General features: G+C 41.3%; 52 protein-coding genes, 1 other RNA gene and 2 pseudogenes. 25 read left to right on the forward strand and 30 right to left on the reverse strand.

What is annotated here, in order from left to right; translation table 11 throughout:
* The first annotated feature begins 343 nt into the window (after window positions 1-343).
* Window positions 344-1,741 carry an ATP-binding protein gene (locus tag RMY64_RS07290; protein WP_322699709.1) on the forward strand — a complete coding sequence of 466 codons (1,398 nt, stop codon included), beginning with the start codon at window positions 344-346 and terminating at the stop codon, window positions 1,739-1,741.
* Between the two features lie 747 nt (window positions 1,742-2,488).
* On the opposite strand, the gene RMY64_RS07295 is transcribed toward RMY64_RS07290, so the two are convergent.
* Complete coding sequence (locus RMY64_RS07295) at window positions 2,489-3,337, reverse strand: alpha/beta hydrolase (RefSeq protein WP_322673090.1); 849 nt, start codon at window positions 3,335-3,337, stop codon at window positions 2,489-2,491.
* Between the two features lie 384 nt (window positions 3,338-3,721).
* On the opposite strand from RMY64_RS07295, the gene RMY64_RS07300 reads away from it, so the two are divergent.
* From RMY64_RS07300 to RMY64_RS07320, 5 genes and pseudogenes are all read left to right on the forward strand, one after another.
* Window positions 3,722-4,288 (forward strand): hypothetical protein, encoded by a 567-nt coding sequence (locus RMY64_RS07300; RefSeq protein ID WP_322673089.1) that lies wholly within the window; start codon window positions 3,722-3,724, stop codon window positions 4,286-4,288.
* A pseudogene (locus RMY64_RS07305) lies at window positions 4,282-4,383 on the forward strand (IS1 family transposase); the annotation flags it as partial. The gene RMY64_RS07300 and the pseudogene RMY64_RS07305, both read left to right, overlap by 7 nt.
* Before the next feature lie 27 nt (window positions 4,384-4,410).
* Entirely contained in the window at window positions 4,411-4,995 is a 585-nt protein-coding gene (locus tag RMY64_RS07310; protein ID WP_322673088.1) for a hypothetical protein, read from the forward strand.
* A gap of 16 nt (window positions 4,996-5,011) precedes the next feature.
* The gene (locus RMY64_RS07315) at window positions 5,012-5,587 is read left to right on the forward strand and encodes a YfbK domain-containing protein (protein WP_322673132.1); all 576 of its coding nucleotides are present in this window, start codon (window positions 5,012-5,014) and stop codon (window positions 5,585-5,587) included.
* A 50-nt stretch (window positions 5,588-5,637) separates the two neighbouring features.
* On the forward strand, window positions 5,638-5,844 hold the full coding sequence (locus tag RMY64_RS07320; RefSeq protein ID WP_322673087.1) for a hypothetical protein: 207 nt from the start codon (window positions 5,638-5,640) through the stop codon (window positions 5,842-5,844).
* Window positions 5,845-5,882: 38 nt separating this feature from the next.
* On the opposite strand, the gene RMY64_RS07325 is transcribed toward RMY64_RS07320, so the two are convergent.
* The 5 genes from RMY64_RS07325 to RMY64_RS07345 all read right to left on the reverse strand — a co-directional run bounded on the left by RMY64_RS07325 (window position 5,883) and on the right by RMY64_RS07345 (window position 9,422).
* A complete protein-coding gene (locus RMY64_RS07325; RefSeq protein ID WP_416212134.1) occupies window positions 5,883-6,704 on the reverse strand; it encodes an ABC transporter ATP-binding protein in 822 nt (273 codons plus the stop codon).
* 8 nt (window positions 6,705-6,712) lie between these two features.
* On the reverse strand, window positions 6,713-6,907 hold the full coding sequence (locus RMY64_RS07330; protein WP_322699710.1) for a hypothetical protein: 195 nt from the start codon (window positions 6,905-6,907) through the stop codon (window positions 6,713-6,715).
* A gap of 2 nt (window positions 6,908-6,909) precedes the next feature.
* A complete protein-coding gene (locus tag RMY64_RS07335) occupies window positions 6,910-7,020 on the reverse strand; it encodes an iron chelate uptake ABC transporter family permease subunit (RefSeq protein WP_322673086.1) in 111 nt (36 codons plus the stop codon).
* A 66-nt stretch (window positions 7,021-7,086) separates the two neighbouring features.
* Complete coding sequence (locus tag RMY64_RS07340; protein WP_322699711.1) at window positions 7,087-7,233, reverse strand: hypothetical protein; 147 nt, start codon at window positions 7,231-7,233, stop codon at window positions 7,087-7,089.
* Between the two features lie 62 nt (window positions 7,234-7,295).
* Window positions 7,296-9,422 (reverse strand): acylase, encoded by a 2,127-nt coding sequence (locus tag RMY64_RS07345; protein ID WP_322699712.1) that lies wholly within the window; start codon window positions 9,420-9,422, stop codon window positions 7,296-7,298.
* 702 nt (window positions 9,423-10,124) lie between these two features.
* On the opposite strand from RMY64_RS07345, the gene RMY64_RS07350 reads away from it, so the two are divergent.
* The gene (locus RMY64_RS07350) at window positions 10,125-10,268 is read left to right on the forward strand and encodes a hypothetical protein (protein WP_322673083.1); all 144 of its coding nucleotides are present in this window, start codon (window positions 10,125-10,127) and stop codon (window positions 10,266-10,268) included.
* A gap of 50 nt (window positions 10,269-10,318) precedes the next feature.
* On the opposite strand, the pseudogene RMY64_RS36775 reads toward RMY64_RS07350, so the two are convergent.
* Window positions 10,319-10,396 (reverse strand): annotated as a pseudogene (locus tag RMY64_RS36775) (hypothetical protein); the annotation flags it as partial.
* Window positions 10,397-10,599: 203 nt separating this feature from the next.
* Here RMY64_RS36775 and RMY64_RS07355 point away from each other — a divergent pair.
* Window positions 10,600-11,001: a fasciclin domain-containing protein gene (locus RMY64_RS07355; RefSeq protein WP_322673082.1), complete on the forward strand. Its 402-nt coding sequence runs from the start codon at window positions 10,600-10,602 to the stop codon at window positions 10,999-11,001.
* Window positions 11,002-11,193: 192 nt separating this feature from the next.
* On the opposite strand, the gene sfsA is transcribed toward RMY64_RS07355, so the two are convergent.
* A complete protein-coding gene (gene sfsA / locus RMY64_RS07360; protein ID WP_322673081.1) occupies window positions 11,194-11,919 on the reverse strand; it encodes a DNA/RNA nuclease SfsA in 726 nt (241 codons plus the stop codon).
* 239 nt (window positions 11,920-12,158) lie between these two features.
* Between sfsA and RMY64_RS07365 the strand changes: the two genes are divergently transcribed.
* On the forward strand, window positions 12,159-12,827 hold the full coding sequence (locus tag RMY64_RS07365; RefSeq protein ID WP_322673080.1) for a 2OG-Fe dioxygenase family protein: 669 nt from the start codon (window positions 12,159-12,161) through the stop codon (window positions 12,825-12,827).
* Between the two features lie 2 nt (window positions 12,828-12,829).
* Here RMY64_RS07365 and RMY64_RS07370 read toward each other — a convergent pair whose 3' ends face one another.
* On the reverse strand, window positions 12,830-13,978 hold the full coding sequence (locus tag RMY64_RS07370) for a DUF711 family protein (RefSeq protein WP_322673079.1): 1,149 nt from the start codon (window positions 13,976-13,978) through the stop codon (window positions 12,830-12,832).
* A gap of 222 nt (window positions 13,979-14,200) precedes the next feature.
* On the opposite strand from RMY64_RS07370, the gene RMY64_RS07375 reads away from it, so the two are divergent.
* Window positions 14,201-15,469, forward strand: coding sequence for a tetratricopeptide repeat protein (locus RMY64_RS07375; RefSeq protein WP_322699713.1), 1,269 nt, complete (start codon window positions 14,201-14,203; stop codon window positions 15,467-15,469).
* A gap of 120 nt (window positions 15,470-15,589) precedes the next feature.
* On the opposite strand, the gene RMY64_RS07380 is transcribed toward RMY64_RS07375, so the two are convergent.
* Window positions 15,590-16,423, reverse strand: a complete 834-nt coding sequence (locus tag RMY64_RS07380; RefSeq protein WP_322699714.1) for a DUF4114 domain-containing protein — start codon at window positions 16,421-16,423, stop codon at window positions 15,590-15,592.
* A 727-nt stretch (window positions 16,424-17,150) separates the two neighbouring features.
* Here RMY64_RS07380 and argS point away from each other — a divergent pair.
* From argS to RMY64_RS07395, 3 genes are all read left to right on the forward strand, one after another.
* Entirely contained in the window at window positions 17,151-18,905 is a 1,755-nt protein-coding gene (gene argS / locus RMY64_RS07385; protein ID WP_322699715.1) for an arginine--tRNA ligase, read from the forward strand.
* 125 nt (window positions 18,906-19,030) lie between these two features.
* The gene (locus RMY64_RS07390; RefSeq protein ID WP_322699716.1) at window positions 19,031-19,594 is read left to right on the forward strand and encodes a Uma2 family endonuclease; all 564 of its coding nucleotides are present in this window, start codon (window positions 19,031-19,033) and stop codon (window positions 19,592-19,594) included.
* Complete coding sequence (locus tag RMY64_RS07395) at window positions 19,579-20,097, forward strand: cobalamin biosynthesis protein (RefSeq protein WP_322699717.1); 519 nt, start codon at window positions 19,579-19,581, stop codon at window positions 20,095-20,097. The genes RMY64_RS07390 and RMY64_RS07395 overlap by 16 nt, the downstream gene beginning before the upstream one ends.
* Before the next feature lie 4 nt (window positions 20,098-20,101).
* Here RMY64_RS07395 and RMY64_RS07400 read toward each other — a convergent pair whose 3' ends face one another.
* The 8 genes from RMY64_RS07400 to RMY64_RS07435 all read right to left on the reverse strand — a co-directional run bounded on the left by RMY64_RS07400 (window position 20,102) and on the right by RMY64_RS07435 (window position 32,534).
* The gene (locus RMY64_RS07400; RefSeq protein ID WP_094347683.1) at window positions 20,102-20,455 is read right to left on the reverse strand and encodes a phage holin family protein; all 354 of its coding nucleotides are present in this window, start codon (window positions 20,453-20,455) and stop codon (window positions 20,102-20,104) included.
* Between the two features lie 642 nt (window positions 20,456-21,097).
* Window positions 21,098-22,093, reverse strand: coding sequence for a peptidoglycan-binding domain-containing protein (locus tag RMY64_RS07405; protein ID WP_322682703.1), 996 nt, complete (start codon window positions 22,091-22,093; stop codon window positions 21,098-21,100).
* Between the two features lie 106 nt (window positions 22,094-22,199).
* Window positions 22,200-23,474 (reverse strand): pitrilysin family protein, encoded by a 1,275-nt coding sequence (locus RMY64_RS07410; protein WP_322699789.1) that lies wholly within the window; start codon window positions 23,472-23,474, stop codon window positions 22,200-22,202.
* Between the two features lie 150 nt (window positions 23,475-23,624).
* On the reverse strand, window positions 23,625-24,890 hold the full coding sequence (locus RMY64_RS07415) for a pitrilysin family protein (protein WP_322699718.1): 1,266 nt from the start codon (window positions 24,888-24,890) through the stop codon (window positions 23,625-23,627).
* 167 nt (window positions 24,891-25,057) lie between these two features.
* Complete coding sequence (locus tag RMY64_RS07420) at window positions 25,058-30,478, reverse strand: AAA family ATPase (protein WP_322699719.1); 5,421 nt, start codon at window positions 30,476-30,478, stop codon at window positions 25,058-25,060.
* Window positions 30,479-30,614: 136 nt separating this feature from the next.
* Window positions 30,615-30,798, reverse strand: a non-coding RNA gene (gene ssrS / locus RMY64_RS07425) — 6S RNA.
* Window positions 30,799-30,858: 60 nt separating this feature from the next.
* Complete coding sequence (locus RMY64_RS07430; protein WP_322699790.1) at window positions 30,859-32,013, reverse strand: 5-(carboxyamino)imidazole ribonucleotide synthase; 1,155 nt, start codon at window positions 32,011-32,013, stop codon at window positions 30,859-30,861.
* Entirely contained in the window at window positions 32,010-32,534 is a 525-nt protein-coding gene (locus RMY64_RS07435; RefSeq protein ID WP_322699720.1) for a pentapeptide repeat-containing protein, read from the reverse strand. Before RMY64_RS07435 ends, RMY64_RS07430 begins: the two co-directional genes overlap by 4 nt.
* 731 nt (window positions 32,535-33,265) lie before the next feature.
* Between RMY64_RS07435 and RMY64_RS07440 the strand changes: the two genes are divergently transcribed.
* Window positions 33,266-33,589, forward strand: a complete 324-nt coding sequence (locus tag RMY64_RS07440; RefSeq protein ID WP_322688342.1) for a hypothetical protein — start codon at window positions 33,266-33,268, stop codon at window positions 33,587-33,589.
* Between the two features lie 242 nt (window positions 33,590-33,831).
* Here RMY64_RS07440 and RMY64_RS07445 read toward each other — a convergent pair whose 3' ends face one another.
* A complete protein-coding gene (locus RMY64_RS07445) occupies window positions 33,832-34,317 on the reverse strand; it encodes a beta-lactamase hydrolase domain-containing protein (RefSeq protein WP_194040625.1) in 486 nt (161 codons plus the stop codon).
* 322 nt (window positions 34,318-34,639) lie between these two features.
* Here RMY64_RS07445 and RMY64_RS07450 point away from each other — a divergent pair, with 322 nt between their 5' ends.
* The 5 genes from RMY64_RS07450 to RMY64_RS07470 all read left to right on the forward strand — a co-directional run bounded on the left by RMY64_RS07450 (window position 34,640) and on the right by RMY64_RS07470 (window position 38,185).
* A complete protein-coding gene (locus tag RMY64_RS07450) occupies window positions 34,640-35,353 on the forward strand; it encodes a DJ-1/PfpI family protein (RefSeq protein WP_322673066.1) in 714 nt (237 codons plus the stop codon).
* Window positions 35,354-35,603: 250 nt separating this feature from the next.
* Window positions 35,604-36,107 carry a GNAT family N-acetyltransferase gene (locus RMY64_RS07455; protein ID WP_322699721.1) on the forward strand — a complete coding sequence of 168 codons (504 nt, stop codon included), beginning with the start codon at window positions 35,604-35,606 and terminating at the stop codon, window positions 36,105-36,107.
* 113 nt (window positions 36,108-36,220) lie between these two features.
* Window positions 36,221-36,829, forward strand: coding sequence for a TetR/AcrR family transcriptional regulator (locus RMY64_RS07460; protein WP_322673064.1), 609 nt, complete (start codon window positions 36,221-36,223; stop codon window positions 36,827-36,829).
* Between the two features lie 143 nt (window positions 36,830-36,972).
* Window positions 36,973-37,362, forward strand: coding sequence for a DUF120 domain-containing protein (locus tag RMY64_RS07465; protein WP_322682698.1), 390 nt, complete (start codon window positions 36,973-36,975; stop codon window positions 37,360-37,362).
* Entirely contained in the window at window positions 37,346-38,185 is an 840-nt protein-coding gene (locus RMY64_RS07470; protein WP_322682697.1) for a class I SAM-dependent methyltransferase, read from the forward strand. The genes RMY64_RS07465 and RMY64_RS07470 overlap by 17 nt, the downstream gene beginning before the upstream one ends.
* Here the strand turns inward: RMY64_RS07470 and RMY64_RS07475 are convergent.
* The 7 genes from RMY64_RS07475 to RMY64_RS07505 form a co-directional block, all read right to left on the reverse strand.
* The gene (locus RMY64_RS07475; protein ID WP_322682696.1) at window positions 38,163-38,885 is read right to left on the reverse strand and encodes a gamma-glutamylcyclotransferase; all 723 of its coding nucleotides are present in this window, start codon (window positions 38,883-38,885) and stop codon (window positions 38,163-38,165) included. The genes RMY64_RS07470 and RMY64_RS07475 overlap by 23 nt on opposite strands.
* Window positions 38,886-38,948: 63 nt before the next feature.
* Window positions 38,949-40,415 carry a xylulokinase gene (xylB, locus tag RMY64_RS07480; RefSeq protein WP_322682695.1) on the reverse strand — a complete coding sequence of 489 codons (1,467 nt, stop codon included), beginning with the start codon at window positions 40,413-40,415 and terminating at the stop codon, window positions 38,949-38,951.
* Window positions 40,416-40,493: 78 nt separating this feature from the next.
* Window positions 40,494-41,981: a mannitol dehydrogenase family protein gene (locus RMY64_RS07485; protein ID WP_322699722.1), complete on the reverse strand. Its 1,488-nt coding sequence runs from the start codon at window positions 41,979-41,981 to the stop codon at window positions 40,494-40,496.
* Complete coding sequence (locus RMY64_RS07490) at window positions 41,938-43,095, reverse strand: sn-glycerol-3-phosphate ABC transporter ATP-binding protein UgpC (RefSeq protein WP_322699723.1); 1,158 nt, start codon at window positions 43,093-43,095, stop codon at window positions 41,938-41,940. Before RMY64_RS07490 ends, RMY64_RS07485 begins: the two co-directional genes overlap by 44 nt.
* Window positions 43,096-43,297: 202 nt before the next feature.
* Complete coding sequence (locus RMY64_RS07495) at window positions 43,298-44,119, reverse strand: carbohydrate ABC transporter permease (protein WP_322645705.1); 822 nt, start codon at window positions 44,117-44,119, stop codon at window positions 43,298-43,300.
* Between the two features lie 86 nt (window positions 44,120-44,205).
* Window positions 44,206-45,129: a sugar ABC transporter permease gene (locus RMY64_RS07500; RefSeq protein ID WP_322688333.1), complete on the reverse strand. Its 924-nt coding sequence runs from the start codon at window positions 45,127-45,129 to the stop codon at window positions 44,206-44,208.
* Window positions 45,130-45,233: 104 nt separating this feature from the next.
* The gene (locus RMY64_RS07505) at window positions 45,234-46,580 is read right to left on the reverse strand and encodes a sugar ABC transporter substrate-binding protein (RefSeq protein WP_322699725.1); all 1,347 of its coding nucleotides are present in this window, start codon (window positions 46,578-46,580) and stop codon (window positions 45,234-45,236) included.
* Between the two features lie 147 nt (window positions 46,581-46,727).
* Here RMY64_RS07505 and RMY64_RS07510 point away from each other — a divergent pair, with 147 nt between their 5' ends.
* Complete coding sequence (locus RMY64_RS07510; protein ID WP_322699726.1) at window positions 46,728-47,528, forward strand: SDR family NAD(P)-dependent oxidoreductase; 801 nt, start codon at window positions 46,728-46,730, stop codon at window positions 47,526-47,528.
* A gap of 101 nt (window positions 47,529-47,629) precedes the next feature.
* Window positions 47,630-48,622, forward strand: a complete 993-nt coding sequence (locus RMY64_RS07515; RefSeq protein ID WP_322699727.1) for a sugar-binding transcriptional regulator — start codon at window positions 47,630-47,632, stop codon at window positions 48,620-48,622.
* A 173-nt stretch (window positions 48,623-48,795) separates the two neighbouring features.
* Here RMY64_RS07515 and RMY64_RS07520 read toward each other — a convergent pair whose 3' ends face one another.
* Both RMY64_RS07520 and RMY64_RS07525 read right to left on the reverse strand, forming a co-directional pair.
* On the reverse strand, window positions 48,796-49,545 hold the full coding sequence (locus RMY64_RS07520) for an SDR family NAD(P)-dependent oxidoreductase (protein ID WP_322678877.1): 750 nt from the start codon (window positions 49,543-49,545) through the stop codon (window positions 48,796-48,798).
* Window positions 49,546-49,589: 44 nt separating this feature from the next.
* Entirely contained in the window at window positions 49,590-51,062 is a 1,473-nt protein-coding gene (locus RMY64_RS07525; protein WP_322682687.1) for a DHA2 family efflux MFS transporter permease subunit, read from the reverse strand.
* Between the two features lie 481 nt (window positions 51,063-51,543).
* On the opposite strand from RMY64_RS07525, the gene RMY64_RS07530 reads away from it, so the two are divergent.
* The 3 genes from RMY64_RS07530 to RMY64_RS07540 all read left to right on the forward strand — a co-directional run bounded on the left by RMY64_RS07530 (window position 51,544) and on the right by RMY64_RS07540 (window position 54,335).
* The gene (locus RMY64_RS07530) at window positions 51,544-51,993 is read left to right on the forward strand and encodes a hypothetical protein (RefSeq protein WP_322682686.1); all 450 of its coding nucleotides are present in this window, start codon (window positions 51,544-51,546) and stop codon (window positions 51,991-51,993) included.
* A 299-nt stretch (window positions 51,994-52,292) separates the two neighbouring features.
* Complete coding sequence (locus RMY64_RS07535) at window positions 52,293-53,321, forward strand: Npun_R2821/Npun_R2822 family protein (protein WP_322673050.1); 1,029 nt, start codon at window positions 52,293-52,295, stop codon at window positions 53,319-53,321.
* A 66-nt stretch (window positions 53,322-53,387) separates the two neighbouring features.
* Window positions 53,388-54,335, forward strand: coding sequence for a glycosyltransferase family 2 protein (locus tag RMY64_RS07540; protein ID WP_322673049.1), 948 nt, complete (start codon window positions 53,388-53,390; stop codon window positions 54,333-54,335).
* 60 nt (window positions 54,336-54,395) lie between these two features.
* On the opposite strand, the gene RMY64_RS07545 is transcribed toward RMY64_RS07540, so the two are convergent.
* Together RMY64_RS07545 and RMY64_RS07550 are read right to left on the reverse strand one after the other, a co-directional pair.
* A complete protein-coding gene (locus RMY64_RS07545; protein ID WP_322673048.1) occupies window positions 54,396-55,373 on the reverse strand; it encodes a helix-hairpin-helix domain-containing protein in 978 nt (325 codons plus the stop codon).
* 4 nt (window positions 55,374-55,377) lie between these two features.
* Complete coding sequence (locus RMY64_RS07550; protein WP_322673047.1) at window positions 55,378-56,865, reverse strand: AAA family ATPase; 1,488 nt, start codon at window positions 56,863-56,865, stop codon at window positions 55,378-55,380.
* A 132-nt stretch (window positions 56,866-56,997) separates the two neighbouring features.
* Between RMY64_RS07550 and RMY64_RS07555 the strand changes: the two genes are divergently transcribed.
* A complete protein-coding gene (locus RMY64_RS07555) occupies window positions 56,998-57,369 on the forward strand; it encodes a zinc ribbon domain-containing protein (RefSeq protein ID WP_322673046.1) in 372 nt (123 codons plus the stop codon).
* Window positions 57,370-57,671 lie beyond the last annotated feature (302 nt).

Here is a 57,671-nt window from a genome sequence, read left to right on the forward strand (position 1 = left end):
TTTTTCTTTTAATCCTTTTATTCAGAATACTCGGAAAGTGACAGAAGAGGGTTATAAACGGATCGGGTTTTTTGCGCATTCTGATAAACTGATATAGCAAGGGACTGGGGACTGGTGACTGGGGATTGGGTGAAAAGTCTTGTTGTGTCTAAGTTTTATCATCTGTTAATGTCCTAACCACCAAGGCTTGTGCTATACAAAGCCTTCTTCAACTATTTAAGCCAAAATTCTCCATAAAGAAACCCACCTATATAACCCTACTTTCTTATCTCTGCTGTCCCCTGCCCCCTGCCCCCCTGCTCCCTGCTCCCCTACCCCCCTGCTCACTCAAGGAGGTTAATCGATGTTATGTGTTGAGGAATTAATCAACTTAGACCCATTTCAACAACTTCCCAAAGAACGATTGCAGTGGGTTTGCGATCGCGCTCAAACAGTTGAACTTTCCCCCGGAGATGTGTTGTCCTATGAGGGAGACCCTGTATGTCGCTTATTTATCTTAGTCAAAGGTAAAATCAACATGACCCGCCGCAGTGAAGGAGTGGAAATTCCGATTGGGCAACACGAAGCTCCATCCTTTTTTGGTGAAATTCCAGTACTCACAGATGAACCTGCACCTGTGACAATGCGGGCATTTTCAAATTGCCACATCTATGAAATGAAGGGAGAAGACTTCCGCAAACTGCTGCATGAATGTCGTGATTTTGAGCGGATGGTCTTCCGAATTATGCAACGTCGTGTCCGGGGGCTAGAGTCTTTCATTCGTGGGCGGGAAAAGATGGCAGCTTTAGGGACACTTGCTGCGGGTCTTGCTCATGAACTCAACAACCCAGCCGCAGCCTTGGTTCGGACTTTAAAAGAAATGCCAACCGCCATCTTAGAGTTACAACGAATGAACTTAGTTTATGGGCAACGCAATGTTGACGAAGCCCATACTCAACACTGGTTGAGAGTACGCGATCTAGGCTATGATGCGATTTTGAATAATCGCCTAGATCCGGTGACACTAAGCGATCGCGAAGACATATTGCTGGAATGGTTAGAAGACTATGGTGTAAACCAAGCATGGAAATTGGCAGAACCTTTAGCGGAAGGTGGTGTTGAGGTTGAAACCCTAGAGCAACTCATGGAACGTTGGCGCAACGACGACACAGAATTGCGAGAAATGGGATTGCACTGGCTAGCGCTTTCCTTTGAAGTCATGTCGATGATTAAACATGGTTTGCGAGGATCTGAGAGGATTTCCGAACTTGTGCAAGCGATGAAGTCTTATTCTTACCTCGATCAAGGCACTCAGCAAGAAGTAGATATACATCAAGGCTTGGAAGATACCTTGCGATTGTTTGCTCATAAACTCAAGTGCGGTGTGCAAGTGCAACGCAATTACGATCGAAGTCTTCCAAAAATATTTGCCTATGGCAGCGAACTAAATCAAGTGTGGACAAACTTAATTGACAACGCCATTGATGCAATGGATAGTAAAGGACTGCTAGAAATTACAACACACCACTGCGATCGCTATGCCCATATAGACATCATCGATTCTGGCAGTGGAATTCCACCTGAAATTAAAACCCGTATTTTTGAACCTTTCTTCACCACCAAATCAGTAGGACATGGTTCAGGACTTGGTTTAGAAACCGTTCGCCGAATTGTAGAAAATCGCCATCACGGTACGCTTTCATTTGAATCGCACTCAGGTAGAACTTGTTTTACCATTTGCCTACCTTTATCAAAGCAATAAATCAATCAAAAATGGGATTAGAGATGAAAAAAAATGGGAACCAATGGTTCCCTAAATCTAGCAGCAAGTGAATATTTTCGTCAGACTTCTAGTTTCTTATTGTCTCCTAAACTAGAATTCGTTTTATAGTGATAAATCAATACACTTCAGGATGAGCAACAAAATCTTCATGTAGAGACGCGATAAATCGCGTCTCAAAAGACCAATTATCTACACCGATAACCCTTAAGCCAAGCGTATTGAGCTATAAATAAAATATTTGGGTAAAAAAATTATTTATCTGATAATTCCGATCTTGTGGACTGTTGATTGGAGTTAATAAATTCAGTCTTAGGTGGTTTTCCTATAGTATTAGGAGGTTGTTTTTTTGTTTTGGGTTGTGGATTATTATTCTCGCTCATGTTCATTTATCTCCTTAATAGCTTTAATTATTTGGCTGTTTTAAGATTTCTTGCTTGGAGTTGAACAAGCAAAAAATTCAGTGAACGCAGTCAGTTTGTGTTCTGATGATTATGACTTCAAGCGATGTCATCTCAATTCCGTAATCCTGTTAAAAATTTTTGATAGGTAAATCCAGAGTTTGGGCTTCATTACCAAGATGTTTATACACCGTAGCTTTGGGAGAAAAGGAGACGCGCTGCGCGGACAAGTCGCTAAACCGCAAGGGCGCAATGGCTCCCAACCTACACAATTAGCGCTAACCCAAGCGTATTGGGTTATCAGCTGTACTACTATAGCTCTGAGCAATTACGATTTACTCGGACGGGATAATTGTTGATTTGCCTTGACAAGGTTAGTAAACTCCTGCAAAGTCTGACGATACTTTTCTTCAGCTATCGAGAATAAATCGTTATGATTTGCCTCTTCAACCCACAAAGAAAGCTTTGGAGATATTGCAGCATTAAACAACTTTTCTCCATGAGCAAAAGGAACTATGTTATCTGCTTTTCCATGAATCACCAATATCGGACATTTGACTTTTTTGATATTGTCTAGATTGGGAAACTTATCAAAAGGTAAAATCCGAAAAGGTACTATTACTTGAAAGGCGGAAACAAACGAACTTTCAATAATTAAACCAGCTACAGGTTTCTGCATTGCTAAATTTACCGCAGAACCACCGCCAACTGAACGCCCTAAAACTATAATTCTTTCAGGCGGGATTTTTAAATTTTGGGTCAAATAATTGTAAGCGCTATTGATATCTTCGTATGCATGACTTTCTGTCGGTTTTCCTTGACTCGTACCATAACCGCGATAATCAAAAGCAAAAACACTAAAACCCCAAGCGTGTAATTTTTCTAGGATCTGTTTGATATCTCCTAAATCTTCAGAATTACCATGAGAATAAAGAATAGTATATTTAGCTTGATTGTTCAATAAATATATGGCTGAGATATTAGTATCTTTCCCACTCTTTAACTTCAGAATTTTTGGATCATCCTGATAGCTAGAAGGCTGAGACAAAAAAATCATGCTATCTGCCCGAAAATATACAAATGCGGCAAAAAATAGATAGATAAAGATTAAAGATTTAACCAGCCGTTGCCAAGTCAAATCACCAATTAGCAGTTTTATAATTTGCTGTTTATCCATTAGTTTTTATTTATTGGGTAAAACTTTATTTCCAGGTTTCCCGATTTATGATGTTTCCTAACTACAACTAATACAACTTCAACAAACTTCACGCCGGGAGTATCCACTTTTGGAAGAAACACTGTGATATTCCCTAATGCTAGACGGGAATGATTAGTGTTGTATAAGTTACAGTTACCAAAACTGAAACGGTCATCAAATCCCAAGCTGCTCAGGACTATTCTAGGTTAGGACTTACGCAATAACTCTCTGAAACTCTCATTCCTTTGTGTCCTTCTCTGACGAGACGCTGCGCGAATGCGGTTCGTTTTTTCATTATTTTGCGTAAGTCCTGTAGGTAAATAGTCAAATGTGACAGAAGAAATTTAGTGTGAGGATTTAGCCGTGTCTTACCCGATTCCATCCAAAATGTGGCAGCGAGTCAGTATTGTAATATTGTTTTTATTGATACCCTCAATAGGAATTGCCGTTTTACGCCAGTCTGCTACGGTTGCAGTTCCAGCCAATCAGAATGCTGGCAGTTCTACTCCAAAAACTTCTATTCTCCCCAATCACCCTGACTACCAAGCACTCCAGACATTGGTAAAACAGTATAGTTGTGTCGTTCCCGTCCAAAATTTTGGCACTCTTCCTGTAACCCGAACTGAATTTGCTACAGTCTTGAATGCCTGTGTGAATCGGAGCAATGAGCTAATAGCGACCGATCCCAAGATAGTTACCGCAGCAGATATGAAAATTCTGCAACGCTTGCAGTCAGAATTTGCACCGGAGTTAGCAACCCTAAAAAGTCCGATAGAGGAATTGGAAGCTCCTAGTCCCATCACTTTGAATCAGCCTACCAGAGAACGTATTCAAACTGAGTCTGACCAAAAGACTCAACCCTTACCTACAGCCCCACCCCTTAGTATTCCGTCTGGCTCATCTGTGCAGGATCGAGTTGCTAACGCTTAGTCCGTAAAACATTGTCATCCTCAAAATCAATAGACAACCACATTGGGGCAGTCTGGTATTTCGTTCATCACTATAATGCCTCTCTACGACAATAAATCATTACTATGCATCACTACCAAAATATGGATAAACTTTCACTTTGTATTCGGCAATTTGGAGAAGCGGCGAGATTGCATCTTGACGAAGCTATTTTGTTAGGAGAAATGTGCTTGCTCCCAAACTTTTGCCATGAGCCAAATACATATGAAGTTATTAGTGCGTTTGTAAATAGTGTGAATAGCCGAACTTTATACTGGGGTCGTAGCAGCATGGGCGAGATAACAGTGTTTGCTAAACCCATAAATCACAGCTACGATAAAGACCGAATTAGCACTCTTTATATTGCAAACTTATTGAAATTTAGCAGACGTTTATATCCAGAGATGGAACACTATTCATTCGGCAAATTTTGGGATGAACTGGATGTTTATCGCCACTCTGAATTTTTAAATCAAGATGCATTTGAGATGTGGATGAGTAACTTTGGGCATGAGCCAAATTTGGAAATATTTCTTAAGAGAATAATACCTAAAATGTTCGGTCAGCCTAATCAAAATATTTCTTTCTACTGTCTTGTAAATGATGAAAATGAAAACACAGACTTTGCACCATACATTTTTATTGGCAATAGCTGCATTTTAACCATTGCCAGACGATGGATACTATAGTTGTAGCGGCTTGTAAATAGTCAATAACCGTGACTTTGCCAAGGATGTAAAAATTCAGGTGGAATTTAATCCGGCGAAAGTTCAAGCATATCGCTTGATTGGTTACGAAAATCGCTTGCTGCAAAACCAGGATTTCAATGATGACAAGAAAGATGCAGGCGATATTGGGGCTGGTCATTCTGTAACAGCGCTTTATGAAATAATTCCCACTGGTACAAAAAGCGATGTGAAACTGCCAGAGATAGATCCTTTGCGGTATCAGCGTTCTGGTGAAACTGTCTCGGATGCTGCTGGTAATGAGTTGATGCAGGTGAAACTGCGCTACAAGTCGCCCCAAGACAGCACCAGTCAACTAATTACCCAAACCATCCAAGATGATGATTTGAGAACTGACCCCTCCACAAATCTGAGATTTGCTGCTGCGGTAGCGACCTTTGGGATGGTGCTGCGTGACTCTGAGTATAAGGGAGATGCTAGTTATGATTTGGTGATGAAATTGGCAACCCAAGGGAAGGGGGAAGACCAGGAGGGTTATCGGGGTGAGTTTATTCGCCTAGTGGAGCAATCTAGAGGGTTGATTACAAGAAAATGATTTTAGACCATAAATGAGACGGGGAGTAGGGAGTGGCGTAGTTCAATTACTTGAAAACCGTTATCATCTCTGGAGATATCACAATCTACATCAAAGGACATCAAAGGCGATCGCTCTCCACTGTATTAGATATCTGCAATAAATACAGCAATTTAATTTCAGAAGAGAGCATTGCATATCTGCGAGATGTTTTGCGATCGCTGCTAATTACAAAACTTATTCCCTACTCTGCAAGACAAGAAAGAAGAAATGCTTAACTAAACTGTATTCTGCTGTGTAAGGTTTTGATTTGTTTCTATGTTCTCCCCTTTCTTCCCACTGGTATACACATCGGTGTACCGGAAACCGGGTCTGGGATAACCCGACATTCCAATCCAAACACTTCCCTTACCATCTTCTCAGTAATCACCAAATTAGGTTTGCCAACAGCAAAAATTTGACCTTCTTTCACCGCTACTAAATAATCAGCATAACGACAGGCGTGATTCAAATCATGTAACACCATGACAATCGTTCGTTGCTGATTTTGGTTCAAATCATACAATAAATCTAAAACTTCTATTTGGTGCGCCAAATCTAAAAAAGTAGTTGGTTCATCTAACAATAAAATATCTGTATCTTGAGCCAATGCCATTGCAATCCAAGCACGTTGTCGCTGTCCACCAGAAAGAGTATCTAACTCGCGTTCTGCCAAATATTTAATTCCAGTAATTTCTAACGCTAGTTCTACTAATTTTCCATCTTCTTTTGTCCACTGCTGCAACCAATTTTGATAAGGAAACCTTCCACAAGCTACCAAATCTCGAACGGTTAATCCTTCTGGTGGAACGGGTCCTTGGGTAAGAATTCCTAATTTTTTAGCAACATCTTTTGTTGATAGCTTAAATAAATCTGTTGCATCTAAATAAATTGTGCCAACGCGAGGTTTTAATAATCTTGCTAAACCTCGTAATAAAGTGGATTTTCCAGAACCATTTGCCCCAACTAAAGCAGTTATTTTTCCTGGTGGTATATTTAAATCTAAATCCTTAATAATAGTTATATTATCATAACCCAAAGTCAAATTCTTTGCTGACAGTTGGTAATGTAAATTATCGCTCGATAATGACATTGACATAATTAAACTTAAGAGAATCTTTGAGAATTTTGTAAGTATGTAATATCATATCTACTTGATGACTTAATTAAACCCAAAGAACCCCACCCCACTAAATCAGCGCTTTGCTTTCCCTTACCGCAGGTAGATAGGGGATTAAAAGGAGCCAGCGCGGTCATGGCATGAGCAACTGGCGCGTAGAGTGCAAGTACTATGAGAATCATAACTAATTACCTTGCCAATATAGAACAATACTAATTATTACAGCAAAAACTGCACCTGCATTCACCCCCAAAATACCAGGATCGGCCAATGGGTTACGAGTCACACCCTGCATAATTGCACTAGAGTAGACATTGCTGCACCCACCAATATTACCAAAAGCGATCGCGTGCGTTTGTATTTAGCATTTCTGTTGCAGCTGCAATATAATCAGAATCTGCCATTTGATGCGATCGCTAATCTCAGTCTGAAGAATTTGTGGTTCATCATTATTCAGTTGTTTGTTTTCTGACAACGCTGGTAAAGAAATACTAACAAGCGTTATCAAAAGAACAATCTTCAAACTGTACAGGCAGGCTTTTGATGCATAACTCATGGTTAGCGCAGTTCTCAAAAAGTTTTGCGTTCCTCCAAATGTGCTAGTACATCTTTCCGAGTTCGCCAAACAGAACGCAATTGCTTGCGAGTAAACAGTGGTAGTTGGTCAGTAATGTGGGGCGAACCAGGTTGAGTAGCGTTACCGTAGCTGATGAGAGCCATTGCTTTTACTGGTTGTGAAAACTCAATGGTTGCAACATAACTATCACCAGCGACAGCTTGAAAGCGTTCATTGTTAGCTGGAGCAAAATTGAGGACGCGGAATATTCCTAGATCCCCATCGCCACCATTGGCAGGTAAATCTAAGTTTCCGCTACGCACTCGGAAGACTTCACCCCAAGCAACATCTAGCTTTCCATAAGCTTTTTCGACTTTCGCCGCAGCTATTTGCAGCGCTTTCGCCGCACTTTCTGGGTTTTTTAAACCATCGGGTGTGGTGCGCGGCGAGTTCTCACTCCAAGGAATACTGAAGGTTTGGTTTTTATCCATTTCTTGCCACCAAAAAGAAAACAATACCGCGCCTCGACTATCAGCATCAGCATTGCGATTCCAAGCAGCTAAAATATCAGCAGCACGACGGGCTAATTCATCGCCATATTTTTGAGTTGCGGGAATTAAATCATCGAGGATGCGTTCTGCAAGTTCCATTTTGGTGGAATGTTTATACTTAATCATTTCCGCAAAAGAAATTTTTGGATCTTCAGCCAGTATTTTTGCAGAACTTTGTGCCCGGAAAGACATCTCTCCTCGTGGAGCCATATAAGCAGGGTAATCATCTGCTTTGATGACAGCGGGGAAAGTCGTTGTCCAAGGTGCATCATTAGCATTTTGTAACCAACCGCTAGGCGGGTCAATTACACGCGGTAAATCTTTGTATGGGTGCATTTTTGTCCACAAAGTTTTCGATGTGTCGCCAGGAATTAAACCTTCCCAATATCGAAAGTCTCCCTGTTGACGAATCGGCACCAGACCGTTGAATAAGTGCATGATATGTCCTTCTCGGTCTGCATACATGACAGTAAACATCGGTAGTTGCAAGCGTTTCAATACCTTTTGAAATTGGGTTAAGTTTTGGGAACGCGCCATATCCCACCACTGTTCCAACACACCGGGACGGTCTGTACCGACAACCCGCAGTGCCACAGCAAACCCATCTTTTTCTTGAACGACTGCACCGTGGACGGAACTTTTGACTAATAATGGTTGTTCGACTAACGAGCCATTTTTTTGCTTAACTTTTAACAAAAACTTTGATGTTGTAAAAGGACGGACTTTGCCATCAAAAAGATAACCATCATCAGCTAATTTCAACTTATATACATCCCAACCATCATGAGTATTGACGGTATGAGTCCAACCCAAATAATCGTTAAAAGCGATCGCTAAAACTGGAATTCCCACCAGCGCTGCTCCAGAAGCATTCATTCCTGGGGCAGTAATTTGGGCTTCGTACCAGACAAATAAATCCGACCAAAACAAGTGGGGATTTGCCAGCAACATCGCCTTGCCACTGGCAGAATGCTTAGGTGCGATCGCCCAACCGTTAGAACCAGCTTCCGATTGAGTATGAGTAATACCTGCTACCTGTTCTTGGTTGACGACAAAAGTAAAATTCAGCACTCTTTGCAAATGCGCCAACACATCTTCTGGTTTTACAGGTAATACTATTTTTACTTGCTCGTCAATTAAATCAGGATGGGCTTTGGCATAAGTATTTATCCCACTGGCAAAGGCATTTATATAACTACGGAAAGCTGGACTTTGTGCCTGATACCAAGAATTAGCACGATCGGATACTCCCATCGTCAGTACCCATTTATCAGATTCTAAATACTCTTCTCCCCAGTATTCGGCTGCTTTTCCCCTAGCTTGACCATAGAGGCGCAACAGCAAGTTAGCGTGACTCTGCATTTGTGCCCAACCAAATGCAGAGAAAGCGCTTGGAGCATCTTTACCATATATATGCGGTATGCCGTAAGTATCCCATAATATCTCTGTAGTTTTGGGTGCAGTCGCAAAACTGTTATTTGCCAAAACTACAACTAAAATGGCACTGAGGATAAAAGCTAAAAATCTAGAAAATTTTCTTTTTAGTATTGACCGATCGAATTGCCACAAATAAATTCTAATATTCAACATGATGATTCGATTAAATTAATTTGACTAGAAAAATTTAGTGACTTTCGCCTATATTTCGTAACAAACAGACATTAAATCCATACTCACTAGCAACATACATAAAGAACATGAACGTATCACAGTGGCATCTCAGCGCCTTTGTTTATGCCACCATAAGTTGATAAAAATTCCATACTAAGTAGAACAGGCGGGAAAAATCAAACTATGTTAATAAAAGTAAAGTGGACTAAAACCCTCTTTCCTTCTGCCTTCTGCCTCCTGCCTCCTGCCTGAACCTGATGATAAATATTCACAGCGACTTACTAGCGTGGAAATAATGCTTTTGAAGTAGCATTAATCCCACAGATGCCGAATAGACGAGCGATTGTATATTATCGATAATGCTTAACACTAGTTCTAGAAATTCTCAAAAGCTATCTGCGACTGATTTGCATCTAATTCTAGTGCTATTAGGAGACATTATCATAAAGCCTACACCTGAGCAAGCATTTATCAAAACTTCTGAATTTTATAAATCTGACTAAATATATAAGTCTTTTAAGCTATTTGCATAGCAAAAACTAAGTTGTTTAACTTTATTTAAACCTAGTCATCTATCTTTTGATATATTTTTGGAATGTTTTTGTGAGAAAAAGACAATAATAGTTTTTAATTAAAATTACTTGCTATCTTAGCTAAGTTGCTTTAAAGTTCTAAGAACAATTGCAAATTAATAGCAATAGTAGCGATCGGTGTAAAACACAAGCAGCGACTCTAAATTATCGAGAATTAGATCGATATATTAGAGCGATCGCCGTTTTAGTGGAAGATGACCAAATCCCTCATAACTACTGCACAGTAGTTTGAGGGATTTACGATCTGTTCTTTTCCAAAAGGTAAAAAAAGGACTGTTCTTTCTAGCTAATTGCTTTCTTTTTCTTCAGCCATATTCCTAATAAACCAGCAGTGACAACTATTCCTCCAATAGTTGATGGCTCTGAGTCTTAATGGCATTCAGCAGTGCCCATAACTTATCCACCTGGACGATATACGTATAATTCTTTACTTGGAGAAAAATATATGTAAACTTTTATAATATCAATAACAAAAATGATTTGACATACGCCTAATGATAGATAGATTTTATTAAGTAAATAGTTTAGATTTGTAACAAGTTACACAGAACTAGATAAAACACATGGCCAACATAATTGACACTGCCACTAACAATGGTTCTTTCAACACACTAGTTGCAGCAATCCAAGCAGCTGGTTTGGTAGATACACTTCAAGGTGATGGGCCATTTACCGTTTTTGCACCCACCGATGAAGCATTTAATAAGCTTCCAGCAGGTACAGTAGACGCATTACTTCAAGATATTCCCAAGCTCAAGAAAATCTTGACGTATCATGTTGTTTCAGGCAAGGTACTGGCTGCTGATGTAGTTAAGCTAAAAACAGCTAAAACAGTTGAAGGTTCAGATGTAAAAATTGACGCTTCTAATGGCGTTAAGATCAATGATGCAACAGTTGCAACAGCAGATGTTGCTGCTGATAACGGTGTCATCCACGTCATTGACACAGTTTTGATTCCTGCATAACCCAACGTCAGAATAGCGAATGCTATTTTTGGGGTGACGACTACCTATAGTCATTTCTTCATGACAGTCTGGTTGAATATTTTTTAGTAAACATCAACTACCAACAAATCCATCTAGATGCTGTCTAGATGGATTTATTGCTTTATGCGTGTAGAAACTTTGCAATTGCTAGTCTCTCTTAATTAAATGCAATCAAATTTTTAGTTTTGCTAAACCCAAATAACGGATACCTTCGGGGGAAATTTCAAAACGACAAGGTAAAACTTCTAAACCGAGAGCGATCGCATCCCGCAATAATTTACCATATATAGGATCTGTGCGATCGCCAGGGGAGAACTCGATACAATCACCGCGATTGATAAAGTAAAGCATCACCGCACGAGTCAAAGGTAACAGTGCCATCAGTTCTCGCAAGTGTTTTTGTCCTCTTGTAGTCTCCGTGTCAGGAAATAAAGCTAATCTCCCCTCAGACAAAGTTGTATTTTTCACTTCTAAATAAATCGGGCGTTCCTCATCACTTCCCGTCAAGAAAAAATCCACTCGACTTTTTTTATCTAGCCCATAAACCACCTCGCCCTTGATTTGGCTGTAGTCGCCCAATTCTGGAAAAAGATGTTTCGCCAAAGCTAGCTTTACCACCCGATTGGGCAAAAAAGTATTTATGCCTACCCAAGTCGGCTCATTGTCATGTACCTGAATTAGTTCTAGAGTGTAAGCCAATTTGCGGTTAAGATTATCGCTTTTGGAAAGCTGTACTGCACTTAGAGGTGTCGATACTCCAATCATTGGCCCTGTGTTGGGACAGTGTGCTGTCACTATTTCGCCAGAAGTCAGTTGAACGTCAGCAAAAAACCGCTTGTAACGCTTGAGTAAAATACCGGGATACAAAGGTGGGTATTTGTAAAGCCAATCTATCATTATGGAACCTTGTTGCTGTTTGTAAATATACGTCGATTCTTTGCCCACCAAACCCATATCTGCAAATCTTTTCAGCAGCTACTCCGCCCTGCGACAGCATTTGAGTAACTTTATATATCATGGATTGTCAATTTTTGTAGTCAAATTGACAACATAGTAATAAAAAGTAGCATATACTAAGTATTACAAGCCTCCCATAAAAATCTGGGAGAATTTCAACGTGCAAGGAGGTAAATCCTATGCAAAAAGTGTGGACAGCAACGGAATTAGAATATGCTTTTCTGTTTACTCTCAGAAAGGTAAATTCTATCAATCCAGAAGGTTTTAAGGCATTTTTTAGTAATATGCCTATTGACCCTTATATCAAAGGCACTTATCGTTCCAGAAGATTATCTCGGTTTACAGTTTATGGAAATCAATTAATCAAATTACCTCATGGCTACCTCTTTCAAAGTAAAGAGTATAATCCATTAGTAGGTGACATAAAAAGAGAGTTTGCAGAATTAGAAGATGCACTTATAGAACTTGATATTTTTAAGAATCTTGTCTTAGCATTCAGTGATTCTTGTAAACTTCATCCTGAAGCTGAAATCGGAGTTCATCAAATTAGAACTATTTGTTCGGCGGATAATTTGGGTAATCCAGCACCTGAAGGTATCCATCAAGATGGTACTGATTTTATCGGTATATTTTCAGTAGATAGAGATAATATTCAAGGTGGAGAAACACATCTATATACTGACAAAAAACAAAAGCCCGTGTTTAGCAAAGTTCTAAATCCGGGAGAACTATTATTAGTCAACGATCGTGATTTTTTCCACTTTACCACTCCGATCAAACCACAGATTGATGCTCAAGGAAGTAGAGATGTTTTTGTGCTAACTTCTCCCAGCTTGCTTTCAGAATAATTTTAGTCAACCGTAAATATTTTACAATCTACGAGATATGGGGAATTGAATGTAGTCATTTCCCCAGCTTTTTTATTTGGAATTGGAAATAATCGTGCTGATAGTGGTTTATCTAATTTGATAGCTAAAGTTGCCATATCAATTAATAAAGCTGTAATTTTTTCTATTGTGATATCACCTGGAATCGGAACTGTATCTAGTCCACAGCCACAAACTGCTGAATATAATAATAAATTTGTAATATTATATGTTTGCTCATTAGCTCTGGTAGCTAGTCCAACATCTTCACAAACTGGAAGCATCAGTCCAGAATAACCACAGGTTTTTACTGATACATTTTTCAAGACGCGAGTCAACATCCCAGAAATTGCGAGAGTTCCTGAATGCCCAAACTTGCCATTCATCAATTTTTCATAAGCAAAAGCAATACTATTTTCTTTATCTAAAGATGGAGCTAGAGATGTATCAATTCCTTTATATATAACGGCAAATTTATCGGAGATTTTTTCAGCAATAACTGCGATTTTCTTTAATTCTAATTCTAAAAGTAATTGCAGGTTTTGCTCTGCTGTAGAAATATTGTTAGCTTGTGAAAATGCTTGCGTTACCAAATCGCCTAACTCTAAACCTATAGCAAAAGATGTATTGCCTGTATGGTATGCCGTAGGAAAAAATGGGATATCTGGCTGGCAGTTTGCCCATGCACAAAAATGAAAGTTACCATAGCCATTTTCACTTTCTTGGGAAATACGTTTAATAGCTTTGGCAGATTCCTGAGCATTCTCAAAAATTATCCCGTTTTCTCTGTCCCCTATTTTGCTAGAGCAATAAATAATTGATGTATTTTTATTGATATCTGGAATTATATCTATAGTTTCCGATTTGCTAGCATAACCAATATTGAAAAAGCTGATATTCAAACTTTGACAAAGTTGTTCGATAGCTTGAATTTCATTAATAATTTCGATTTTAGATAAGCCTTGCAGATAATCTTCCCAGCTATTAGTAGCAATTCTAGTTGTTTGGACTTCATATCCTTGTTTTTCAAACAAAATCTGCACCTGCTGATTAAACTCAGCAGCTTGCTTAATTTTTTCCTGATATTGGAGAGATTGAATTGATATACCTGTTGTAATAGTTCTAATTTTCATTAGTATAAATAATTAGTGATGTTTTAATTAAACTTAACTCTAGAATTTGAACGCGTACAATATTCTATTAGATAAATTTCATTTATCACAACTTAGGATAGCGTGTTGTTTTTATTTCAGAAAAAATATGAAATATACTTAAAATATGAAGATGAGTGCATAGGTTAGGCTACAAAAGAAGTCTGCTGGAATTCAATGAACTGAATAAACCAAACAAATGCCATGAATGACGAATTTTACAATCGGGGATTGGAAAAGGCTAGGCGAAAAGATTACGCGGGAGCAATTGAGGAATTTAACCATGCTTTACAACTGACACCTTACTTTAGCGAAGCTTATTTACAACGGGGTTTAGCACATTATGACTCAGGAGCAATCCTGAAAGCTGTTTCAGATTATACCGAAGCCCTGAAGCTGAATCCTGAGAGTGTAGAGGCATATTATTGCCGGGGATTGGCTAGAGTAGCGCTGAAAAATTTACCGGGGGCGCTAGATGATGTAGAACATGCGATTCGTCTCAATCTCAATTATGCTGCTGCTTATAATCTGCGGGGAATGGTGCGGCGCAAACAAGGTTATATTCAAGATGCGATCGCTAACTTTAAAAAAGCTGCTGGGTTATATCTAGAGCAACAGGATAAAGAGAATTGTCGTCTGTCTTTGGAACGAATTAAACAGCTACAACCAAAAGAATTACCTGTACTTGAGGAATCGCGTTCCACTAATGAGCCAATTTTATTGACCAATGATTATTTCACACAATTATTAGAAAAGGCTGAAAAGGGAGATACTCAAGAAGCACTAGCCGATTTAAACTGGGTATTAAAAGCCGATCCGCAAGATGCCCAAGCTTACTGCTGTCGTGGAGTTGTGCGTTGTAAAATGGGGAATTATCGAGAAGCGATCGCAGATTTTAATCAAGCATTACGATTAAATTTTCAAGATGCCATTGTCTATCGCAACCGAGGTAAAGCCCGTTCTGTTTTAGGAGATCATCAAGGTGCGATCGCGGATCTTAACCAAGCAGTCCAGATGCAACCCGAAGATGGCTTAGTTTATATTGCCAGAGGTAATGTCTATCGGGCAATGGGTAATTATCTCGGTGCAATTCAAGATTACACCCAAGCGCTGCAAATTAATTCTGATGATGCTCAAGCTTACTACAATCGCGGCATTGCCTATACTTGCTTAGAAGAAATACAAAACGCCGTGGAAGATTATCAACGGGCGGGGAGTATCTTTTGCGAACAAGAAGACTGGGAAAATTATCAACAAGTCTTAAATAGCCTCGAAAAAATCCAGAAATTTAGTCCAGAGTCAAAAAAGCAAAAATATCACCTGCTACGTCAGCGACTTTTACGAATGGTTGGAGGATATTGGGAAATTGCCGAACGATTGATTCAGCAAAACAAAGATTACCATCCTGGGATGTCAGACGAGTGGTATTTGCAAAAAGTGATTGATGATTTAGAACGCGATCGCAATAAATAAAATATAAATGCCACTACAAACGTAAAATCACCCGTACATTATTTATACGGGTGAAAATGCGATTGCTTGTTATTTTCCAATGAAACTAAATGCAGTTTATATTTAGCACCGTCTCAAAGTTTAGTTAGAAGTGCGACTTTGACGGCGACGGCGCAATCCAAACATACTAACTGCTCCCACCGCAAACATTGATAGAGTCACAGATGGTTCAGGAACAGTAGCACCAATTAACGCTTTAACATTTGCCTCACCAACATCAAGAACGACGACAACATCATTAAAGTCGCGATCGGAACTTTCGTTCCACTTACCAGTTGCAGAATCTACCCCTGAAGCGTATAAATTTCCGTATAAATCCTCAAATGCCAGGAGGATGTAGTTGTTGTAAGCATAAGCAACTGCGTGCTGTAGTCCGTCAGCGTTAGAGGCAGTGTCAGTACCAAAGATATTGGCAGAGTTGCCACGGTTCAAACCATCAGCTCTCAACCATAAATCTAGTTGAGTACCTGCGGTAACATTACCAACTTTGACCCCATCACCTAGTTTTAGTGCGTTACCGCCCCAGCCACCAACACATCCAGTCCCTTCACAAGAAATATCATTAAAAAGCAGCCCAGATTTGTTAGTAGTTCCTGTAGCTTCAAAGGCTAATTGGTTTCTATAACCTGCGCCCTCATTAATAAAATAAACAGAAACATCGTGGTCGTATTTTAGATTTAATTTACTGGGGTCTAATTTAAATTGTCCGCTGTTTGGAAGGGCAGCACTTTCTGCTTGGACAAATTGTTGAAAAGGAGCGTCGTTAAAACCAGTTTGAGACTTATTATATACAGTTGGTTGAGTCCATGAACTATTCCAATTAAAATCAGCAGCAGATGCAGTTTCTACTTTGGAAACTAATCCGGTTAATGTAGCTGTAGCGGCAATCAAGGCAGTGAATAAATTAGGTTTCATTTTATGAGCCATTAAGTAGGAAAAACAATTTAGATAATGCTTTTTGAGCAGCTATCTCTCTTCAGTTGTCTCTTACTTCTAACAGCTAGACTTCTGTAACGTCAATCTGTCTATTTACTTTTGCTAGTATATTTAAATAGCGCTTTATCTAAAGTGCTTTCACTGAAAAAAAAAGAATTTTTATCTAGTATGATACTGTTATCAACACTTAGTAGTTAAACTTATGTATGATTAAAACTTCATGAATAATATATACTTTTTATGAAAATCAGATATGCAATTTCTACAGTGAAAAGCTAAAAGCTTAATCTATAGGCATTTTCATTTAAATGAGGTAGATAAGTAATGGTGTGCCGTCATCCGTATCAACGAAGCCAAGGCTTAGTTAATACGCTGCTATAAAAATAGAGATGATCTCCGTACTTACGTTGGGAAACGTAGTAATCTATTAAATCAATGAAACCTGGGTAAATAAGTTTAGTCTTTGTTTTAAGCGCTAAAGTGTTTACTACGTACTACGCTTTAGTTGACTTGATTAACTAGTAGTCTGTCAAAATCGACTTCGGTATCGTCAGAATCTAGAAGTTATGCCGAGGATGGGAGACAATTTAAGGGGGTTCTACCTTAAAATGACAGTCTTTGCTTAGACTTGATGAATATCTTTTAAGGTTAAAATAATCAAGCTTTTCCAGAGCTACATTCCCCCTTTCACAGATAAAATCTATATATGAACGCTACACAAGAAAAACTAAAAACTCTCTTAGAGCAGGCTTTAGTCGCAGCTTTTGGCGCTGACTTCGCTGGAGTAGATCCAATTTTGGTTCCTGCTAGCAATCCTAAATTTGGCGATTATCAGGCGAATGTGGCTTTATCCCTGAGTAAAAAGTTAGGATTGCAACCAAGAGCGATCGCAGGTGCGATCGCCCTGAAACTAGATGTATCCGAAATCTGCGAACCGCCAGAAATCGCTGGCCCAGGATTTATCAATCTGAAACTGAAAACAGCATACTTAGAAGCACAATTAAACGCGATTCAAACCGATCCCAGGCTGGGAGTTCCAGCTGCGAAAACGCCGAAACGGGAAATTGTGGATTTTTCCAGTCCCAATATTGCCAAAGAAATGCACGTTGGACACTTGCGTTCGACGATTATTGGTGATTCCATCGCCCGGATTTTAGAATTTCTTGGACATGATGTGCTGCGGTTAAATCATGTGGGTGATTGGGGTACGCAGTTTGGGATGTTAATCGCCTATCTGCGCGAAGTTTACCCAGACGCTCTTACCACCGCGAATGCTTTAGATATTGGTGATTTAGTCTCTTTTTATCGCAAAGCCAAACTGCGGTTTGATGCCGATGAAGCTTTTCAAGAAACAGCACGCCAAGAAGTTGTCAGATTACAAGCAGGTGCAGAAGATACACTCCATGCTTGGAAACTTTTGTGCGAACAGTCACGGCGGGAGTTTCAAATAATTTATGAGTTGCTGGATATCAAGTTAACTGAACGCGGGGAATCTTTCTACAATCCCTTACTACCAGGAGTTGTGGAAGATTTAGAAAAATCTGGATTACTGGTAGAAAACCAAGGGGCAAAATGCGTTTTCTTGGAAGGCTTTAAAAATAGAGAAGGTGAACCTTTGCCTTTAATTATCCAGAAATCAGATGGTGGCTATAACTATGCCACAACAGATTTAGCATCTCTCCGTTACCGGATTCAGCAGGATCGAGCAAAGCGGATAATTTATGTAACCGATGCTGGACAAGCAAACCACTTTACTCAAGTTTTCCAAGTCGCACGCAAAGCCGGATGGATACCCGATGATGTCGAATTAGTGCATGTTCCCTTTGGGTTAGTGTTAGGAGAAGATGGTAAGAAATTCAAAACTCGTTCTGGTGATACTGTGCGGTTGCGGGATTTATTAGATGAAGCTGTTTCTCATGCCCATGCTGACCTAAAAACTAGATTACAAAAAGAAGAACGTATTGAAACTGAAGAATTTATTAATGAAGTTGCTAGGGTAGTTGGAATTAGCGCAGTTAAGTATGCAGACTTAAGCCAAAATCGCACCAGTAACTACATCTTCAGCTACGACAAAATGCTGGATCTCAAAGGTAATACTGCGCCCTATATGCTGTATGTTTATGCACGGATTTATGGAATTAGCCGCAAGGGTGATATTAACTTTAAAGAGTTGGAAAATAATGCTGTTTTGTTGCAGCATGAAACAGAATTAGCGCTGGCAAAATATTTACTTCAACTGGATGAAGTTATTAGTAGTGTAGAGCAAGATTTGTTGCCCAATCGTTTATGTGAGTATTTGTTTGAACTGAGTCAAAAGTTTAACCAATTTTACGATCGCTGTCCTATACTACAAGCGGAAGAACCGCAGCGCACATCTCGCTTGATTCTGTGTGATTTGACTGCTAGAACTCTGAAGTTGGGATTATCTTTATTGGGAATTCAGGTATTGGAGAGGATGTAATATTTTTTTTAACGCAAAGTTACGCTGAGGTAGCGCAAAGGTACGCAGAGTAAGAGTTAAGTTAAAGCTTCTTTGTGTACTTTGCGGTTTTTTAATTAGAATTGCTGGACTGGAGGCGATCGCAAATGGTACGGACACCATCAAAAAACATAACTTTGGCAGAGTTTCTTATATTACCAGAAACAAAGCCCGCTAATGAATACATCGATGGTCAAATTATTCAAAAACCAATGGCACAGGGAGAACATAGCACTATTCAAGGTGAATTGATTATTTTTATTAATGCTGTATTGAAACCCCAAAAAGTTGCACGAGCATATCCAGAACTGCGGTGTACTTTTGGTGGCAGATCAATTGTCCCGGATGTAGCAGTATTTACCTGCGAGAGAATACCTCGCAAAGAAAACGGCAGGGTAGCAAATTTATTTTCAGCCGCTCCTGATTGGACTATTGAGATTCTATCACCTGACCAAAGACAAACGAAAGTTACAAAAAATATTCTGCATTGCCTGAATTATGAAACACAAATGGGTTGGCTGATCGATCCAGAAGAACAAACGGTATTTGTGTACATCCGCAATCAACAGCCAGTCATGTTGGATGAACTAGAAGGTTTACTCCCTGTGCCAGATTTTGCAAGTGAGTTGAGGCTGACAGTAGGAGATTTATTTGGTTGGCTGTTGGAGTAAACCCTGACGAATTGAGTAAGGAAATATACCAAGTGCAACAGGTTTTATGGGTAGGAATCGGTTGTAAACGGGGAACCTCATGGCAGTTGATTGATGGGGCAATTGAGCAAGTGTTTCGAGAAAATCAACTTTTTCCAAGTGCGATCGCAGGTATTGCTACCATTGATACTAAAGCCTCAGAAGTTGGCTTAGTCAAACTTTGTCGCCTCCGCAATTTGCCCCTAAAAACCTTTTCTGCGGAAATACTTCGCTCTGTCTGTGTCCCCAACCCTGCTACAATTATCGACGATCGACTAGGTACACCTAGCGTAGCAGAGGCAGCTGCTATTCTTGCAGCTTCTCAACTCACATCTTCGACTGTTTTCCCCTTTACAAATATCGAGGAATTGCGAGTGAAGTTTTTAGTTCCTAAACAAATTTTCCAAATACAAGGACAACCAGGAGCGGTAACTCTTGCTGTTGCCCAAGCTTTAAATATTATTAGTATTACAAAAGTTCCTTAATTTTCTAGTCAACAACTCTCAAAAAATAGTTAATGATGCTAGAAACAATTGCTAGTACAATTGAACCTAACAAAGCAGGTAAAAAGCCCTGAATCTCAAAACCAGAACCAGGAGTTAGGACGCTTGCCAGCCAAAGGGCTAAGGCATTAATCACTAATGTAAATAAACCAAAGGTGAGCAAGGTAATTGGAAACGTCAAAATCTGCAAAATTGGTCTAATAAATGCATTAACCAAACCAATTACAAAGGCAGCAATTAAGGCAGTCACAAAATTCTTGATAAAGAATCCCGGAACGATATTAGCTGTAATGAATAACGCCACCGCAGTACCGAGCCAAGTTAATAAAAAGTGTTGCATAAGTTTTTTTAGAGGAATTAGCAGTAAGTTTAATTAATTTCACTATTGCCAGTTGTGATTTGTAACACTATCGAGTGTTGTTGTGCTTGACTCCTAAAGTTGCCATCATCTTTTATCAGCCTAAAATCAATGTAATTTTTCAGTACTGCCAAGAGAGATATTTCTAATCGGTATATCTTTATCGTATTGCAGGATGTACCGTAGTGAACTACCCACACCGACCTGAGTACAATTTAAGTGGGGAACTTATACCATTTTAGATTTTGGATTTTAGATTTTAGATTGGGAATTGCCTTGGTGCGTCTGGCTTGGTGTGAATCCATGTGTCACAATCATTTTTCAAAATGGTATTACGATGATTTAGTTAAATTCATAAAAAATGCTGTGAAGCGCAAAACCCTTACAGAGGTTTATTAAAGTTAAAAAACCTCTGTAACTTGGGGATTTCCAAAAAAGAAATAAGTTATAGCAACAGTCAAGGTGGTTAGGACATCAACAGACGATAAAACTTAGACACAAAAAGGCTTTTCACCCAGTCCCCAGTCCCCAGTCCCCAGTCCCTTGCTATATCAGAACTTCGGAGCATTTTGTCAGCGTTTTTGCTTACACGCAAAGGAGATGCTGGCTATGCTCATACTATGCCTAACGCCGCAAAAGAACCTCCCAGGTAGAGCCACCAACTACGCCGTCAGGTTCTAAACCATAGCGTTTTTGTGCAGCTTTCACTGCTGCTTCGGTTGTCTCGCCAAAGTCGCCATCGGCATCACCTTTCAAGAAACCAAGCTTTTTCAGTTGTTGTTGCAGCTTAACAACTTCAGAACCACGTAATCCTATACGCAAAATTGGCAATCCTTCTGAGGTGTATTGAATACCAGGAGTTCGTTTTGTAGTTGTGTTTGACTGAGTTCTAGTAGTTGATGTAGTACGCTTAGGCGGTTTCTTTGTGCTAGAAGTTGTAGTTTTTCTGGGAGTAGCAGGTCTTGGCTCAGGGTTGTTCGTAACTTGGGTTACAGCTTTTTTTGGGGTAGTAGGTTTTGGTTCTGGTCTAGTGGGAACTTGTGTTACAGCTTGTCTGGGAGGGTTGGGGTTGGGATTTCCAACGTTGGTGAGGTTACTAGCCTGGGTTGGAACAGGAAAATTTGTCGCTGAGTTAAATCTTGGCTGGGATGAAGGGGCAGTTGATGCTGCTACTGGTTGATTAGGAAAAAGTCGTTGCCAAGTGCTGGCATCAACAATGCCATCTGGATTCAAGCCAGCTGCTTGTTTAAATCGGGAAACAGCAGTAGCTGTATTTTCACTATAAATACCATCTACTGCACCAGAATAAAAACCCAAAAGTTTCAGAGCTGCCTGAAGTTCAGCCACACGTTCGCCTTGACTGCCAACTTTCAGGCTAGGGCGGTTGATGCTATTTCCAGGATTTACTTGGGCAATTTTTTGTGGGGCTGCTATTGATACTAGAGTCGTTGAGGTAATAAGCAGAGGCGTAGCGGAGAACAAGAGTATTTTAATAGCTGATAAAGATTTAGACCTCTTTGGCCACCAATCTTTTTGCCGTTTTTCCATTCTACAGCGATTTACAGTTGGGTCTAGTAATTTTAAGTAACTCAAAATACTTGCTGTCAGGCTGCTTTGCATGGAATTCACTCCCAGAATATTCTCATGCTAATGGTACAGCCGCTTGGTCGAAAAAACAGCTGCTAGATTTTACAATATCTTTGATGGGCAAAGCTGCGGCACATTCTCAGTTCGCGATCGCTCGATTAATTGCTTCTTCTTGACCAACTAAAGACAAGTAAGGCTCTTTTAAATACTTACAAGCTGAAGCGATCGCATCCTTGGCACTCACCGCCGCAACCAATTCTTGGAACTTGGTGTCAAAATCAATTCCTAAGCCCAAAATTTCATACCAGCCGTATATCTGAGCAATTTGCCCGTTGGTTTGTTTACCCAAGGCGTATTGCCCCAGGATCTTATTTTTCGCAGCTTGGAGTGCGCTTTCGGATACTTCCGTGGTACACAACAAATCTACTTCTGTACGCAATCCTTCTAGAGCAATGCTGGTATTTTCTGGTGCTGTACCCATGTAAACTACAAAGGAGGCTGGAAATAGCCTTGTGGAGTAAAAAGCGGATACTTCGTAAGCTAAACCTCGTTTTTCCCGCAATTCGACAAACAATCGACTAGAAAGCCCATTTCCTAAGTAAGTACACAGCAACTTCAGGGCGGCGTAGTCAACAGAACTCACCGATGTTCCCAAATACCCAAGCATCACGATTGATTGTTGTGTCTGTACTGGCTTTAACCTTACCTGCGGCTCTACCTTAATCTCAGGTAAATTCAGTATTGGTACTGCCTGAGCTGGCACTTGCCAATCAGCAAAAACTTCTTCCACTAATGCTACTGCATCTGTGGGTGTGACTCTACCAGCAATACTAATAACTACATTATCTGGACGAAAATAAGTCTGGTGATACTCCACTAAATCCGCACGAGTTAAGCGGCTCATGGTGGTTTCATCTCCCAGCACTGACATGGAGTAGGGATGATTTTGGTACATTACCTGCCGCATTTGTTCAAAGGCGACATTGAATGGTTGCTCTTTTTGAGAACGAATATCCTGGAGTGCTAAACGCCGTTCTAGTTCCACTTGAGTTTCAGGAAAAGTCGGCGATCGCAAAATCCGCCCTGCCAATGTTAAAATTTCCCCAAAATCAGATGTTACCGTCTTGAAAGATAGCAAAAAATAATCAGTGCCAGCATCCGCACTCAAACTCGCCCCTACAGACTCGACTTTTTCTGCAATTTCCAAGCTAGAAAGTCCATCACATCCTTTTGTCATCACTGCTGATAACAAATGTGCTAACCCTGCTTTTTCCCGATTTTCGTTACAACTACCGGCACGCACAAAGATTCGCGCTGCAATAATGTCCGCAGCCGGATTTTCTGCCACCAGCACGACAATCCCATTGTTCAATACAGTGCGATGGATGGGCGATTTTTGCAGCAAGGTTGTCATTTGTCCTTTGTCATTTGTCATTTGTCATTTGTCCTTTGTCATTTGTCCTTTGTCAAAAACTAATGCCCCATGCCCCATGCCCAATGCCCAATGCCCAATGCCCAATGCCCCATGCCCAATGCCCAATGCCCAATGCCCAATGCCCAATAACTAACACGGTTTAAGTACAGTAACCGCGTAATTTTGCGGCGAGAGATACTGTTTAGCTAATTTTTGCAATTCTTGGGCATCAAAAGACTGAATCTGTTGGGGATATGTCACAGCTAATTCAGCTTGGGCGATGGTATTGTAATATCCATAAAGCCCTGTCAGTTGATTTGGCGTTTCGGTAGAAAAGGCATACTCGTTACATAGAAGTCTGCGTATACGGGTAACTTCTTGTTCGCTAATTCCTTTAGTCTGCAAATCATCCAAATGAGCGCAAATTAAAGACTCAACTTCCTCCAGATTTTCTGGTTCTAACCAAGCAGTAATTGTAAATAAACTTGATTCTCGTTGTAGAGAAAAACTACTGCAAATTCCCTGTACCAATTGCAAATCTTCTCGCAAATCATGCACTAAACGCGAAGTCCGCCCTTCTGCCAATAACACTGACAAGAAATCTAAACCATAGCCAGTACGGATATCTTCCACTCCAGGTACCAGCCACGCCATCAACAATCGCGCTTGTTCTATGCGTGGTAAACACAATTCTTGACGATGAATTCCGGCGATCGCTGGCTTTGTCACTTTCTCCAACTGCGGACAATTTGAGGGTTCGGCAAAATCAGCAAAGGAATGATTTACCATTTCCCAAGCTGGTTGCTGGGCTATACCCCCGGCAATTACCACCGTCATGTTTTCCGGCTGATAGTGAGTGCGGTGAAAACAGCGCATTGCTTCTGGCGATTGCTGCATCAGTTCTTGTTCTGTACCCAACACCGAACGTCCGTAAGGGTGATGCGGATAGATGCTTTGAATCAGCGCTTGAAATCCTATCCAGTCGGAATCGTCTTGACAAGAGCGAATTTCTTCTAGTACCACGTCTCGTTCGCGGCTAAATTCATCTTCTGGAATTGCCGCATTGAGTAGTAGTTCTCCCAAGTAGGGCAGAGTATCTTTTAAATAAAGAGCAGCTGTGGTGAGTGAATAATGAGCATAATCATAGCTTGTCGCTGCATTACTGACGCCACCCCGATTTTCCACTTTGGAATCGAACATTCCAGGGGGTAGCGTCGCCGTACCTTTAAAAATCATGTGTTCTAAAAAGTGCGCCATGCCAAACCACGGTTTTGGCTCTAAGCTGGCTCCAGCACGCACCCAAACATCCGCCACAACTACAGGAGTAGTGGGAATTTCTTGATGAATAAAAGTTAAACCACTCTCTAGTCGGAAGATCGAGGCTGGAAATACGGTATTAGTTAGTTGTTTTAACAATTTTTTGTAGTTTTAACCACAATTTAACGCAATTGTGTAATTTTAACTCTGAACGCTACCTCATTTAGAATCAAGGTATACAGATTTAGTAGAATTATGCTATTCCTGTTCTCCACATTACCGAAAAATTAGAAGCGTTATGCATTGCGAAGAAAATCGCAAATTCTTTAAAATACTGGAATCTCAATGACAAATTCTGTTCCTTCGCCAAGCACAGAATTGCAACTCAACCGCCCATCATGGGTTTCTTCGACAATTTGACGAGCGATCGCGAGTCCCAATCCTGTTCCTTTCCCAACCTCTTTGGTTGTAAATAGGTGGTCAAATATCCGCGATCTAATCTCCTCTGGCATCCCCTGACCGTTATCTTTGATGCGAATTACCACCATATTTTCTTCACTGGATACTTCGGTGTGAATCAGTATTTGGTGATGATTTGCTTGGGCTTGAGCAAAAGAAAGCCCCTCGCAGGAAGTATCTAAGGCATCAATGGCGTTAGCAAAGATGTTCATAAATACTTGATTTAACTGTCCTAAAAAGCACTTAACTGGTGGTAATTTTCCGTATTCAGTAATGACTTCAATTGCTGGACGTTTTTCGTTAGCTTTGAGGCGATACTTCAAAATCAACAGGGTACTCTCAATCCCTTCATGGAGGTTACAAGCAACTTTTTCAGTTGTATCGGCTCTGGAAAAGGTGCGGAGACTGATGCTAATATCTTTGATCCTTTCTGAAGCCACCTTCATCGAGTCTACTAACTTTGGTAAGTCCTCAGTCAGGAATTCTAGGTCAATTTCTTCGCCATGCTCAATGACTGCGATCGCCGGATTGGGATGATGTTGTTGGTAGCATTGGATATGAGCGAGTAAGTCTTGAATATACTCTTCGGCATTGTTAACACTGCCTTTAAGAAATCCAATCGGATTATTAATTTCATGTGCCACCCCAGCAACCAAATTACCCAAGGTTGCCATTTTTTCATTTTGCACCATTTGTAGTTGGGTATGCTCAAGTTCTTGTAGCGATCGCTCTAACTCTTGGGCATAATTTTGAGATTCTTGATAAAGACGGGCATTTTCTAGAGAGATGGCAGCTTGAGCGCATAACAGTTGGATAACTTCGGTGCGATCGCTCGTAAATGCACCAATTGTCAACGGATTTTCTAAATATAGCAGCCCGATGAGTTTACCTTGATTTAACATCGGCGTACACAACACACTCTTAGGTTGTTGCTGCATAAAATATGAGTCGGCGATAAAATCAGTTTGTGCTGTCGCATCATCCAGCACAACAGTTTTTAAGCTGCGTTTGACATAGTTCACCAGTGTAATCGGAATGCCTTCACTGGTTGATAATGGTATAGATACCAGAGCCACTCCTTCATTGATGGTAGCTACAGCTTCAACCACCAAGTTGTCCTGTTGAAGTACAAGCAGAGCAGCTTTTTGTGCGCCGGCATTTTCCATCACTACTTGCAAAAGGGTAGTGAGCAACTGCTCTAATTGAATTTCACTGGAGAGAACTTGTGCGGCTTTAAAGATGGTGGCAAAATCGAGTGCTTCCGAAATACTGCTGCTAGAAAGGTTTGTGTGGATGGTTTGATGAGGAAATGATGATGCATCGACGGTTGAACTGTGTTGAAAGCGATGATACTGCCCTTGTAAGATGGGAGCCAGAAGTTGAGGATAGCGTTTTTCTAAATCCTCAGTTTTGGCTTTAGCGCCCCAACGAGCATAGCAGTAATAAGCTTCTTGCATATAAGCTTGGGCAATTTTTTCTTTGCCCCAATTGAGGTAGAACTTGGCAGCTAGTTCATTGCTCAAGGCTTCTTCTTGGATATATTGGTTTTCTTTCGCTAGAGTTATGGCGCGATCGTACAATTCTATTGCTGCTATTTTTTCGCCTAAAACCCGATGGCGTTCTGCTTCCACCAAATCAAATTTGTGCTGAAAATTCATCGGTGCGAAGTTGGCTCGAAACAGCAATTTTTCCTGATTTTCACCAACCTTTAAGAGTAATTGTTCTTGTTGAGATGGTTCAGCCGTTGGATAGACAGCCAGACGAGACAGAGAATCGTAATAGTAGAAAACAGGCACAGATAGCATTCCTGCGCCACCGTTGAGGTATTGCTCTCCCTGATTTCCATTTTCAACTGCCGCCGGAAAATTCTCAAACAAATAACTTAGTGTTAACTTACTTAAGAAAAATACATGGAGTGTTAATTCGTCATTTTCTTTAATGAGCGCAGATAATAGTTGTTCATCTCGATCATCTTCACCAATGAAGCGCTCTGTGCGATCGCTAGATTCGGTTAAATTATTAATGCTTTGACAAATTATATTCGACCAATTTAATAAGCGCTGATTTTGGGCAAAATTAGACTCGTAGGCTTTGACATCTGCTAAGAGAATTTCTAAAACTTCTGTGCCACTTAAATAGACATAGAATAACTTGAAAATCATCGATGCCAGCACATGAAAAAAATCGCCTGTTTCTAATCCAAGACTATGGGATTCGTGTAATAAACTAATTGAGGTGCGAACGTGTTGTTTATTAAATTGATTCAATGCACCCACTTTAAATAGAGTCATACTTTGAACAGATTTTGCTTGAAATCTATCCACAAGTATTAAAGCTAGCTGGCCAAATTCGTAGCCTGACTCGAGTTGGTTACAAATATTAAGTACAATTCCAAAATCTGCATATCCTGGTGCAGAAAGTGGTGCATTGCCGTATTTAAGAGATAAATTCACCTCTTCGCAAGCAATAATTGGTAACAGATAGGAAGAAGTCTGGTGGATGGCGGGAGCAATGCTAGCCATAATCCGCAAAGCAACCAAAGCTTTGGTATCATCCATTAATGGCAAATCAACTAAGCCCTGAATACTTCTGCCTGCCAAGGTGGAGAGCGTGTTTACTACATATTGCTGAATGTCTAGAGGTGTTACTGATTCAGGTAATGTTACCCCAAGTTGAGCGAGAAGTTCGCATCCAGTTGCGATCGCTTGCAATGGTTGACCCTGAACCTGATAAGCTTGGAGTTGCACTTCATAAACTTTCACTCTATCTAGTAAGGTGGTTGTTTGTTCGATGACAACCTGAATCAGAGATTCCATCTGCTCAAATTCATTGTTGAGAAAAGCAGCTTCGGCAGCTTCTTCGTATAAACTTCTAGTCAATTCGTAGGCGATTTCCCAACTATTAATCGGTAGCAGCTGCATTCCAGAATACAAGTAATGAATTGCTGCACCATAAGCGGTAGCTTCTTTTGCTTTTCGACCAGCATTCAGATTTAATTGAGCTAATTGTTGACGTTCAGTCGGTTGGGTAATTAACAATATTCCTCGATTCAACTGACTGACAATCTCAAAAATGCGCTCCTCTTGTTGTGATTCCGAGGTATTTTGCAAGAGTAATTGACCAATTTTAAGATGGGTAAATTGTTTCTCTTCATCTGGAATTAGAGAGTAAGCCGCTTGCTGCACGCGATCGTGTAAAAATTTATAGATGGGGATTTGGAAATTAGAGTTTAAGGGGTTTGAGTCAGAATTATGCTCATTATCTTGAAAAAATTTATAAACTTCACTAGTAGGTAAAACTAACCCTTCTTGCAAAGCTTTCCATAAAGATGCTGCCGTTTCGGTTTCTGATTGTTCAGAAACAATTGCTAAGGTTAGCAAATCAAAAGAGTTGCCAATACACGCGGCTAATTTCAACACATTTTGCGTTGCATCTGGCAACTTTTGCAACTGTAGCGCTACGAATTCTACAACATCATCGGTAAGAGCAAGTGCTTTCACAGCAGCAATATCACATTGCCAGTAACCTTGAGCAAAATTAAAAGTAATCAGCCCATCTTCATATAATACTTTGAGAAAGTGCGTTGCAAAAAATGGATTTCCTTGAGTTTTTTGATAGACGAGTTGCGTTAGTGGTTGGGCAGTTTTACTCGAACAACTCAAGGTATCAACTACCAATTGATTTAAACTCGTTTTACTTAACGGGGCTAAAGTAATGCTGTGAATTGTCGCATTGACTTTGCGAATCTCCGCTAAAGTCAACATCAACTGATGTGCGGTAGATACTTCATTGTCTCGATAAGCGCCAATTAAAAGTAAAGCTCCACTTCCTAACTCGCTCATCAACAACTGCATCAATTTTAGCGATGCAGAATCAGCCCACTGCAAATCATCAAGAAAAATTACTAATGGATGTTCTTTTGTGGTGAATACCTGAATGAACTTTTGAAAGAGTAAATTGAAGCGATTCTGGGCTGCACTCTGTGAAAGTTCCGTTGCAGGTGGTTGTTGACCAATAATTTGTTCTAGTTCAGGAACTACCTCAAGAATGACTTGCCCCTCATCCCTTAGCACTTGTAAAATTTTATTTTTCCAAGTTGACAATTGGACATCACTTTCACTCAGTAATTGTCCCATTAAGTCTCGAAATGCCTGCACAAAAGCGGAAAAGGGAATATTCCGATTAAATTGGTCAAATTTGCCTTTGATGAAGTAGCCCCGTTGCCGGACAATAGGTTTGTGAACCTCGTTAACTAAAGCAGTTTTACCAATACCAGAAAAACCAGCCACCAGCATTAGTTCTGTTTGGTTGTTGCTAACGCGTTCAAAGGCTTTGAGCAGAGTTTCAACTTCATGCTCGCGCCCATAGAGTTTTTCTGGGATAATAAAGCGATCGCACACATCCCGTTGAGCAACTGGGAAACTTACAATCTTACCCGTTTCCTTGAGTTGAGCTAAACAATTTTCTAAATCATATTTCAGCCCAAATGCGCTCTGATAACGGTCTTCGGCATTTTTCGCCATCAGTTTGCTAACAATCGATGAGAGTACAGGCGCAATTTGCGGATTAATTTCATGTACTAAAGGCGGAAGTTTGGCAATATGACAATGTACCAATTCCATTGGTTCGTGCGATTGAAATGGTAATTGCCCTGTTAGTAATTCGTAAAAAGTTACACCCAGAGAATAAAAATCAGTACGGTAATCAATCCCCCGATTCATCCTTCCAGTTTGCTCTGGAGACAAATAGCCAAGTGTCCCTTCTAATACATTAGGACTCATGAGGCTTTGAGTTTCTCGTGGTAATAAAGATGCAATACTAAAGTCAATTAACTTAACTTCTTTAGTTTCTGGATTAATTAAAATATTGGCGGGTTTAATATCTTTGTGAATGACCCGATGACGAATTAGAATATCTAATGTATTGCACAGTGCGATCGCTACTTGTAAAAACTCAATCAGAGCTTGTGGTGTTTCCCCTATTCTCCTATTCTCTCCTCTACCTTGCCACTGCTTTAGAGAAATTCCCCTAAAGTCTTCCATCACTAACACATAGCCATTCTGATAGGGTTCCAGACTATAGGTTTGGATGATTCCAGGTAGATTCAAATTTTTGGCAATGGTGAACTGGTTGCGAAACTGTACCAATTCACTGAAGCTGGGATAAGCAGTTTTCATCAGCTTAATCACCACAGATTTTTGGTCAGTTTCTCGATTAGCACGATAAACCAAGGTTCGAGAACCGTTGTAGAGTTCTTTGCTAACTTGATATCCGGGAATGCTGACCATAGGGCTTAATTCTTGAGACCTCAGTATCTAGGTTTCCCAAAAATATGGCAATCTTTACTGTCAGTTCGCTTATTTTAAATTGATTGAAATAATTAAAGCTCCCAAATTCTAACTGACTTTGGGAGCTAATAATTTTAAGTTCACCGCGACGCCGTTTTACCTAAGTTTATGACCTGGGTTTATCCAGGTGGGAACCTAAATTCCTCGTTTAAAGTTTCCGGGTACATGCCCGGTATACTGCCACGAGAACAGTTGACTCCCTTGTCATTAAAGGCATAGATCAAAAAACTTGATGGCAGTCACCAACGTCGTAGTGCAACTCACTCATTATAGCTTTTCAAAAGATGTTGTGTGTTCAATATCGAAACTTTCCGATCTATTTACCTGGGATACCAGATAGATTCTATGCTGTGGGCGATCGCGATCGCTTGCTCTCGATTCTGATTATCCAGCAAAACAGTGACATGTCCCAATTTTCGCCCAGGACGTGATTCTGTCTTCCCATACCAGTGAACGTGCGCTTGGGGAATTTCTGCTATTTGTTGACACTGGCTTTGGTAGTCGCTGTGAGAATTTTCATACCCCAGTAGGTTCACCATCACAGCACCAGCGCACTGCAAAGCCGGATTCCCCAAAGGTAGACCACAAACTGCTCTCAGGTGTTGCTCAAACTGAGAAGTTTCGCAAGCGTCAAGAGAAAAATGCCCAGAATTGTGGGTGCGGGGTGCAATTTCATTTACCAGTACTTTGCCATCAGCCCTAAGAAATAGCTCAATTCCAAAAATTCCCACTACTTCTAAGCTATTTAATAGAGTATGTGCGATCGCTTGGATTTCTGCTACTTGATTGGACGTAATCTCTGCTGGCGCAATCACCCGCCGACACACTTGTTGTTCTTGTTGGGTTTCCACTACTGGATAAGTGACAATTTCTCCCTCCACAGAACGAGCTGCAATTATTGCTAGTTCTCTTTCAAAAGGAACAAATTCTTCTAACAAGAATAGCGATCGATTTAAAGTCTTTGTTGTGGTTTCATGACTTAGCTTTTGTTCTAAAGCAGCAAAATCCTGAATTATGAAAGTACCTTGACCGTCATAACCATGACGGCGGGATTTCAAGACTGCTGGAAAACCTAGATATTCTATTTTTGATTTGAGATTTTCTACCTCGTCAAGGGCGAAAAATTGAGGAACTGGTAAGCCTAAGTCGCGTAAATAGCAACGCTGATGATATTTATCTAAAAGAGGAGTTAAAGCTTCTAATCTGGGACGAAAACAAACGCCTTGCTGTGCTAAACCGGATAAAGCTTGCAGGTTAACAAATTCGTTTTCAAAGGTGATAACATCGCATTTTTGAGCTAATATTTCCGTAGCATTTGCATCATCAACTGGCGCAAAAACAGTTTCCTGAGCGATTGACACGGCCGGGTCGTGAACGCTTGGAGTTTGTACTATTAATTCTACTCCTAGCTTCTGTGCTGCATCTGCCATCATCCAGGCTAGTTGTCCGCCACCAATTACACCAACACGCTTCATTGACATCCTAGAGAATCACGAGTTTGCACGCCTGTTTTGGAATTCACACCACTGGCTTTTTCGCACAGTTCTTTAATTTGCGCTCTATCCAAAATTGCATCTGTAAAATCTGCACCGTCTATATTTACATCATTAAATATGGCGCGGAGCAAAAGAGCTTCTTTGAAAACTGCATCGCTCAAATCTGCCTTAGTCAAGTTTACCTGATCGACCATTGCATTCGTTAAATCTGCTCCGTGGAGATTTGCTTTTGTCATCACTGAAGCGCTCATAACTGCTCCGCGTAAGTCAGCGTTTGTAAAGTTAATCAATTCCATATTGGCGTTAGAAAACTCCGCAGCTTGCAAACTCTGTCCAGAAAAATCACGTCTTGATAGCTCTGCATTGCTAAATGACAGTGGATGAGTCCAGTCTACTGCCACTGCTGGATCGGCCACACACCAGATAATAATTCCGAGAAGGAATGCTAGTGTTTGCCGCCAAAAGATATTGAGAGCCAATTTAGTGTATAATTTCCGCATTTAATTACCGCATTTGAATATTAGCAAGACTGGATCGTACTAATTGAGACTCGCAGCCTTGCTACTGGACTTGGAAAACGTGTATTTCCGTTGCTTAATATTTTGTAACGCAAAAAGAGCATAAACTTCTTACTTTAGCAAAATTCTCCCTGCTACTTGAGGTAGAGAGGGGCAATCTGCGATCGCACTAAAATTAGATATTCAGAACAATATTTATTAAATACAATAGCGATCGCAATGACTGAGTATAAATTGTTTCTCACATCAAACAAGCTTTAGCAAAATAGAGACGCAAAGCATAATCTATCGACTCTTAATAAAGATAAAACTTGAAATTCCTAACTCGAAAGGAATAATTTAGCTGATAAAGCAATATTTCCTATAGTCTATGCTTGTTGACTTATTTACAATTCTTCATTCGTAGATTTAAATTTTCAAGATATAAAAAGTTTTTTTGAGCAGTAATACTCACGGAGTTATTTACAATTCTTGACTTCCCATTTTTCAAGTAAAGTTTGTTGTATTTTAAATTCAACAGCCCCCATGAACTGTTAGTCTTTTAATTAATGAAAGCAAGATTTGAGCGTAATGATATGCGTCTCAATTGCTTAACAAAGCTTAAAACTCGATAATTAGCGTTAATTTTATAACGATTAGTTAGTTCTTCAGGAATCTCCAAGAGTTTACATTCACCAAGTACACAACTTCTACAAACCGAACTCCGAAACCCGATGATGAATCATTACTCACTTCAATGGATTGAGGCATGGTGCCAAGAAAATGGCTGGACAGATTTATTTGTTGAGCGACGTAATAACTTCTGGGCTTTTCCTCCGGGTGGGGTAATGCCGGAGCCAATTCCAGTTCATGTTCTCAGATTGATTAAAGCCGAAAAAGGGCTGACTTTTGAAGAACGATTGTGGTCAATATCCGCAGTAATTGGCACAATCCTAGCTGTTCTTTTTACCTTTTGGTTTCAGTCGCCGATGCCATTAGTTTTAGCTTTCGCTTTTAATGCTGTTACGGTGGCTCAATTTGAACTTGAAGATGCCTAAATTCTTATTTTGGGCTTTGCTATTCAAAACTGCTCTTGTCTACTTTCAGCAAGAGCAGTTTTGAATTTTTAAGAAGAAATAATTCTGAAGTCAGGAGCCAGAATGGGCTAAACCTTAGCTATCGGCTAACAGAATTGAATTCTGTGGAACTAGAGCATCTTAATTCTGAATTCTTCTTCAATGATTTGTATAGCAGCCTTCTAGTCTATTAGGACATAACAATAGAAATAACTAACATCCATTTAAGAGCAGCTAGCTGGTAAAGCTACTTTCGCGTGTTTGTTAACGTAGTCCACAAATAATTGCTTCAATCGGGGACTAACGCCAGCGTGTTCAAAGAATCCAAAACCGAGATTCCTTGCTTTTGCTAAAGTTTCCTCTGGTGTTAATCCTTCCTGGATAGCGATACTCAACAGCGCAATTCCAGTCGATCGCATCCCGGCGGCACAATGCACAACTGCTGGTTTCGGGATTTGTTCGAGTGTCGTGAGGATTTTGGTAATCACCTCTTCATTCAAATTTTTCAGATCCACCTTGAGTGGAACATTTTGATAATACAGCCCCAATGCTTCCGCTACTTTTTGCTCATCCTTAGAAAATCCTAGTTCATCAGGCGATCGCAAATTGAGAACAGACTTAAAACCTTCTTGAATAGCTTGCTCAAGCTGTTTCGGTATGACTTGTCCTGTTGTTGTCAAGTTTTCGTTAATTTGTATGGCGTTGATCACATTCACTCCTTTTGATTTTCTAATGTCTGCTAGCTTGGTAAATACTCTAAGGGAGCAAGCTTTGAGAAGACATTTAAAATAAACACAATAAAATTAGCCAAATATCACAAGATATTGCTTGATTAATTCAAAATTTGTCTTTTGAAGTTGGTTATTTTTTTGCTTTATCCATAATATACGGTTTGTCGATAGAATTAGTGATAATTAGAGTTTTTTATACTTTTTGTTGATGCAATTACCGTAGTTTATAGTTCTAGAGTTATACTATTGGGCAAGTTGCAGGAGCAATCGATCGGAATTTTTGCGAACAAGGGTATCAATAATGACTGTTACAGAACAAATTTCTTCTCTATCCATTGGAATAGTATTGTTCCCAGATGTGACGCAGTTAGATTTTACGGGCCCCTACGAAGTCTTTGCCAAATTGCCAAAGGCGCAATTATATCTGCTGGCGGAAACACTCGAACCAATTCAAAGCGATTGCGGCCTGACTTTTCTACCTGACACAACCTTTGCTCAAGCCCCAGCCTTAGATGTGTTATTTGTACCAGGAGGCCCAGGTATCAATGCCAAAATGGAAGATGAAAAGTTCCTCGGCTTTCTCAAAACCCAAGGGAAACAAGCTCGCTATGTTACGGCTGTCTGCACTGGTTCGCTGCTGCTGGCGGCGGCGGGTTTACTTCAGGGCTATTGCGCCACTACTCACTGGCTATCGTTGGATTTACTTGAGATGTTAGGAGTGAAGACAGTTGCCCAAAGAATAGTCATCGATCGCAATCGAATTACAAGCGGTGGTGTGACAGCTGGCATTGATTTTGGGCTGGCTCTAGCTGCTGAGTTATTTGGGGAAGCGCTCGCCCAAGCAATTCAACTAGGGATTGAATACAATCCCCAACCACCCTTTAACAGTGGTTCTCCCCAAACTGCCCCTGCGGCTGTACTTGCTCGCGTTATAGATGCAAGTCACAATGTTCAGGAAATCAGACGGCAAATTGTCCAGCGAGTTGTGACTCAATTGCAAACTGCTAATAAATAGCTAGGCGCAAATAATTAGAAGATAGGGTAGATTGTATTAGCGTGAAACACATAACGCACCATTTCCGATTTTCGGTGTGTTACGGAAGCTGTAACATAGCTTACAGAACAATTCTTCTTTTTAAACTGGGCAATGTACCCAGAACTAAAGTTTTTATTCATACTTTTTTCCTCCTGCCTTCTCCCAAGGGGAGACGCTAAAAGCGATCTGCCCCTGCCTTCTCTTGTAATCTGAATGCCAGCCCTGAACTATGAGCGCTAACGAAATATCTCTTCGACCTGCCCAAGAAACAGATGCGTGGGTGTTGAGTGCAATTCATATTGCTGCTATCAAAGCTCTACCTGCAACTTTCTACACCCAAAAAGAACTTTTAGCTTGGCGCAATTACCGCGATAAACCTGATGGTTCAAATATCTTGAAGAGTATGAAAGCAGAATCTTTCTGGGTTGCGATCGAGGGAGATGGTGTTATCGGTTTTGCTAGTTTCATTGTTGATGAACTCATCGGGCTGTATGTCCATCCTAAATATCAAGGTAAAGGGGTTGGCCGTGCTTTAGTTCAACATTTTTGCGACGAAGCAACTGAGCAAGGTATAGATAAGGTAATTACAACCGCTAGCCTTTATGCTGAAGGGTTTTATTTACGACTGGGATTTACAGCCATCCAAAAAGCACCTCATTATTTAAGAAGTGGGATATTTGTTCCAGTTACTAAAATGAGTAAAACATTAGCTACTGCACCGAAATCAATTTGAGAAAGTAAATATTTTTAATAACTTTAAAAATGTTGGCATCAATACTATTTTCCCTAAATTACGACCACTTTTTCTACATAATCTATGATGAAAGTAAGTACTTGCCAGCATAAATGCACAAAACCATCCGTTCATCAACTCTCACCCGTACACGTTTGATAGAAGCCGCCTTGCAGGTATTTGCCAGTTTAGGTGTTCAAGGAGCAACTACCCGTGAAATAGCTCGTGTTGCTGGTGTAAATGAGGTGACTTTATTTCGCCACTTTGCTAGCAAAGAACAACTTCTGGGAGCAGTAATGAAGAATGCCTTGGCACTCCAGACAGAAGCCCTTGCATACCCCGAAGCGTGGACACAGGATCTAAAAATTGATTTAAAACAGTATGCCCATCTCTACAATACTATGCTAGAGACACAGGAGGACTTAATTCGTACCTTCATTGGAGAAGCCAAACGTCATCCAGAAGCAGCTAAACAAGTTATTCAAGAAGCTGCCAAGCCCTTAGGGGAAAAACTGGTGGCTTACCTGCAATCGAGTCAGAAACGAGGCACTGTCCGAGCAGACCTCGATCCATTTCCGGCTGTCGATATGTTTACAGGAATGCTATTGGCTGGAATGCTATGCCGCAGTGCAAAATTCAATCAAGGCAACTATAGCTGTGAGGACTATATCGAAACCTGTGTAGATATTTTTGTGCGTGGTATCAGTACTACTCCCCTCTAATACCATTTTACTTTAAGGTTGATACAAATAGGCAGCAGGGGAGCAGGGGAAAGAGTTAGAGACAAATTATTGTTTCTGAATTTTGAATTTTTCTTTAAGTTCAACCGATATAAATACCAGCTTATTTATATACATAAAGATATATGAGAATCTTAAAAGGTAAGGTTGTTAGTGGTTTAGGAAACTTTTCTTACTGGATTGAGAAACTCCAAGAATATTACTTGAGAAAAACCGGAATGAAATTCTTCCCTGGAACTTTAAATATTCAGTTAGATCGACATTACCATCTTCCGAAAAATGTTATGCGTCTGGAAAAGGAAGAATATGGAGGGACTGTTTCTGTGAGCATTGTTCCCTGTAAGATATTTGGCAGAGATGCTTTTATCTTAAGAACAGACAAAAATAATACCGAAAGTGGAGATCATCCGAAAACAATTATTGAGATAGCTTGCGATGTGAAACTTCGGGAGCTATATAACCTTAAAGATAATGATTTGATTGAAGTTGAGATTCACGATGCCAGATTTATCTGAATTAAACAATCTGCTTGGAGATGAAGCGTTAATCCATTACGCGAGTGGTCGGGAGCAAGATCGGTTATCAAAAGGTGCAGGTTTGCTGGAATTAGCCCGAAGCCAAGAACTTATTAACCGTTACCTACCGCCTCCTCCCGCAGTCATTTTCGATGTTGGCGGTGGCGCTGGCGTTTATTCTTTTTGGCTTGCTCAACAAGGCTATGAAGTCCATCTTATTGATGCGGTTCCTTTGCACATAGAGCAAGCTCGGCATTTGTCTCAAGCTCAACCAGAATATCCTCTAGCTAGTTTGGCAGTTGGAGATGCTCGGCAACTCAATCGGGCGGATAATAGCGTTGATGCTGTACTCTTACTTGGGCCTTTGTATCATTTGACTGAGCGCACAGATCGGATTATTGCTTTGCGTGAAGCTCATCGGATCTTAAAAACTGGAGGTTTTGTTTTTGCTGCGGGAGTCTCTCGTTTTGCTTCAACCTTAGATGGATTATTTGGCGGACATTTAGACGATCCTGAGTTTGTAGAGATTGTTAAACAGGATTTGATTGATGGTCAACACCGCAACCCAAACAACCATCCTCGCTACTTTACAAAAACCTTCTTTCATCATCCAGAAGAACTCAAAGCAGAGGTTGAAGAAGCGGGCTTACATTCTGAAAAGATTTTAGCGATTGAAGGGCCAGGCTGGTTATTACAAAACTTTCAGGAACACTGGAATGATGTAGGTCGCTGCAATCGCCTTTTAGAAGCAATTCGCTGGTTAGAAACCGAACCCTCTATGTTGGGGATGAGCGCTCACATCATGGCTGTTGCCCGGAAATAGACGGTATAGAGCGATCGCCACTAACTAAAAGCGCTTGTTGTTTTGCCAACACTTGTTTATGTAACCAGAGTAATTGTCTATCTTTAATGCCTTCACTGATTAATCCCTCAACAGTTTTCATCAGATAATCAGCGCAGGAACCCAATTTTCCCGATGCGGTGGCAATGCTATTCACAGTAGTTGTGAATGGTATTTGATGAGCGTACCTGGGATGTTGGCGATTAGCAACAAAAGCGATCGCTAGGAATTCCTGTGTACCATCAAATACCTTCACCCAACGAGCAATGTAGACACCACCCAACATCTCCCGTCGCCAAATCAGCAGTAATTCGGATGGGACATCAGCAGCAGCAATCCGATAAATAACGCCACGACAGCTACCACCCCGATCGAGTCCTAAGAGTAATCCGGGATTATCTGGAGTACCGCGACCGAGGATCATCCATGTACAGAAGCGCCGATGCCAACCATAAACGATCCCAGCACGGCGCTCGACGTATGTGATTAGAGGATTCCAAATCAGCGAACCGTAGGCAAATATCCAAATATCAGAATTTGGTGGCTGCTGTTGTAATGTTTCATCGAGCGATCGCTGTAACTCATCTTCGCTCAGGGTAGTTAGCTTGATTCCAGAGTGTGATGCTTCTAATAGTCTTGTCTGTATGTTTCCAGCTTCGAGGTCGCTACGACTGAGTGACATAATGTATATTATTTTTTCTGTAAATCTTCAGTAATTCACTCTAACTTTAAGATAATTTAATTCTCAACGAACAGCTTTCAATGTATCGTAAAGTAGCTTGTAGCGCTTAAATCCTGCTTCATATAAAGGATTTGGCTGCGGCTGTACTACATTATTATCCTGCGATAAAATCTTGAGTGCAGCTTCTAAATTCGGATAAACACCAATCCCTACCATTGCCAAAATAGCTGCTCCGTAAGCAGCTCCTTCCTCAGCTTTGGGTGCAATGAGTTTTGTTTGCAAAACATCTGCCAAAATTTGTAACCAGATGTGAGAACGTGCGCCTCCACCCGTTGCTAAGAGTTGATCGAGGGGAGCGATCGCACTAATTACCTCCAATGCTGACCGCAAGCTAAATGCAACCCCTTCCAGGACAGCGCGAGTTATATCTGCTTGTGTATGAGCTAATGACAAATTCACGAAAGCACCACGAGTATCTGGATCGAGGTGGGGACTGCGTTCTCCTGCGAGGTGGGGTAGAAATAGCACACCACGCGCACCAGGCTGCGATCGCTCTGCCATATCCATTAAATCGGTGTAGAATGTATGCGGTGCAAATGTATCTCGATACCAACGCAGAGAACCACCAGCTGCTAGCGTCACTCCCAGCAGATGATAGCCACCATCCACATGGCAGAATAAATGTACCCGACCTTCGGGATCGGGAATTGGGCGATCGCACGGTGCAAAAATAACTCCCGATGTGCCAATACTCAAACTACCCCGATTTAGGTTGCTTGATGAGATGCCCAAACCGATGGCGGCGGCGGCATTATCACCTCCACCTGCAACCACAGGTAATCCCACAGGTAATCCCACACGGGCGGCTATTTCTGATTTGAGCCGTCCAGCGATCGCGGTAGATTCGATGGCTGGGGGGAATAACGCGGGGCTGATATCGAGAGCATCGAGAATATCTGTATCCCATTGCCGATTTGCCAGATTCAGACAGCCGACACCAGAGGCATCAGACGGTTCTGTTACTGCTTCGCCTGTTAGCACATATCTCAGATAATCTTTGGGCAAAAGAATCTGCCACAATCGAGTATAGGCTTGTGGTTCTTCAGTCCGCAACCATAGGAGCTTCGGCAGTTGAAAGCCTGTAATTGCCGGATTTCCAGTGCGCTGGATCAACTCTTGACGGGGAATGGTGGCTTCAATCTCAGCAACAGCTTTACCCGTGCGCTGGTCATTCCACAAAATTGCCGGTCTAATTGCTTTGCCTTCCGCGTCGAGAGGAACCATACCATGCATTTGTCCAGACAAACCGAGGGCGAGCGGTCGATGTCCGTTTAGCTGTTGAGTAACATCGAAGAGAGCATCCAAACTTGCTTCCACCCAATCCGATGAGTTCTGTTCCGTCCAACCGGGTTGTGGAGTTAACAGGGGATAGCTTCTGGTTGACTGAGCGATAATTTGCCCTTGGAGGTCAACTGCGATCGCTCTTACTCCTCCTGTACCCAAGTCTAAGCCAACTACGATGTCAGTCAATTGCCCCTCCAAATTCTTAATATTCAGAAGGCAGAAATGAAACTTCCACCTTCAAAGCTCACAGCTTTCACTCTTTGGTTAAGTTTTGACTAATGTTTCTTTCGCTCCAAACTTATACAATCTGTGTAAATGATTCGTAACTGACTCAACAAAAAGCGGTGACTGGGACAAATCGCCAAAAATCTCAGTTAAATTAAGCAATGGTTTGGCATCGCTACCACTGGAATCAGCTAATTGAGTTAGAGTACCTGCTATTGGGTCATCAATGGGAATAGTATTGCCTTGGTCATCGTTTCCATTGAGGTAACGGAACCAAGCAGCAACCGTTAGGCTCATGTATTCAATTGCCCCTCCTTGATGCAGCGCGTCACGGACTGAGCCTAAAACAAATTTTGGCATTTTAGCGGAGCTATTGAGGCAAAGACGCGGGAGTTGATCTCGAATTTTAGGATTGGCAAAGCGTTCAATTAAGGTTTTTTTGTAATTATCTAAATCAATTCCAGGTACGGGTTGAAGTGTGGGCGTAACTTCTGCCATCAAATTATCGACGGCTTGTCGGATTAATGCATCTGCCATAACTTCATGGACGTATGTATAACCTGCTAAGGAGCCGAGATAGCCAATCAACAAGTGACTGGCGTTGAGCAACCGGATTTTCATCATCTCGTAAGGATGAACATCACTCGTCATCTGAACGCCAACTGATTCCCAATCAGGTCTACCTGCGCTGAAATTGTCTTCGACTACCCACTGAAGAAACGGTTCGGCAACAACTGGAAAGGCATCATCAATGTTAAACTGTTCCGCCACCATTTTGATATCTGCTGGGGTTGTGGCGGGGGTAATGCGATCGACCATGCAGTTAGGAAAAGCTACCTGTTCAGCAACCCAATGCCCTAATTCCGGGTTCTGCATTTGGGCAAATGCGGTTAACATTTTGCGGGCAATATTGCCGTTACCTTGCAAGTTGTCGCAGGACAACACGGTAAATGGTGCGATTCCTTGTTGACGGCGGCGATTAAGGGCTGCTGTCAAAAAGCCATATACTCCAATTGGCTCGTCGGGATGCTGCAAATCGTACTGGATTGTTGGGTGATTGACATCGAATTCACCGCTACCTTCAATATAGTAGTAGCCACCTTCGGTAATGGTGAGGGTAACGATGCGGCATTTGGGATCTGCTAAGGTGTCAATTACAGCTTGGCGGTTATCTGGGGCAAATAGATATTTTGTAATTGCTCCAATCACACGGGCGCGATCGCCTGCTGGGGATCTTTCGACTAAGGTATACAAACAATCTTGTGATTTAAGTGCATCCCGCATCCGTTTATCAAATTCTAGTAGCCCAACCCCGCAAATTCCCCATTCACTAGCGGGATTTTGATGAAAGTAATTATCCAGGTATAAAGCTTGATGTGCGCGATGGAACCCACCCACACCAATATGGACAATACCGTTTGTGATTTGATGGCGATCGTAATTGGGTACGCGAATGTTATTGCCTAAATGAGACAAAGATGCTTCATTCAGCTTGATTGCTGAGTCTGTGCTGATATTGCTGTTCATGGGATTCATTCTGGGTTAGGTGGTGACGATGAACTTTGGGGATGGCTTCACCGTCGCGATCGAACAGATGGCAAAGCTCACCATTAATGTAAATCGGAACGTAATCGTGCATGTTGGCTGGATTATCCCCGTCTGTTTGCACAACTATGGTTTCGCCACCCGCAATCTTGATGTAGAGAAAGGTTTCTCCGCCCAATCGTTCTACGACTAATACTTCACCATTCACGCTTGGGTTATTGCGATCGAGCCGCAGATGTTCGGGACGAATTCCTAATGTTGCTCTGTCCCCAACTGACAAGGTTTTGGGCTTCACTGGAATTGTTACGGTTGCGTCACCAGGGAGTCTAACTGTTGCCCCAGAGTCATTGACGGCTGAAACTGTCACCGAAATAAAGTTCATTTTTGGCGAACCAATAAATCCGGCGACAAATAGATTGCGGGGATGATGGTAGAGTTCCAGAGGAGAACCCATTTGTTCGATGATGCCGCCTTGTAATACCACAATTTTATCGGCAAGGGTCATTGCCTCAACTTGATCGTGGGTAACATAAATCATGGTGGCTTGCAGGCTGTCGTGTAAACTGGCAAGCTCAATCCGCATCTGCACCCGCAATGAAGCATCCAGGTTGGACAGTGGCTCATCAAACAAAAATACTTTGGGATTACGCACCAAAGCACGACCGATCGCCACGCGTTGCCGTTGTCCTCCCGATAATTCTTTGGGCTTCCGGTTCAAAAGCGGCTCCAGTTGCAGGATACGAGCGACTTCACGCGCCCTTTCATAACGCTGGGCTTTCTGCATACCCGCAAGCCGGAGGCTAAAAGCCATATTTTCTGCCACTGTCATGTGGGGATATAAGGCATAAGTTTGAAACACCATTGCTAAACCACGTTTATCGGGTGGCACATCATTGACTTTTTGTCCATCAATGAGTAAATCGCCGGAGGAAATTTCTTCTAATCCAGCAATCATGCGGAGTAAGGTTGATTTTCCACAGCCGGAGGGGCCGACGAAGACAACAAATTCGCGATCGCCCACGTCGAGATCAATGCCTTTGATAATCTCTGTATCGGCGTAGGTTTTATGGATATTTCTTAAAGCAACTGTTGACATAAAATATTTCCATTAATGAGTTTAAGTTTTTGTCACACAGAGAAGAGTGCAACATTTAATTAATTCGTAGCAAATTCTCTGCGTACCTTTGCGCTTACCTCTGCGCCCCTACCCTGCGGGAAGGCGAAGCGCCTATGCGTTTAAATTTCAACCCTCAATTTGCCACGATTTTACGCAAAGCTTTAAGAGTGTCTGCCTTCACTCATTTCACAGCACCAAAAGTCAGACCCCGGACTAATTGCCGTTGACTCAGCCAACCGAAAATGAGGATGGGTGCGATCGCCAATGTTGATGCTGCCGAAAGTTTTGCCCAAAATAATCCTTGAGGGCTGGAAAAAGAAGCAATAAAGGCTGTAAGTGGGGCGGCATCTGCCGTTGTCAAGTTCAAGCTCCAAAATGCTTCGTTCCATGACAAAATAATCGAAAGCAATGCAGTGGAGGCAATTCCGGGGACTGCCAATGGTAGCAAGACATGAACAAGTTCTTGCTGTGTGGTTGCTCCATCCATGCGATCGGCTTCGAGAATTTCTTTAGGAACTTCTTTGAAGAAGCTGTAAATCATCCAGACGACGATTGGTAAATTAATCAGGGTATAAATAATAATCAAACCGATGTGAGTATCCAGCAATCCGGCGTTGCGACACAAAATGTAGATTGGTACTAGCACACCAACGGGTGGTAGCATTTTGGTAGACAGCATCCAGAGTAAAGTCCCCTTGGTGCGTTTGGTTGGGAAGAATGCCATTGCGTAGGCAGCAGGTACGGCAAGCAGCAGTGCGACTATAGTCGAACCAAGGGAAATCGCTACGCTGTTAAATGCATAATTGAAATAATTTGCCCGATCTTGGATGGCAATATAATTCTCCAATGTCGGGCGGAAAAACAACTGAGGGGGAGTTGATACTGCCGCGACTTCAGTTTTGAAACTGGTGAGAAACATCCAGAAAATTGGAAAAAACAATATGCAGGCAGCAAGCCAGCCGAGTAATGTCCATAGCCAAATCTTCGAGGTTTTACGTGCCATAATGCTAATTCGTAATTTGTAATTCGTAATTCGTAATTCGTAATTAGAAAAGTTAGCTTCGGTAGCCTTATTTGGGAAACTTGGCATTAAGTATCCAAATTACGAGCAACACTACGCATCAAAAAGATTGCCACGATGTTGGCAAGGATTACGGCAATTAATCCACCGGCTGAAGCACCGCCGACATCGAATTCCAGCAAGGCTTTTAAGAAGATGTAATAGGCAAGGTTAGTGGTTGCAAGTCCTGGCCCGCCGCCCGTGGTAACAAAGATTTCGGCAAAGATAGTCAGGAAGAAAATTGTCTCAATCATGGCAACCACAGAAATGGCGCGACTTAGATGGGGTAGCATAACGAAACGAAATAGAGCGATCGCATTTGCGCCATCCATCCGCGCAGCTTCTAACTGGTCGCGATCGAGTGACTGAATTGCAGTCAACAAAATCAGCAGGGCAAAGGGCAGCCATTCCCAGGACACAATAATAATGATGGCAAGCAAGGGAACGCTGGCAAACCAATCGATTGCCCCTAAACCCAAGCCTCTAGTAATTTGAGCAAATAGCCCATTCACTGGATGCATCAGCATATTTTTCCAGATCAGGGCGCTAACTGTGGGCATAACAAAAAATGGGGAGATTGCTAGTACCCGCGCCACTCCACGACCATAAAAGTCTTGGTCAAATAATACTGCTAGTAGTGTCCCCAGACCAATTGTGATTGCTAAAACAGAAATAACCAAAACTATTGTGATGGCGATCGATGTCCATAAAGCTGAGTCACTGAGGATGAAAGTGAAATTTTCAATCCCGATGAATTTACGTGCATCTGGATTCAGCAAGTTATAACGCTGAAAAGAAAACCATATAGTCATCACCAGAGGCACAATCATCCACAGCAGTAGGACAACGACCGAAGGCGCAACCAGAGGTAAGGTTGACACTTGCCGCGTAGTCCGTTGCTTCGTGGGTGGTGGCGTTTCGTGTTGAGGTTTTACCGCTAATGAAGAAGACATAACCCAAAGAAATTTTAGATTTTAGATTTTGGATTTTAGATTTTGAATGTTTTGTAGTTGAGCATCGGCTCTTTTTACCCATGCCCAATGCCCAATGCCCCATTTCATTCGATATAACCCGTGTGTTTCATGAAACGTTCAGTCGATTTCTGCGATCGCTGCAAGGCTTGGTCTACCGAAGTCCGATTGGTTAACGCTGCTGCCAGGGTTTGCCCGACAGAAGAACCGATCGCCTGAAACTCTGGAATATCCACATATTGAACTCCCTTATAAGGAGTTGGTTGTGCAGATGGACGGGTAATATCAGCAGATTGAATTGCTGCCAGTACTATTTCAGCAAAGGGGGCAGCTTTTCGATAGTTGGGATTTTCATAAGTGGAAGTCCGAGTCCCTGGTGGTACAGCAATCCAGCCATTTTCCTTAGCAACTAGTTGAATGTATTCCTTTGATGTTGCCCAAGCAACGAACTTTTGCGCGGCTTCCGGTGATTTTGAGGTTTTTGGAACCGCTAGCGCCCAGGCCCAAAGCCAGTTTGAACCGTTGGGATATTTTTCAATTGGCGCACGGGCAAAGCCAACTTTGTTATAAACTTGGGATTCTTTGGGATTGGATAATAAACCCGCAGCAACGGTTGCATCTACCCACATACCACATTTACCCGTTGAGAATAACGCCAGATTCTCGTTAAATCCATTAGAACTAGCTCCTGGCGGCCCATATTTGTTGAGCAGATCGACATAAAAGGCGATCGCCTCTTTCCAAGCTGGAGTATTGATCGTTGGTTGCCACTTCATATCAAACCACTGTCCACCATAGGTATTAACCAATGTGGAAACAAATGCGACGTTTTCACCCCAACCAGGTTTTCCGCGCAGGCAAACTCCATAAACTCCATGCGCTGGGTCGTGGATTTTGCTTGCCCATTCTCTCATTTGGGGATAAGTTGGCTGTTGAGGAACTGCAATTCCAGCTTTTTCAAACAAGTCTTTTCGGTAGTACAGCATGGAACTTTCCCCATAGAATGGCACGGCATAGAGTTTGCCGTTATTGGAAAGTCCTTCACGTATGGGTTTGAGTAAATCGTTTACGTCATAGTTTGCGCCTAGATCCAAGGGTCTTAACCAATCCCGTCTAGCCCAGATTGGTGTTTCATAAGAACCGATGGTCATGACATCAAACTGCCCACCTTGACTTGCAACATCTGTAGTTGTGCGTTGACGCAACACATTTTCTTCCAGCACAACCCACCGGAGTTGAATATCAGGATTAGCTTCCTCAAATTTGCGAGAAAGCCCTTGCATCACCACCATGTCGCCATTATTAACAGTGGCGATCGTTACTTTAGTTTTCTCTGCGGCTTGGGAGCGCGGTGAGCAAGCATATAGCAGATGCACCAGCATTATTCCAGCGAGAAATGCAACCAGCACTTTAGCGAAGCGGCGAATACGCATCGCATGACTCCTTTAAAGTAAAAACCGAAGGAAATAAATTTTTGATTTTATGCTCTATTATTGGGCAAAAGCTCAATAATAGAAATCATACCAATCTGATTTCCATCACGGTCATTTGCAACAATTCTTCAATAAGAGGTTGAATCTATGACGGCAAAAGCAACTTATCAGTTTGCAGGTAAGACGATCCTAATTACTGGCGGTGCAGGAGATATTGGCAAGGCAACTGCACACCGTTTTGCTGCTAATGGGGCAGGAATAGCCCTGCTAGATTTGAATGAACCGAAGATGACAGATGTCGCTGGGGAACTAAAAGAGTACAACGTTCCAGTCGGCACGTTTCGTTGTGATGTTACATCTAGTGATGATGTTGCTAAAGCCTTTACTGGTGCTGTAAAGCAGCTTGGGCGCATCGACTATGTATTTAATAATGCCGGTTATCAAGGAGCGTTTGCCAAGACTGACGAATATCCTGAAGACGACTTTCAAAAGGTGATCGACATTAACGTTGTCGGCGTTTTCCACATTCTCAAGGCGGCTGCACAGCAATTACGCGATGTAGGTGGAGGTGCGATCGTCAATATGGCGAGTTATGCAGGGGTGGTCGGGCCACCAAATATGTTGGCTTATGCTGCTTCTAAGTTTGCGGTCATTGGAATGACTCAAACAGCAGCAAAAGACTTGGCTCCTTACAGCATTCGGGTGAATGCACTCTCACCTGCGTTGATTGGCCCTGGTTTTATGTGGACGCGACAAACCGAATTACAAGCAGCAGTAGGATCGCAATACTTTGACGCCAATCCCAAGGTAGTTGAGCAACAGATGATCAATTCAGTACCAATGCGACGTTTGGGAAGCCTGGAAGAGGTAGCAAATGGAGTGGCGTTTTTGATGAGCGAAGAAGCAAGCTACATCACTGGGTTTAACTTGGAGGTGACTGGGGGATAATAGAAATTTAAAAATAATTGAGCAAAGATTATCTCTTTGGGCATATAGTATAAATAATGCAATTATACCTTTGATAGAGACATAGTTTTTGCAGGTAATATATGGGACAACCTTTTTTAGAGCAGCGCGATGTCAGCAAGGCTGGCTTGCCTCTTAGGGCGCGCAAATTAGACCTGGCTGCACATGCTGCTTGGCTCTATTACATCGCTGGCAATACGCAAGAAGAAATTGCCGCCAAGCTCAATGTGTCCCGGCAAGCTGCACAACGCTTAGTGGCACTGGCAGTCAGTGAAAAATTGATTAAATTTCGACTCGATCATCCCTTGAGTGAATGCATTGCTCTGGCTGAGTCGTTACGCGATCGCTTTGCTCTATCACTTTGTGAAGTAGTACCAACTGACGCAGGTAGTGGTGATACATTATACGGGATTGGTGTATGTGCTGCCACCCACTTAGAGGCTTACCTGATGGCTAAAACCCCAAGTATACTAGCGTTTTCGTCAGGTCGCACATTGCGAGCAATGGTGGAGCAGATACCCTCAATGAACCAACCCCAGCATAAAATTGTGTCAATTATTGGCAATATGTCCCACTCTGGGCGTGCAGGTCGTCACGAAGTGGTTATGCATTTATCCGATCGCGTCGGTTCTCAAGCTTACCCAGTGCCGACTCCCGTTGTTGCGACTAGTATTGAAGAACGAGAACTCTTGCAGACTCAGCGATCGTTTCTCACCGTCAAAACTCTTGCAGAGCAAGCCAAAGTAACCTTTGTCGGAATTAGTCACATTGCCTGGAATGCTCCGTTACATCAAGACGGCTTCATCAATGACGATGAAGTGGCTGAATTGATTGAACTGGGAGCAGTCGGAGAAATTGCAGGTTGGGCTTACAGCGATCGCGGAGTATTGCTGCAACAAGGGACAAACAACCGGGTTGCCAGTGTAGCGCTCGAACAACCCGCTCATCGACTGATTATTGGTGTGGCGGGTGGTGTGAAAAAGGCAGAGGCGATTTTAGCTGCTCTGCATGGCAAGTTAATTACAGGATTGATTACCGATGAAGCTGCTGCCCAAATGATTCTTTCTAAAATTTAGTAAATATAGCAACAGGCAAGGTGGTTAGGACATCAACAGACGATAAAACTTAGATACAAAAAGGCTTTTCACCCAGTCCCCAGTCCCCAGTCCCTTGCTATACTTGGAATTTGATTAAAGATTTTCACTACTTATCTAAAAAAGGGCATGACTGTTAAGCCTGCCCTTTAGCTTTAGTGTTCTTGTCCCGTTGGTCTGATGAGGATTTCGTTGACATTAACGCGTGGCGGTTGCGTAAGAGCGTAAACGATCGCAGCCGCAATGTCTTCGCTTTGCAGAGGTTGAATTGACTTGCGTCGTTCTTCGATCCGTTGTTTGGCAACGGGATCGGTAATTTGGTTGTCAATTTCCGTATCTACTAAACCTGGTTCAATAATGGTGACGCGGATGTTGTCTTTGTGGACTTCTTGGCGCAATGCTTCCGAGAGGGCATTAACACCCCATTTGGTAGCATTGTAAACACCAACACCCGCCCGCGCTGTCCGGCCAGCCACTGAGGAGATATTGACTATATGCCCTGATTTTTGCGCCTTCAACAAAGGCAAAACGGCATGAGTAGCATATAGCAGTCCTAATACGTTGAGGTCAAACGATCGCCGCCAATCTGAGCTATTTCCCGCTTCAATTGTGCCCAGTAAGGCAATCCCGGCATTATTCACAAGGATATCAACCCTTCCCAATTCTGCATTGGCCTTTGCCACCAAGTTATTTACCTGAGTTTCATCAGTCACATCAGTGACAATAGGCAATGCCTTCCCACCACTAGCTTCGATGCGTTCTGCTAATGCCTGAATGCGATCGCCACGCCTAGCAGCGAGTACTACTGTTGCTCCAACTGAAGCCAAAGCGATCGCAGTTGCCTCTCCAATTCCCGCTGAAGCCCCAGTGATAATTGCCACTTTTCCTTCTAATTTACCTGTCATTTATCTAACTCCTTAGTAATTGATTATTGAATATTGAGCATTAATTATTCCTCCCCTGCTCCTCTGCCCCCCCTGCTCCCCTGCTCCCCTGCCCCCTGCCTCTTACCAATCCTCAAAACAGATGCAACAGCCGCCCCACAAAGTATTAGGGCTGCAAAGCGAAAAGTTCCTTGGAACCCTGCAACGATCGCATCAGGAGGGGCGACAGAGACATCTGCACCCGCAGACATACTAGCGATTAAGGCTCCAAATACTGCCCCAATTAGAGAAACTCCTACGGTGTTTCCTGAGGTACGTGACAAAGATAACAGCCCAGAAGCAATCCCTAGCCGCTCTCTCGGTACCGATCCCATAACAGTGCTGTTGTTGGGCGATTGAAATAAACCCAATCCAATGCCGTAAATAAAATAGCGCGATACATAGCCTAGTTCAGTAATTTGAGCATCAAAGGTGCTAATCCCCAGACAGCCGCCAATCATCAACCCCAACCCAATCGAACTGATTAGTCGAGCGCCAAAACGGTCTGAAAGTATTCCAGCCAGTGGAGCAATTAACCCACTCAGTACAGGCGATACGGCTAGTAATAGCCCTACTTTTACCGTCGGATAATGCTTGACGCTCTCTAGAAAGAAAGGGACGATCAGTAGCGAACCGCCAATAACAATGAATGCTAACCAGCCACTTAGCAAACCCATACTCAACTGAAGATTGCGAAACAGCTTTAGCTCTAGTAGTGGCTGCTTTAGAATCGCTTCAACTACCAAAAATGTAATGAAACTTACGGTAGCGATCGCTAATAATATCAATGTATTAATACTGCTAAAGCCCTGGCTTTGCCCTAGTGTCATACCCAGCCCAAAACTACCCAGAGTCAATAAAGCTAATATGGCTCCCAAAAAGTCAAATTTCTGTTTGCCCTCAATGCGTGCAGAAGGTGGCACTACACGAGCTATTAAGAAACTAGCGATAATCCCCAAGGGTACATTGATGAAGAATATACTATGCCAGCCTGACCAGCTTAAGAGCAATCCGCCAGCAGAGGGGCCAAAAGCAATTCCCAGTGACACTACACTACCGATGATGCCAACAGCCCGACCTCGCTCGGAAGAGGGAAAAACTTCTGTGATAATTGCTAAACCAAGCCCAGAAATGAACACAGCACCTAATCCTTGAAGCGCCCGAAAGCCAATCAACCACTCGATACTAGGTGCAAAACCACACAACAGCGAACTGAAAGTGAACAGAACTAGTCCCCCTTGGTATAGGGACTTCTTACCCCACATATCCCCCAAGCGGGTTGCTCCCAAAACTAAACCAGAACTGACCAACTGGTAACTCAATACAGCCCATTGGGTGGTAGGAAAACTAGTGCCAAAGGCTTGCACTAATGTGGGCAAAGCAACATTAATGATCCCCACATCCAGGGTAGACATGAATACCCCAAGTCCGACACCGAGTAAAACCCAATTTTTTTGAGAGCTTGATAAAGCCAGAGGTTCTGCTTGGAATTGTGCCAACGTTTAGCCTCCACCTTTGACTTTACGGTTGTGAATAGTTTGCATACGTATATTCATTGTAGGGTGCTATCCTCGCTACTAAGTTCAGGAAACTAAGTTTACTTTCCATCCTTGACGTTGGTGATTTTTTTGAGTGCGATCGCAGCAGACACTTGGTCGATCGGAAATGCTCTCGATAGGTTGAAAAATTCAGGTTTATATCAAGTATCTACTTCCCAATCGGCAAGATTGGCTTTTCCACTTGTCATATATTTGGTAAAGTACTTAAGTACTCTTAACTCTGCACTCCTTCGGCTATATTAACGATAGTGTTCAACAAAGTACGGTAATTCGATAGACTTACTGTATTTAGACTAATTAGCAAACTATCATAGACAACTCTCAGAAGCAAGCTCTAAAGAAAATGGAGAAAAGGGAATGGGAAATGTCAATCATTAAAGTCACATCTGCAACTGCAAATAAGTACCTTTTTGTATAAGCAATGACTCAAAAAGCTGCCTTATCTCGATTTGCATTAGGATTTATTGCAGGCTTTGTGTCTGTTTTGCTATTTCATCAAGGTGTATTGGCGCTGCTACATGCAGTAAATTTTACACCTCGCGCCCCTTATTCAACTGCACCAACACAACCATTAGGAATCCCGCAAATTTGGTCAAATGCTTTCTGGGGAGGGATTTGGGGACTGATTTTGGTAGTAATTGCACCTCGTTTTCGACACGATAAAAACTATTGGTTAGGAGCTTTAGTCTTTGGTGCAATTGCTCCGACGCTAGTGGCTTGGTTTGTAGTTGCACCACTTAAGGGTCAACCCATCGCAGGCGGCTGGAAACTTGTGGGAATAGTCACAGGTTTATTGGTTAATGGGGCTTGGGGTGTGGGAACCGCTGGGTTACTAAGATTATTCTCTAGGAGGCAATTGTTTAACAGCTAGAGTTTTAAGCACTTCTAAGTATTTGAGTAATATTTAGTATTATTAGTTACTAAAATAACTTCCTGCTTATTTCAGCATCAAGTTGAAAATGTGTATATTATTATTTGAGAATAATCGGTCAAAAAATAGCGATGTATTATTCGCGTTAGACCAATTCTGTATAAAGATGTGTAGAAATAACCCCACTACCTGCGGCGCTTCCCGCGAGTTTGGGAAGGTTGGAAGGGGTCTAAATGATGTGCAGCTTCACAGAGAATTGGCTTTACTCAGTAAATCAAAAATCAAAAGAATTTATTACAATGGATAATTTTGGGATTTATACACTGGCTAATGACGTGGTATTTGACCAACTAGTAGCTTTGCTAAACAGCATTGAGGTAAATGTTAGTCCAGATATTCCTATTTGTATTATTCCCTATGATGACCGCTTAAAACGAGTTAAACAGGAGATACATTCTCGACCAAATGTCACCTTGTTTGACAATAAAAGCTCGATCAAAAAATGGGAGGATTTTGCCGTTCAAGTTTGGAACGCTTATCCAAGAAATGGTCGAAAAAATAAACCTTCTATCGAATGGAATAAAAAAAATAATTTAATCCGAAAAATGTGTGCTTTTGATGGTGAGTTTGAAAGATTTGTATTTTATGATGCTGATAGTTTGGCAATGAATAAGTTGGATAAGGTTTTAGAAAAACTAGACCAATACGACTTTGTGTTTGATGACTGGGAACACACAAAACAAACTTCAGTTGCAGCTTTCGACTTGCCGAAGTTAGAACAAAAAATGTCTTTGCCTGAATCTGAAATCAGACGAGAAATCCACTGTTCTAGTTTTTTTGGTTCAAAAAAGGGTATTTTAGGCGCTGAAGAATTAAAAATACTCAAAAAGCGATTGATAGAAGATAAAGAAGTCGAATTGATTAATGAAATCGCTTGGTGGTGTGACGCAGATTTATTTAGTTACATGACTTTTAGAATTGCTCGACCACTATTTAACTTTACACTCAGTCCCAATGGTGAAGATAGAACTGGTAACTGTGCTAATGCAAATCCATTTGTGAATATTGATAATGTTCTTTACAACCAACAGGGATTAAAACCAATTCATCGTCTTCACTATATGGGCTATTCTGCTATTGGATTTGCCCGCTTGTGTAAAGGTGAAGATGTTGATATTCGTTACAAAAATGAATTTTTACACTATCGCTTTCTGAAGCAACCAGAGCAAAAACCGAAGCGATTAAAGCCACCTACCATAGCGGCTAGAAGCAATCGATTTATCAAAAAAGTTTGGAATAAAATTAATCAAACTATTTCCTACACCTAGCTTTTGCCCAGCCTTGCTCATTAAGCGTTTAGTTTAGTGAGCAATGTCCACTCTCATCTTGCAAAAATGCCTAAAGTTAGTGTTTCCATTCCCACGTTTAATCGAGTTAATTTACTGCCTTTCGCAATTGACAGTGTACTCAACCAGTCTGAGCAAGACTTTGAGCTAATTATTTGTGATGACGGTTCTAGCGATCGCACACCCGAATTGATGTCACAATACAGAGACGATCGGATAAAATATATCCGTCATCAGCAAAATATTGGTAAAAGTAATAATATGCGCTCTGGTTTTGATGCTGCCAGTGGTGAATATTTTATTAAATTTGATGATGACGACCGCCTAACACCCGATTTTCTCGCAAGTACATCAGCTATTCTTGCTCAAGACTCTAGCATTGATTTTGTTGGTACAGACCATTGGATAATTGATATTAACAATGTGCGCGATGAGGCAAAAACTCAAGAAAATTCTCATCGTTGGGGTAGAAAGAATTTACCAGCAGGTGTTGTAAACAATTTGTTAGAAGTCGTATTTATTCAGCAAAGTTTTCAAGTTGGGGCGACATTATTTCGCCGTAAAACCTTGCAAGAATTAGGATATATGCAGCCAAATCTGCAAAATTGTGAGGATAATGATTTATTTGTACGTCTGGCTTTGGCTGGAAAAAAGGGCTATTACTTACCAGAATTATTGATGGAATATCGCTCTCATGCAGAACAGCAAGGTATCAATCGAGCCATTCCTTATTTATTTGATAAAATTCAGTATTTAGAAAGTTATAAGTTTGAGTCTGAAAAATTAGAGAAAGTCAGGAAAAATCGTTTAACTGAAACGCAATTATTATTAGGTTTGCGTTTAATTGAAAAGGGTGAAACGCAAAAAGGCAGAGAGCTAGTTTTAGCGGGACAGTCTTTTTCGGCTGCTAAAGCTTGGACTGGTTTAGCTTTATCGTTGTTACCAGTTGGGTTGCGAGGTAAGGCGTTTAATGCATTGCGACAGATGCAGGGTTAGGAAATAGCTCAATGTTTCACGCACAGACACAGAGAAAGACTGGAAATGGTAGGCAATGACTTACTCACAAAATAGGTAAGTATCAAATACTTTAAGTATTGTTTGAGTAATTCCTTTTACCTCCATCAATTCTGTTAGTGATTGAAGTTTGCCTTTACGCTCGCGTAGTCTAACAATTGCTTCCGCTCTCTTGGGGCCTATTTGTGGTATTTTGTATCTTTCTAATTCTTTAGCCGTTTTAATAGTGTTAAGGTTAATCTTGTTCTCTCCTGTAACTAACCTTCCGGGATCAACTTCAGACAACTTGTTTATAATACTTTCAATGTTTTTGACAGATTGAGCTACTTGTTCAAGTTGCTTAGTAAGACTTTCAGTTTCGTTCTGAGCTATTGTCTGCTTACTTTCAGGTTCCTCAATTTTTTTAACGTATGTAGCAGATTGTTCAAATTTTTGAGTAAGAATTTCTACTTTTTGAGTAAGAATTTCTATTTTGTTATAAATATCTGTTTCACGGCTATTATAAGTTTCTATTTTTTTTACGGACACAGCGACTTGCTCAATCTTATGGTTTAGTGTTGCTGCTAATTGCCGAAAAAATTTATCAAGCTGTTCAACTATTGTTTCAGTTGATTCTGTTTGTTCAGCACCAGAGGGTAATATAACAGGAGTGGAATATGAAAATCCTAGCAATTGCTGCATTTCTTCTTTAGCAACAGCAGCTTGCTGATCATTCATATCAAATACCCAAACCCAAAGCTTTTCAATATCAAGTTCTTTAGCAACAAGACACCAATCAGCACCAAAGACAACCTCATACTCTTCTTCTTCGCTATACGCTTCGGTACGACGAACAATTAGAGGAATTAAATTACTACCTTGTTGAGTAAGACTTCTTTCTAATTGTTCACGTTTTTCCAAAGTAATTTCTAGAACTTCGGATTCTGGTATGGCAATTTGAAAAGTGTAAATTTGACCGTGCGAAATTGGCTTAATACGTAAATACTCAACAATGCGATTCTGACGTTCTGAGTTATTCATTTTTTTATTCCTCTTCTTTGGCAACAGAAATAAAGTGTTTAGCTAGTTTCATATAGCAGTTAAAAGCATCCTGTGCTGTTTCTTTATCTTTAGAGCTTAATTCTTTATCAAATTCGGCAAAGCAAATTGGATACCCTTTATTAGGCGTACTTGAAACTATGCTCAGGCTTGGAATCCATGTATCTTGAGGAAATAACTCTACATTTTTACTTTCAGGATTCTTTGATAAAATATCCAAAATTTGCTGAGTCATAGACAAAGCAACCTTAGTTGCTGCTCGATTGTACATACTAACTGCAATACCAATAATCGGCAGTGGTTCATCTCTAAATTGATGGACTCCAATAGCCCTATTAATGACATACTCTAATGCTCGAATGGGATAGGCAGATAAATGAGTAGGAATTAAAACTCCTGAAGATGCCATTAATGAAATATTGTTAACTTTACCAAATGATGGAGGTGGATCGATCAAGACATAATCATATTCATTACGGTATTTCTTCAGCTTTTTTGCCAATATACGATCAATATCTGGTGTCATAGTCAACGTAGCTTCTAGCTCACTCAAACGAATGTGAGATGGAACAATATCTAGTTCAACATCATCCCAATTTTTATGAATAATCGTTTCTTCTAAGCTAGTTCTTGGTTCAGTCAGTAGATGGGTAATATCTTTTTTACCTAGCTTTTCAATGTCATCTAAAGGATCTATTCCTAATCCCATTGTCAGATTAGCTTGAGCGTCAATATCAATCAGCAGCACTCGTTTACCTAGCTTGTTGAGAGCAGCAGCAAGGTTGATAGTTGTTGTAGTTTTACCTACCCCTCCTTTGTTATTAAATACAGTAATAATCATTGATTTACGTTCCTCCTTAGTTTCTGAAACTAAAATTTTTTCTTCACTTGTTTGCTGTGTTGAAATGGGAGAAGTCTTACCTTTGTTGAATAAACCCAACATATCTTCTTGTTGCACCTCTTTTGAGATTAAATTTAAAAACTGTAAGCGAATATTTTGTTGGTTTTTATACAAAGTAGAAGTAAAGTTTAAATAAGTTTTTTTGGATAAAATTTTGTAAAATGACCGATATTTATGAATAAGTGTGGCTTGGGAATACTCTACAATAGTTGTAATTTTTTTATCATAGTTATAAAGTATACGAAAATCATAGCCGTTGGTTAACAGACCGATAACAGACCCAGTGTGACGCATGTAATTATTAATTTGCCAAACGCTGTGGGCAATGTTTTTACTGGGTGCTTTAACTTCAATAATTAAATAGGCTGGTTTTATTAAAGCGGAATCTGGTTGACCCACTAGGAAATCAAGCTTAGATTGTAGAATTACAACTTGAGATTGCCAATCGGCATTGCTATAACCAAGTATGTGCAAGAGGGGAACTACTATCTTTTGCTCTACATCAGATTCGTTACTATTTGGAACGATCGCTTGAAAAATGTTTTGCAGTATCGAGCCATAGTCAGCAATCATACTAGCACCGAGAGGCATCCAACTTTACAATTGTATCCGCTAATTTCTCCCTTGTAAAAATTTTTGCCTCTATTGCTCGTAAAATCCAAGAATGGCTAGAATCAAAGTGTTTACCTATTTGCGCTAAAGGTTTTGGCTACTGTATCTTGTCCCCACTGCCATCAACTTGTTGATAGTCAAGCTATTAGTTGTCCCTATTGCCGGACTACACTCAAAGCTTACGGTCATCCCGGTATTCCATTGCACCGCGCCGCTGGGGATGGGTATCTGTGCGACACCTGCACCTATCACGCTGATGATACTTGCAATTTTCCTAAACGTCCCTACGCCAAAGACTGTACCCTCTACCAAAATATTGAAGAGACAAAGTTAGAGTTGGAACAGCAGCGTTACACTAACAGTTTTGCAGCAACTGTGAAAAGTTGGGTAAAACGCAATCAGGCTTTGCTGTTACTTTTGGGTTTATTATTGGTCTGTTTGTTGTTCGTGATATTAAGGTCTTGATTTGGATTTTCTAAAGAGTTGAGAATATAACGCTTCTGTGTTGAGTCTAATACAGAACTAAAGAGGGGAGCATCTCACTTTTGCAAAAGTAAGATGATCCCCTTTTATACGACGTGCCTTTAACAGTTGACCATCATCGGCACCAAATACAATGTCACTATTGTTTTGGGCCGCTAATCAGAAATCATCAGTCGTATGCCAAGGCATACTTTGATGCTCTTGGATAATAAAGTAGCGTTTTTCAGCAGCAATACCAAATAAGAACTTGAGTGTACAACAATTCCGGTCTGCCAGCCAAACAT

The organism is Nostoc sp. DedQUE08 (genome assembly GCF_034530895.1).
In the GTDB taxonomy this organism is placed as follows: domain Bacteria; phylum Cyanobacteriota; class Cyanobacteriia; order Cyanobacteriales; family Nostocaceae; genus Nostoc.

Coding starts and splice junctions, on each gene's coding strand:
- RMY64_RS07290 (WP_322699709.1), top strand. CDS start 344: ATGTTATGTGTTGAGGAATTAATCAACTTAGACCCATTTCAACAACTT.
- RMY64_RS07295 (WP_322673090.1), bottom strand. CDS start 3,337: ATGGATAAACAGCAAATTATAAAACTGCTAATTGGTGATTTGACTTGG.
- RMY64_RS07310 (WP_322673088.1), top strand. CDS start 4,411: ATGGATAAACTTTCACTTTGTATTCGGCAATTTGGAGAAGCGGCGAGA.
- RMY64_RS07325 (WP_416212134.1), bottom strand. CDS start 6,704: ATGTCAATGTCATTATCGAGCGATAATTTACATTACCAACTGTCAGCA.
- RMY64_RS07330 (WP_322699710.1), bottom strand. CDS start 6,907: ATGATTCTCATAGTACTTGCACTCTACGCGCCAGTTGCTCATGCCATG.
- RMY64_RS07335 (WP_322673086.1), bottom strand. CDS start 7,020: ATGCAGGGTGTGACTCGTAACCCATTGGCCGATCCTGGTATTTTGGGG.
- RMY64_RS07345 (WP_322699712.1), bottom strand. CDS start 9,422: ATGTTGAATATTAGAATTTATTTGTGGCAATTCGATCGGTCAATACTA.
- RMY64_RS07355 (WP_322673082.1), top strand. CDS start 10,600: ATGGCCAACATAATTGACACTGCCACTAACAATGGTTCTTTCAACACA.
- sfsA (WP_322673081.1), bottom strand. CDS start 11,919: ATGATAGATTGGCTTTACAAATACCCACCTTTGTATCCCGGTATTTTA.
- RMY64_RS07365 (WP_322673080.1), top strand. CDS start 12,159: ATGCAAAAAGTGTGGACAGCAACGGAATTAGAATATGCTTTTCTGTTT.
- RMY64_RS07370 (WP_322673079.1), bottom strand. CDS start 13,978: ATGAAAATTAGAACTATTACAACAGGTATATCAATTCAATCTCTCCAA.
- RMY64_RS07375 (WP_322699713.1), top strand. CDS start 14,201: ATGAATGACGAATTTTACAATCGGGGATTGGAAAAGGCTAGGCGAAAA.
- RMY64_RS07380 (WP_322699714.1), bottom strand. CDS start 16,423: ATGAAACCTAATTTATTCACTGCCTTGATTGCCGCTACAGCTACATTA.
- argS (WP_322699715.1), top strand. CDS start 17,151: ATGAACGCTACACAAGAAAAACTAAAAACTCTCTTAGAGCAGGCTTTA.
- RMY64_RS07390 (WP_322699716.1), top strand. CDS start 19,031: ATGGTACGGACACCATCAAAAAACATAACTTTGGCAGAGTTTCTTATA.
- RMY64_RS07400 (WP_094347683.1), bottom strand. CDS start 20,455: ATGCAACACTTTTTATTAACTTGGCTCGGTACTGCGGTGGCGTTATTC.
- RMY64_RS07405 (WP_322682703.1), bottom strand. CDS start 22,093: ATGCAAAGCAGCCTGACAGCAAGTATTTTGAGTTACTTAAAATTACTA.
- RMY64_RS07410 (WP_322699789.1), bottom strand. CDS start 23,474: ATGACAACCTTGCTGCAAAAATCGCCCATCCATCGCACTGTATTGAAC.
- RMY64_RS07420 (WP_322699719.1), bottom strand. CDS start 30,478: ATGGTCAGCATTCCCGGATATCAAGTTAGCAAAGAACTCTACAACGGT.
- RMY64_RS07430 (WP_322699790.1), bottom strand. CDS start 32,013: ATGAAGCGTGTTGGTGTAATTGGTGGCGGACAACTAGCCTGGATGATG.
- RMY64_RS07435 (WP_322699720.1), bottom strand. CDS start 32,534: ATGCGGAAATTATACACTAAATTGGCTCTCAATATCTTTTGGCGGCAA.
- RMY64_RS07440 (WP_322688342.1), top strand. CDS start 33,266: ATGATGAATCATTACTCACTTCAATGGATTGAGGCATGGTGCCAAGAA.
- RMY64_RS07450 (WP_322673066.1), top strand. CDS start 34,640: ATGACTGTTACAGAACAAATTTCTTCTCTATCCATTGGAATAGTATTG.
- RMY64_RS07455 (WP_322699721.1), top strand. CDS start 35,604: ATGAGCGCTAACGAAATATCTCTTCGACCTGCCCAAGAAACAGATGCG.
- RMY64_RS07460 (WP_322673064.1), top strand. CDS start 36,221: ATGCACAAAACCATCCGTTCATCAACTCTCACCCGTACACGTTTGATA.
- RMY64_RS07465 (WP_322682698.1), top strand. CDS start 36,973: ATGAGAATCTTAAAAGGTAAGGTTGTTAGTGGTTTAGGAAACTTTTCT.
- RMY64_RS07470 (WP_322682697.1), top strand. CDS start 37,346: ATGCCAGATTTATCTGAATTAAACAATCTGCTTGGAGATGAAGCGTTA.
- RMY64_RS07475 (WP_322682696.1), bottom strand. CDS start 38,885: ATGTCACTCAGTCGTAGCGACCTCGAAGCTGGAAACATACAGACAAGA.
- RMY64_RS07485 (WP_322699722.1), bottom strand. CDS start 41,981: ATGAACAGCAATATCAGCACAGACTCAGCAATCAAGCTGAATGAAGCA.
- RMY64_RS07490 (WP_322699723.1), bottom strand. CDS start 43,095: ATGTCAACAGTTGCTTTAAGAAATATCCATAAAACCTACGCCGATACA.
- RMY64_RS07495 (WP_322645705.1), bottom strand. CDS start 44,119: ATGGCACGTAAAACCTCGAAGATTTGGCTATGGACATTACTCGGCTGG.
- RMY64_RS07500 (WP_322688333.1), bottom strand. CDS start 45,129: ATGTCTTCTTCATTAGCGGTAAAACCTCAACACGAAACGCCACCACCC.
- RMY64_RS07505 (WP_322699725.1), bottom strand. CDS start 46,580: ATGCGTATTCGCCGCTTCGCTAAAGTGCTGGTTGCATTTCTCGCTGGA.
- RMY64_RS07510 (WP_322699726.1), top strand. CDS start 46,728: ATGACGGCAAAAGCAACTTATCAGTTTGCAGGTAAGACGATCCTAATT.
- RMY64_RS07515 (WP_322699727.1), top strand. CDS start 47,630: ATGGGACAACCTTTTTTAGAGCAGCGCGATGTCAGCAAGGCTGGCTTG.
- RMY64_RS07520 (WP_322678877.1), bottom strand. CDS start 49,545: ATGACAGGTAAATTAGAAGGAAAAGTGGCAATTATCACTGGGGCTTCA.
- RMY64_RS07530 (WP_322682686.1), top strand. CDS start 51,544: ATGACTCAAAAAGCTGCCTTATCTCGATTTGCATTAGGATTTATTGCA.
- RMY64_RS07535 (WP_322673050.1), top strand. CDS start 52,293: ATGGATAATTTTGGGATTTATACACTGGCTAATGACGTGGTATTTGAC.
- RMY64_RS07540 (WP_322673049.1), top strand. CDS start 53,388: ATGCCTAAAGTTAGTGTTTCCATTCCCACGTTTAATCGAGTTAATTTA.
- RMY64_RS07545 (WP_322673048.1), bottom strand. CDS start 55,373: ATGAATAACTCAGAACGTCAGAATCGCATTGTTGAGTATTTACGTATT.
- RMY64_RS07550 (WP_322673047.1), bottom strand. CDS start 56,865: ATGATTGCTGACTATGGCTCGATACTGCAAAACATTTTTCAAGCGATC.